52 protein-coding genes and 2 pseudogenes (1 of these 54 running past the window's edge) are annotated in these 56140 nt (G+C 69.0%); 29 read left to right on the top strand and 25 right to left on the bottom strand.

Annotation, left to right across the window (positions count from 1 at the left end):
* The first annotated feature begins 16 nt into the window (after nt 1–16).
* Nucleotides 17–256, top strand: a complete 240-nt coding sequence (locus BJEO58_RS15380; protein ID WP_373270414.1) for a hypothetical protein — start codon at nt 17–19, stop codon at nt 254–256.
* Nucleotides 257–288: 32 nt separating this feature from the next.
* On the opposite strand, the gene BJEO58_RS08515 is transcribed toward BJEO58_RS15380, so the two are convergent.
* The gene (locus BJEO58_RS08515) at nt 289–1248 is read right to left on the bottom strand and encodes a LysR family transcriptional regulator (RefSeq protein ID WP_101589043.1); all 960 of its coding nucleotides are present in this window, start codon (nt 1246–1248) and stop codon (nt 289–291) included.
* 135 nt (nt 1249–1383) lie between these two features.
* Between BJEO58_RS08515 and mmsB the strand changes: the two genes are divergently transcribed.
* Nucleotides 1384–2292: a 3-hydroxyisobutyrate dehydrogenase gene (mmsB, locus tag BJEO58_RS08510; RefSeq protein WP_101589042.1), complete on the top strand. Its 909-nt coding sequence runs from the start codon at nt 1384–1386 to the stop codon at nt 2290–2292.
* Between the two features lie 96 nt (nt 2293–2388).
* Here the strand turns inward: mmsB and BJEO58_RS08505 are convergent, their stop codons facing one another.
* Nucleotides 2389–3321 carry a YggS family pyridoxal phosphate-dependent enzyme gene (locus tag BJEO58_RS08505; protein ID WP_101589041.1) on the bottom strand — a complete coding sequence of 311 codons (933 nt, stop codon included), beginning with the start codon at nt 3319–3321 and terminating at the stop codon, nt 2389–2391.
* 207 nt (nt 3322–3528) lie between these two features.
* On the opposite strand from BJEO58_RS08505, the gene BJEO58_RS08500 reads away from it, so the two are divergent.
* Nucleotides 3529–5535: an NHL domain-containing thioredoxin family protein gene (locus tag BJEO58_RS08500; RefSeq protein WP_101589107.1), complete on the top strand. Its 2007-nt coding sequence runs from the start codon at nt 3529–3531 to the stop codon at nt 5533–5535.
* Nucleotides 5536–5573: 38 nt separating this feature from the next.
* Here BJEO58_RS08500 and BJEO58_RS08495 read toward each other — a convergent pair whose 3' ends face one another.
* The 3 genes from BJEO58_RS08495 to BJEO58_RS14790 are packed head-to-tail and all read right to left on the bottom strand — an operon-like array spanning nt 5574 to nt 9464.
* Nucleotides 5574–6713 carry a hypothetical protein gene (locus BJEO58_RS08495; RefSeq protein WP_101589040.1) on the bottom strand — a complete coding sequence of 380 codons (1140 nt, stop codon included), beginning with the start codon at nt 6711–6713 and terminating at the stop codon, nt 5574–5576.
* Complete coding sequence (locus tag BJEO58_RS08490; protein WP_101589039.1) at nt 6710–7966, bottom strand: P-loop NTPase family protein; 1257 nt, start codon at nt 7964–7966, stop codon at nt 6710–6712. Before BJEO58_RS08490 ends, BJEO58_RS08495 begins: the two co-directional genes overlap by 4 nt.
* A gap of 4 nt (nt 7967–7970) precedes the next feature.
* Nucleotides 7971–9464, bottom strand: coding sequence for an LPXTG cell wall anchor domain-containing protein (locus BJEO58_RS14790; RefSeq protein ID WP_144573885.1), 1494 nt, complete (start codon nt 9462–9464; stop codon nt 7971–7973).
* 221 nt (nt 9465–9685) lie between these two features.
* Between BJEO58_RS14790 and dcd the strand changes: the two genes are divergently transcribed.
* The 11 genes from dcd to BJEO58_RS08430 all read left to right on the top strand — a co-directional run bounded on the left by dcd (nt 9686) and on the right by BJEO58_RS08430 (nt 21395).
* Nucleotides 9686–10336, top strand: coding sequence for a dCTP deaminase (gene dcd, locus BJEO58_RS08480; protein WP_246076109.1), 651 nt, complete (start codon nt 9686–9688; stop codon nt 10334–10336).
* A 4-nt stretch (nt 10337–10340) separates the two neighbouring features.
* On the top strand, nt 10341–11297 hold the full coding sequence (locus BJEO58_RS08475; RefSeq protein ID WP_101589038.1) for a hypothetical protein: 957 nt from the start codon (nt 10341–10343) through the stop codon (nt 11295–11297).
* 145 nt (nt 11298–11442) lie between these two features.
* Nucleotides 11443–14505 (top strand): Na+/H+ antiporter subunit A, encoded by a 3063-nt coding sequence (locus tag BJEO58_RS08470; protein ID WP_180951885.1) that lies wholly within the window; start codon nt 11443–11445, stop codon nt 14503–14505.
* Complete coding sequence (locus tag BJEO58_RS08465; protein WP_101589037.1) at nt 14502–15053, top strand: Na(+)/H(+) antiporter subunit C; 552 nt, start codon at nt 14502–14504, stop codon at nt 15051–15053. The genes BJEO58_RS08470 and BJEO58_RS08465 overlap by 4 nt, the downstream gene beginning before the upstream one ends.
* Complete coding sequence (locus BJEO58_RS08460; RefSeq protein WP_101589036.1) at nt 15050–16699, top strand: Na+/H+ antiporter subunit D; 1650 nt, start codon at nt 15050–15052, stop codon at nt 16697–16699. The genes BJEO58_RS08465 and BJEO58_RS08460 overlap by 4 nt, the downstream gene beginning before the upstream one ends.
* Complete coding sequence (locus BJEO58_RS08455) at nt 16699–17337, top strand: Na+/H+ antiporter subunit E (RefSeq protein WP_101589035.1); 639 nt, start codon at nt 16699–16701, stop codon at nt 17335–17337. The genes BJEO58_RS08460 and BJEO58_RS08455 overlap by 1 nt, the downstream gene beginning before the upstream one ends.
* A complete protein-coding gene (locus tag BJEO58_RS08450; RefSeq protein WP_246076110.1) occupies nt 17334–17984 on the top strand; it encodes an MrpF/PhaF family protein in 651 nt (216 codons plus the stop codon). The genes BJEO58_RS08455 and BJEO58_RS08450 overlap by 4 nt, the downstream gene beginning before the upstream one ends.
* Nucleotides 17981–18472, top strand: coding sequence for a monovalent cation/H(+) antiporter subunit G (mnhG, locus tag BJEO58_RS08445; RefSeq protein ID WP_101589034.1), 492 nt, complete (start codon nt 17981–17983; stop codon nt 18470–18472). The genes BJEO58_RS08450 and mnhG overlap by 4 nt, the downstream gene beginning before the upstream one ends.
* A complete protein-coding gene (locus BJEO58_RS08440; protein ID WP_101589033.1) occupies nt 18447–19199 on the top strand; it encodes a response regulator transcription factor in 753 nt (250 codons plus the stop codon). Before mnhG ends, BJEO58_RS08440 begins: the two co-directional genes overlap by 26 nt.
* Nucleotides 19200–19203: 4 nt before the next feature.
* Entirely contained in the window at nt 19204–20682 is a 1479-nt protein-coding gene (locus BJEO58_RS08435; RefSeq protein WP_101589032.1) for a sensor histidine kinase, read from the top strand.
* On the top strand, nt 20679–21395 hold the full coding sequence (locus BJEO58_RS08430; RefSeq protein ID WP_101589031.1) for a hypothetical protein: 717 nt from the start codon (nt 20679–20681) through the stop codon (nt 21393–21395). The genes BJEO58_RS08435 and BJEO58_RS08430 overlap by 4 nt, the downstream gene beginning before the upstream one ends.
* 61 nt (nt 21396–21456) lie before the next feature.
* On the opposite strand, the gene BJEO58_RS08425 is transcribed toward BJEO58_RS08430, so the two are convergent.
* Nucleotides 21457–22272, bottom strand: coding sequence for an HpcH/HpaI aldolase family protein (locus BJEO58_RS08425; RefSeq protein WP_101589030.1), 816 nt, complete (start codon nt 22270–22272; stop codon nt 21457–21459).
* A gap of 83 nt (nt 22273–22355) precedes the next feature.
* Between BJEO58_RS08425 and BJEO58_RS08420 the strand changes: the two genes are divergently transcribed.
* Nucleotides 22356–22949, top strand: coding sequence for an isochorismatase family protein (locus BJEO58_RS08420; protein WP_101589029.1), 594 nt, complete (start codon nt 22356–22358; stop codon nt 22947–22949).
* 195 nt (nt 22950–23144) lie between these two features.
* Here the strand turns inward: BJEO58_RS08420 and BJEO58_RS08415 are convergent, their stop codons facing one another.
* From BJEO58_RS08415 to BJEO58_RS08405, 3 genes are read right to left on the bottom strand one after another with little or no spacing between them, the layout of a single operon-like run.
* On the bottom strand, nt 23145–24149 hold the full coding sequence (locus BJEO58_RS08415; RefSeq protein WP_101589028.1) for a glycine betaine ABC transporter substrate-binding protein: 1005 nt from the start codon (nt 24147–24149) through the stop codon (nt 23145–23147).
* 37 nt (nt 24150–24186) lie between these two features.
* The gene (locus BJEO58_RS08410) at nt 24187–25113 is read right to left on the bottom strand and encodes an ABC transporter permease (protein WP_101589027.1); all 927 of its coding nucleotides are present in this window, start codon (nt 25111–25113) and stop codon (nt 24187–24189) included.
* Complete coding sequence (locus BJEO58_RS08405; RefSeq protein WP_101589026.1) at nt 25110–26522, bottom strand: quaternary amine ABC transporter ATP-binding protein; 1413 nt, start codon at nt 26520–26522, stop codon at nt 25110–25112. The genes BJEO58_RS08410 and BJEO58_RS08405 overlap by 4 nt, the downstream gene beginning before the upstream one ends.
* A gap of 470 nt (nt 26523–26992) precedes the next feature.
* Here BJEO58_RS08405 and aroD point away from each other — a divergent pair, with 470 nt between their 5' ends.
* Entirely contained in the window at nt 26993–27739 is a 747-nt protein-coding gene (aroD, locus tag BJEO58_RS08400; RefSeq protein ID WP_101589025.1) for a type I 3-dehydroquinate dehydratase, read from the top strand.
* 33 nt (nt 27740–27772) lie between these two features.
* On the opposite strand, the gene BJEO58_RS08395 is transcribed toward aroD, so the two are convergent.
* The 4 genes from BJEO58_RS08395 to BJEO58_RS08380 form a co-directional block, all read right to left on the bottom strand.
* Nucleotides 27773–28072, bottom strand: a complete 300-nt coding sequence (locus tag BJEO58_RS08395; protein ID WP_101589024.1) for a DUF4235 domain-containing protein — start codon at nt 28070–28072, stop codon at nt 27773–27775.
* 105 nt (nt 28073–28177) lie between these two features.
* Entirely contained in the window at nt 28178–29098 is a 921-nt protein-coding gene (locus BJEO58_RS08390) for an aminotransferase class IV (protein WP_246076111.1), read from the bottom strand.
* A 34-nt stretch (nt 29099–29132) separates the two neighbouring features.
* Nucleotides 29133–29798 carry a TetR/AcrR family transcriptional regulator gene (locus BJEO58_RS08385; RefSeq protein WP_101589022.1) on the bottom strand — a complete coding sequence of 222 codons (666 nt, stop codon included), beginning with the start codon at nt 29796–29798 and terminating at the stop codon, nt 29133–29135.
* Nucleotides 29799–29932: 134 nt separating this feature from the next.
* A complete protein-coding gene (locus BJEO58_RS08380) occupies nt 29933–31144 on the bottom strand; it encodes a VIT1/CCC1 transporter family protein (protein ID WP_101589104.1) in 1212 nt (403 codons plus the stop codon).
* Between the two features lie 322 nt (nt 31145–31466).
* On the opposite strand from BJEO58_RS08380, the gene BJEO58_RS08375 reads away from it, so the two are divergent.
* From BJEO58_RS08375 to BJEO58_RS08365, 3 genes are all read left to right on the top strand, one after another.
* Nucleotides 31467–33647 carry a M20/M25/M40 family metallo-hydrolase gene (locus tag BJEO58_RS08375; protein ID WP_246076112.1) on the top strand — a complete coding sequence of 727 codons (2181 nt, stop codon included), beginning with the start codon at nt 31467–31469 and terminating at the stop codon, nt 33645–33647.
* Between the two features lie 201 nt (nt 33648–33848).
* Nucleotides 33849–34298, top strand: a complete 450-nt coding sequence (locus BJEO58_RS08370) for a DUF3817 domain-containing protein (protein ID WP_101589103.1) — start codon at nt 33849–33851, stop codon at nt 34296–34298.
* 48 nt (nt 34299–34346) lie between these two features.
* The gene (locus tag BJEO58_RS08365) at nt 34347–35693 is read left to right on the top strand and encodes a hypothetical protein (protein WP_101589020.1); all 1347 of its coding nucleotides are present in this window, start codon (nt 34347–34349) and stop codon (nt 35691–35693) included.
* Between the two features lie 12 nt (nt 35694–35705).
* On the opposite strand, the gene menC is transcribed toward BJEO58_RS08365, so the two are convergent.
* Nucleotides 35706–36824: an o-succinylbenzoate synthase gene (gene menC, locus BJEO58_RS08360; protein ID WP_101589019.1), complete on the bottom strand. Its 1119-nt coding sequence runs from the start codon at nt 36822–36824 to the stop codon at nt 35706–35708.
* A 95-nt stretch (nt 36825–36919) separates the two neighbouring features.
* Here menC and dsdA point away from each other — a divergent pair, with 95 nt between their 5' ends.
* Complete coding sequence (gene dsdA, locus BJEO58_RS08355) at nt 36920–38257, top strand: D-serine ammonia-lyase (protein WP_101589018.1); 1338 nt, start codon at nt 36920–36922, stop codon at nt 38255–38257.
* Nucleotide 38258: 1 nt separating this feature from the next.
* Nucleotides 38259–39005, top strand: coding sequence for an AAA family ATPase (locus tag BJEO58_RS08350; RefSeq protein WP_101589017.1), 747 nt, complete (start codon nt 38259–38261; stop codon nt 39003–39005).
* Between the two features lie 53 nt (nt 39006–39058).
* Here the strand turns inward: BJEO58_RS08350 and BJEO58_RS08345 are convergent, their stop codons facing one another.
* Nucleotides 39059–40240, bottom strand: a complete 1182-nt coding sequence (locus BJEO58_RS08345; protein WP_101589016.1) for a M20 family metallopeptidase — start codon at nt 40238–40240, stop codon at nt 39059–39061.
* 118 nt (nt 40241–40358) lie between these two features.
* On the opposite strand from BJEO58_RS08345, the gene BJEO58_RS08340 reads away from it, so the two are divergent.
* Nucleotides 40359–41852 carry a glutamate-cysteine ligase family protein gene (locus BJEO58_RS08340; RefSeq protein ID WP_101589015.1) on the top strand — a complete coding sequence of 498 codons (1494 nt, stop codon included), beginning with the start codon at nt 40359–40361 and terminating at the stop codon, nt 41850–41852.
* A 6-nt stretch (nt 41853–41858) separates the two neighbouring features.
* On the opposite strand, the gene BJEO58_RS08335 is transcribed toward BJEO58_RS08340, so the two are convergent.
* Entirely contained in the window at nt 41859–43232 is a 1374-nt protein-coding gene (locus tag BJEO58_RS08335; protein WP_101589014.1) for an NAD-dependent succinate-semialdehyde dehydrogenase, read from the bottom strand.
* Nucleotides 43233–43405: 173 nt separating this feature from the next.
* Here BJEO58_RS08335 and BJEO58_RS08330 point away from each other — a divergent pair, with 173 nt between their 5' ends.
* The 3 genes from BJEO58_RS08330 to BJEO58_RS08320 are packed head-to-tail and all read left to right on the top strand — an operon-like array spanning nt 43406 to nt 46744.
* Entirely contained in the window at nt 43406–44611 is a 1206-nt protein-coding gene (locus BJEO58_RS08330; protein ID WP_101589013.1) for a pyridoxal phosphate-dependent aminotransferase, read from the top strand.
* Nucleotides 44612–44627: 16 nt separating this feature from the next.
* Entirely contained in the window at nt 44628–45284 is a 657-nt protein-coding gene (locus tag BJEO58_RS08325; RefSeq protein WP_101589012.1) for a DUF1801 domain-containing protein, read from the top strand.
* 38 nt (nt 45285–45322) lie between these two features.
* A complete protein-coding gene (locus tag BJEO58_RS08320; RefSeq protein WP_101589011.1) occupies nt 45323–46744 on the top strand; it encodes a phytoene desaturase family protein in 1422 nt (473 codons plus the stop codon).
* A gap of 166 nt (nt 46745–46910) precedes the next feature.
* Here BJEO58_RS08320 and BJEO58_RS08315 read toward each other — a convergent pair whose 3' ends face one another.
* Nucleotides 46911–47363 (bottom strand): ArsR/SmtB family transcription factor, encoded by a 453-nt coding sequence (locus BJEO58_RS08315; RefSeq protein ID WP_101589010.1) that lies wholly within the window; start codon nt 47361–47363, stop codon nt 46911–46913.
* 106 nt (nt 47364–47469) lie between these two features.
* On the opposite strand from BJEO58_RS08315, the gene BJEO58_RS08310 reads away from it, so the two are divergent.
* A complete protein-coding gene (locus BJEO58_RS08310; RefSeq protein WP_101589009.1) occupies nt 47470–47832 on the top strand; it encodes a hypothetical protein in 363 nt (120 codons plus the stop codon).
* Between the two features lie 90 nt (nt 47833–47922).
* Here the strand turns inward: BJEO58_RS08310 and BJEO58_RS08305 are convergent, their stop codons facing one another.
* The 4 genes from BJEO58_RS08305 to BJEO58_RS08290 form a co-directional block, all read right to left on the bottom strand.
* Complete coding sequence (locus BJEO58_RS08305; RefSeq protein ID WP_219617095.1) at nt 47923–48501, bottom strand: hypothetical protein; 579 nt, start codon at nt 48499–48501, stop codon at nt 47923–47925.
* A 614-nt stretch (nt 48502–49115) separates the two neighbouring features.
* Entirely contained in the window at nt 49116–49505 is a 390-nt protein-coding gene (trxA, locus tag BJEO58_RS08300) for a thioredoxin (protein WP_101589008.1), read from the bottom strand.
* Between the two features lie 77 nt (nt 49506–49582).
* Complete coding sequence (locus BJEO58_RS08295; RefSeq protein WP_101589007.1) at nt 49583–50455, bottom strand: sulfite exporter TauE/SafE family protein; 873 nt, start codon at nt 50453–50455, stop codon at nt 49583–49585.
* 51 nt (nt 50456–50506) lie between these two features.
* On the bottom strand, nt 50507–50803 hold the full coding sequence (locus tag BJEO58_RS08290) for a rhodanese-like domain-containing protein (protein ID WP_101589006.1): 297 nt from the start codon (nt 50801–50803) through the stop codon (nt 50507–50509).
* A 192-nt stretch (nt 50804–50995) separates the two neighbouring features.
* Between BJEO58_RS08290 and BJEO58_RS08285 the strand changes: the two genes are divergently transcribed.
* The gene (locus BJEO58_RS08285; protein WP_101589005.1) at nt 50996–51253 is read left to right on the top strand and encodes a metal-sensitive transcriptional regulator; all 258 of its coding nucleotides are present in this window, start codon (nt 50996–50998) and stop codon (nt 51251–51253) included.
* A 24-nt stretch (nt 51254–51277) separates the two neighbouring features.
* Nucleotides 51278–51597, top strand: a pseudogene (locus BJEO58_RS08280) (DUF302 domain-containing protein); the annotation flags it as partial.
* 505 nt (nt 51598–52102) lie between these two features.
* Here BJEO58_RS08280 and BJEO58_RS15435 read toward each other — a convergent pair.
* The 4 genes and pseudogenes from BJEO58_RS15435 to BJEO58_RS15375 all read right to left on the bottom strand — a co-directional run.
* Complete coding sequence (locus BJEO58_RS15435; RefSeq protein WP_101589004.1) at nt 52103–52282, bottom strand: DUF8730 family Cys-rich protein; 180 nt, start codon at nt 52280–52282, stop codon at nt 52103–52105.
* 178 nt (nt 52283–52460) lie between these two features.
* The gene (locus tag BJEO58_RS08270; RefSeq protein ID WP_101589003.1) at nt 52461–53066 is read right to left on the bottom strand and encodes a rhodanese-like domain-containing protein; all 606 of its coding nucleotides are present in this window, start codon (nt 53064–53066) and stop codon (nt 52461–52463) included.
* Nucleotides 53066–54505 carry an MBL fold metallo-hydrolase gene (locus tag BJEO58_RS08265; RefSeq protein ID WP_101589002.1) on the bottom strand — a complete coding sequence of 480 codons (1440 nt, stop codon included), beginning with the start codon at nt 54503–54505 and terminating at the stop codon, nt 53066–53068. The genes BJEO58_RS08270 and BJEO58_RS08265 overlap by 1 nt, the downstream gene beginning before the upstream one ends.
* A 313-nt stretch (nt 54506–54818) precedes the next feature.
* Nucleotides 54819–55433 (bottom strand): annotated as a pseudogene (locus BJEO58_RS15375) (transposase); the annotation flags it as partial.
* A gap of 119 nt (nt 55434–55552) precedes the next feature.
* Between BJEO58_RS15375 and BJEO58_RS08255 the strand changes: the two are divergent.
* Nucleotides 55553–56140: the beginning of an ABC transporter ATP-binding protein gene (locus tag BJEO58_RS08255; protein WP_101589001.1), read on the top strand. The gene runs 1170 nt beyond the window's last position; only the first 588 of its 1758 coding nucleotides appear in the window; its start codon is at nt 55553–55555; its stop codon lies beyond the right edge, outside the window.

The following is a 56140-nucleotide window of genomic DNA, read 5'->3' as shown; positions in this document are numbered from 1 at the left end:
CAATCCCGGCTACGTCATGACGCCGCTGGTGGAGTCGCAGGTCGCGGGCCAGGCGAAGACCCGCGGCATCAGCGAGGACGCGGTGCTCGAGGAGGTCTTCCTCGAGCATTCGGCGGTGCCCTCGCTGCGGAAGAGCGCGGTGGTGGTGCGAGTGCGGCGCTGTCTCTCCGTGTCATGCATCCTTGTGATGCTGATCGGTCACTCCAGCACGTCGAGTGGTCGCTCCTGCACACGAAGCTGGATTTTCCAGTGCTGAAGTGACGGCTCAGTTGCGGCGCAGTGCTGCGGTCACCATTCTGCGGTTGTGGGTGGACCGTCGCGCAGGGCCAGCAGGACGTGTTCGACGGCGGGACGGCGGAGGACTTCCGGACGCACAGCCGCCCAGTACTCCATCGGCCGTGCGAAGACCGGGAGGACGCGGACCAGGTCAGGGTGGGTGGGACCGACACGATCAGTGCTGCGATGCGCCGCAGTGTCGTCCACGACGTACGTGGGCAGGAGCCCGATGCCGATCCCCAGCTGCGTCGCGCGCACGTGCAGCCGGACCCCGTTGGAGCGGAAATGGCCCGCGGGCTGAGGCAGCCCTTCCGTCGCGTGCGCGAGGTCCTCGACACTCAGCGAGTGCTCCGGATAGTAGATGAGGCGATGGCCTGCCATCTGGGCGAGCGATTCCGGCTCCCCGTTCTCATCGATGTATTCCTGCGAGGCGAAGAGGCCCAATGAATAGTGCCTGAGGAACTGTGCGATGGACTGCGGAGCGTCCGGGCGGCCGACCACGATCTCGATGTCCACACCCGACCGGTAGCGGCGCGCCCGCTGAGTGGCTGTGAGGACCTCCACCTGCAGTCCGGGGTGCACTCGCTGCAGCTGCGCGAGGACGGGCAGCGCGAACCAGTCGGCGTAGCCCGCAGGTGCGGCGAGACGGACCGTTCCGGTCAGCGAGTCGGTGTCTCCGCCCCGACCGGTCGTGGTCGCGGCCGTGGCGAGGGCGGTCTCCACGGCCTCGGCGGCGGGCAGCAGCCGACGACCGCGGGGGGTGAGCTCCCATCCGTCGGGGGAGGCGGCGAGCACGCGCTCGCCCACCGCCTTCTCCAGAGCCGCGATCCGACGGGACACCGTGGTGTGGTTGACGCCCATGCTGGTCGCTGCGGCGGTGTACTTGCCCAGGCGTGCGACGGCCAGCAGGGCGAGGAGATCGTCCGGCGCAATGCGCAGGCTGGGGGACGGATGTGCGTGCGGGCTCGTCATCCCCGCATGCTATCTGCACTCGCGCACACCATCGGTGCACAACCTGCGAGCGGACCTGCGCTGCGCCACCGGGCGGTGGGCAATAGGCTGGTGCCACGCACGTCACATCTCGCATGCATCATGCAAGGAGGCATCATGGCACACATCGGTTGGATCGGGCTCGGGAATATGGGCCACCCCATGACCAAGAACCTTATCGCCGCAGGCCACACGGTCACCGGCTACGACGTCGTCGAAGCCGCGATCACCGCCGCCGCAGAGGACGGGGTCACCCCTGCAGCCTCCATCGCCGAGGCCGTCGCCGGCGCAGACGTCGTCTTCACGATGCTGCCCAAGGGTGAGCACGCGCGCACCGTGTACCTCGACGCGGACGGCGTCTTCGACTCCGCGGAGACCTCGACGCTGCTGGTCGATTCGTCGACGATCGACTTCGACTCCGCCCGGACGCTGCACGCCGCTGCACGCGAGCGCGGCTTCCGGTTCATCGACGGACCCGTCTCCGGCGGCATCGGCGGAGCGCAGGCCGGCACGCTGACCTTCATGCTCGGTGGCGCTGACGACGCGATCGCCGATGCCAAGCCGATCATCGAGACGATGGCGGGCAACATCTTCCACGCAGGTGGCGAGGCGGCCGGTCAGGCCGCGAAGATCGCGAACAACATGCAGCTGGCGATCAGCCTGCAGGGCGTGGTCGAAGGCGCTGTGCTCGCACAGAAGTTCGGCCTGGACCCCAAGGTGTTCTTCGACATCGCATCGGTGTCATCGGGCGACTCCTGGCCGCTGCGCAACTGGTACCCGGTCCCCGGAGTGGTCGAGAACTCGCCTGCGGAGCGCGAGTTCGCCGCCGGCTTCTCCACGATGCTCATGCACAAGGACCTGGGTCTGGCGCTGGCCGGAGCAGAGTCGCAGGGCGTCGACCTGCCCGCGGCGTCGCTCGTCCACGAGAAGCTGCAGCAGCTGATCGATGACGGCTGGGGCGACTTCGACACGTCGATCCTCATCCGCAACATCGACGAGGAGACGCCGGGCCTGCCGAAGGGCTGACGGGCACCCAGCTCCGAGCCGCAGCTGCCAGCTTTCGGCAGACCGCACACGTTCTTTCATATGCGGTCTGATGAAAGGTGGTAGCTGCTCGTCGTTTCAGTCCCGCGCGCCGAACACCGTGGAGCCGATGCGCACGATCGTCGCGCCCTCCTCGATCGCGAGCGCGTAGTCGGCGCTCATGCCCATCGAGAGCTCCGTCGCGGTCGTCGGGAGGACGCCCGCGTCGCGGAGGCGCACGGACAGCTCCCGCAGCTCTGCGTAGGACGGGCGGATCTCGTCGTCGCCCGCTCCGGGGAAGCCGATCGTCATGAGGCCACGGATCCGCAGGTGCGGCAGCTCGCGCACCTGGCCTGCGAGCTCTTCCGCCGCCGCGGGTGTCACTCCGGACTTCGAGTCCTCCCGCGACGTGTTCACCTGGAGGAACACGTCGAGCAGAGGGGACTGGGGGTCTGCGGTGGAGGTGGGCGATCCCGGGGCCGCATCCACGAGTGGGCCGGACTGCTCAGAGTCTGGCGACCCGGTGCCGACGGTGCGGAGGGTGCCGACGGTGCGGAGGGTGCCCGGGGCCTCTGCGACGAGTGCGTCGTGGCCCTCCGCCGCCAGGGCGGCGATCCGGTCGGACAGCTTCTGAGCAACCGCGAGGCTGTCGATCGACTGCACGCACACGGCACCCGCGCGCAGGGTGTGATTCACCTTGTTCCGCTGCAGGGGCCCGATGAGATGGGGCTCGTGGGGGATGTCTGCGAGCTCCGGCGCCTTCGCCTGCAGCTCCTGGACCCGGTTCTCGCCGATGAGCGTGTGGCCCGCCTCGAGTGCCACACGGATCCGCGCAGCCGGCTGCGTCTTCGTCGCCAGCATGACCCGGACGGCGGCCGCATCGCCGTGCGCTTCGCGTGAGGCAGCGCGCACGGTCTCCGTCACCTGGGCCAGGCGCTCGCGGATGGTGCGGGCGTCGTCACCCACGGCGTCCTGGTGTGCGGCGACCTGTGTGTCGGCGGATGAGGCGTCGGGTGCAGTCTGGTCACTCATGCCGTGATTGTCTCAGAGCGCGTCCGCACACGGGCCAGGAGTCCCGACGACCGCCGGGAACACCGGGGTCGGTGCGCATGTTCCCTCGTGTGACACGTGCGCACCGCGCGGCTGCGTGCAGATGGGAGAATCACCGGCATGACCGCTCAGCAGAACACCTCCACCCAGGCCGAGGCCCCCGGCGCGGCTCCCGCGCCCGGCTCCCAGATGCCTGGGCCCGGCTCCGCGTCATCAGCGCCCACTGGTCCCGCGACGGTGTCCCCGGCCCGGGAGGGCATCCGTCTGCGCGCACCGGAGCTCACCGGCCGCCGGTGGATCAACACCGGTGGGGAGGACCTCACCCTCCAGGAACTGCGCGGCAAGATCGTGCTGCTGGACTTCTGGACCTTCTGCTGCATCAACTGCCTCCACGTCCTGGACGAGCTGCGTCCCCTCGAGGAGAAGTACGGCGACGTCCTCGTGACGGTCGGCGTGCACAGCCCCAAGTTCGAGTTCGAGCGGACCGTCGAGGCCGTCGACCAGGCGGTCGAGCGCTACGGCGTCGAGCACATCGTCCTGGACGATCCGGACCTGGTCACGTGGCAGGCCTACACCGCGCGCGCATGGCCGACGCTCACCCTCATCGACCCGGAGGGGTACATCGTCGCCTCGATGTCCGGCGAAGGGCACTCCTCGGGCCTCGCCTCCCTCATCGAGGAACTGGTCGCCGAGCACGATGCGAAGGGAACCCTGCACCGCGGCGACGGCCCCTACGTGCCGCCCGAGCCCGTCGAGCGGGACCTGTCCTATCCCGGCAAGGTCATCCGCCTCACCGACGTCCCGGGCCACGAGGGCAACCTCCTCGTCGCGGATTCCGGCCACCACTCGCTCGTCGAGTTCGATGCTTCCGGCACCCGCATCCTCCAGCGCATCGGCACCGGTGAGCGGGGGCGCAGCGACGGCGCGGACGACACCGCGCAGTTCTCCGAACCCGGTGGAATCACCGAACTGCCGCGCGACCTCGCAGACGCCGCCGGATACGACCTCGTCATCGCAGACACCGTGAACCACCTGCTGCGGGGCGTGCGGCTCGGCGCACCCGGTGACGCGACCGTCGTCACGACACTCGCCGGCACCGGCCAGCAGTTCATGGTGGGCGCGCACGACAATGTCGTCGGGGCCCCGGGAGCGCAGGCGCCGTTCGAGGCGCCCGGCACCACGATCAAGCTGTCGAGCCCCTGGGACGTCCTCTGGTCGCCGGAGTCGGAGCGCGTCGTCATCGCGATGGCCGGCAGCCATACGATCTGGGACTTCGACCCCAGCACCGGCGTCGTCCGCCAGCTGTCCGGCACGATGAACGAGGGACTGCGCGACTCCGCCTCTCCGGACGAGAGCGCGTGGTTCGCGCAGACCTCCGGCCTCGCCCCGGCCGCAGACGGGACGATCTGGATCGCGGACTCGGAGACCTCGGCGCTGCGCCGCCTCGACCCTCGCGACGGCACCGTCACCACGCAGGTGGGTGTGGGGCTCTTCGACTTCGGCTTCCAGGACGGTCCTGCGGCAGAGGCCCGTCTCCAGCATCCGCTGGGCGTCGCTGAACTCCCCGACGGGTCAGTCGCCATCGCAGACACCTACAACGGTGCGATCCGCCGCTACGACCCGCTGACGAAGACCGTGAGCACTCTGGCGCGCGGACTCGCGGAACCGTCCGACATCCTCGTCGTCCTCCCCGAGCACGCCGATGGCACGACGGCCGAGTCCCGCGCCGCGCACCTGCTCGTCGCCGAGTCCGCCGCGCACCAGCTCACCGCGGTGCCGATCCCCGCAGAAGCACTCGTCGTCGCGGAGGGCGCACAGCAGACGACGCGACCGGCGACGACGATCGGGGACGGAGCACTCGAGATCGAGGTCGGCTTCACCGTGCCGACCGGGCAGAAGCTCGACGACCGGTGGGGCGACCCGACGCACCTGCAGGTGTCCTCGACCCCGCCGGAGCTCATCGCCTCCGGAGCCGGCGGCCACGACGGCATGTCGCGGTCACTGACGCTGAATCCCGAGGTCCGCTCCGGTGTCCTCCACATCACCGCCCGCGCGGCGTCGTGCGACGGCGAACCCGGCGGCGAGATCCCGCTGCATGCGGCCTGCCACCTCTACCAGCAGGACTGGGGCATCCCCGTCGAGCTGGTCAGCGGTGGAGACGACGTCCTGCGGCTGGACCTCCGCGGGACGAACTGAGAGCTGGACACTCCGAGCCCACGGCGAGGCCGAGGCTGTCAGTCTCCGTCCGTGACCGGAGGAGCGTCGACAGGGCCGTCGTCCGGCGCGTCATCCGGCCCGTCGCTCTCCGAATCCGCGCGATCCGAATCCGCATCCTCCGCGTCGGCGTCTGACTCCTCGCCCAGCCCTGCTCCGCCGGAGAGCCCCGCTTCGACCGGCTGGATCGCAGGCTCGCCGTCCTCGATCGTGACAGTGGCGCTGAAGGTGAACGAGATCGGTTGGTCGACGTCCGATTCCATCGCCGTGACGATGTCGCGGTAGCGGCCGGACACCTGGGCGACGGCCTCGGCCGGGGCGGTGACGAGACGACGGCGCTCCGTCGACAGCCGCACGTCCGGATACTCGACCATCTCCCACGACACGTCGCCCAGCATCGTGTTGACCGTATCGTGCCCGAAGGTGCATCCGGCGGGCATGAGCGTCGTCGCCGTGACGCACCCGTCGAGGTGCTCCCGGACGAGGCGCTCGACCTCAGCCCGCAGCATCTCAGTCGGTTCGGCGGCCAGCTGGACCTCGACCTCGGGAGCGGATCCGTCGACCACTGCGTTCTGCGCAGTGGAGCGGAAGTAGTCTTCGGCGAAGCCCGCGCTGTACTCGACGGGATAGAGCACGGGCAGGCCGTCGCGGGGGGCGGGGACGTCCGCGTTGTTGATGCGGACCGTCGAGGCGCCGTCGACGACCAGGTCGAGCCGCGGCAGCGTTCCGGGTTCGATGAGCCAGACGGGGAACAGGCCCCACGTCCCGGGGGCGCGGACCAGCGAGAACTCCTGGGTCCGTGTCGTCCCCGCCAGGTCGAACTGCGCGGTGACCGCCGCCGTGTCGCCGTCCACCTCCGCATGTGTGACCGCCGCCCGGGTCGGGAGCGACGGGGCGCCTTCCAGCGCTGCGTCGGTGAGTGCCCACCCGTCTGTGATCTCACCGGTGACGAGTCGTCCGAGCGCTCCGTCCGCGTCTGCGCGGTCGAGCGCCGCGAGGTAGGCACTCACGGTGCGTGCCGGACCGTACGCGACCATCCCGAGGACGGGCACGCTGGTGACGGTGAGGACGACGACCAGCAGCCCGGCGATGGCCAGGCTGCGGGCGCGTGTCGAAGACGTGCGAGTGCGGACGCCCGCGGATTCGCCGTGGCCCGTCATTCCTCGACCGACCAGACGTGGATCCGCTGTGTGTCCACCTCCGCCCAGAGTCGGGATCCCATGGTGATCCGTCGCAGCTGGGTCTCCAGATCGGGTCCCAGCCCGGGCTGGAGGAGCGCCCACGTGCCGGGCGCCGGTGAGTCCGCCGCCGAGGTCCCGGCGGGCTCGCCGTGGGCCGCAGCGAGACCGTCGGCCGCCTCGGCCGGGGTGCGGTGGGCCGGGGCCTCTCCGGCGGTGGTGCCGGCGACCGGACCGCCAGGGATGGTCTCGCCGCCCTGCGCGGGGGTGATCGCGCCCCAGGCGCGACGGGAGGATGCGTCGAGGACGTCGGCGACGAGCGGGAGGCCCGCCTCATTGTCTGCGGGCGACAGGCGCACCTGCAGGAGGCTGCCCTCGTCGCGGATGCCGATGACGATGACTTCGAACACGGACTCGCCGCGGAATGCGGGGTCGAATTCGTCGACGGACAGGGTGACCGCGTCCGTGGGGATCGCGAGGTACACCTTGCCGTCCAGGTCGGTGCGTCGCCGCACCTGTGAATGCCCGATGCTCAGCCAGCCGCGGCGGGCGAGGCCGGACATGACGTTCGCGCCGGCGAGTGATGCGGTGAGGCCACCGCGCGGGCGGCCCAGGATCGTGGTGGCGTCGCCCTCCTGGGCGACCTGCTCAGCGTCGAGTTCGATGGTCCGTGCGCCCAGGACGAGGGCGTCGACGGGGGAGTCGGTCGACAGGACGGCGCCCAGGCCGCTGGTGCGCAGCTCACGCACGAGGATGGATCGCAGTCCCGCTCGCTGATGTCCGGGGACCTCCGCGAAGGGGGAGTCGAGGACGATGTGCGTCACGTCCGCGGCGGCCTCACCCACGAGGACGACGGCGGCCAGCCGCAGCCGCACGCGGGAGACGAGCCCGAGGTCCTCGATCCGCGTCCGCGGACCCACATCGGACGCGAGGCCGACGCGGGTGAGGGCCTCCTGCTGACGCGCCGCGTCCGCCACACCGGTGTGCGTCCGCAGCCACCGGCTCAGACGCTCCCGGGCCTCGCGGCCCTCACCCGCGGGGGCGGGAAGGGCCCGAGCGCCGGGCAGCTCCGCCACAGCACGCAGAACGGCGCTGACGTCCTCGGCCCGCCCCATGAGCAGGAGGTCGTCACCGCCGTTCAGCGGCGTGCTGGTCAGCGGGTCACCGGAGAGCCGCACGCTGCTCAGATCCAGAACGGATCCTGCGCGCTGCGGCAGCTCCCCGATGCCGGCCATGGAGTCAGAACTCCGAGGGGTCGGCCTGCGCGGAACGACGGCGCGTCACGACGACTGCAGCAACACCCACGACCAGCAGGCCTGCGCCCAGTGCCAGTCCGGTGAGCTCGGTGCCCGTGCGCGGCAGATCGGCGGCGCTGCCCGAGCGTGATCCGTCGCCGGATCCGCCCTGGTCACCGGAACCGCTGTCCTCGGAGCCGTTGTCGTCCGAGTCGTCGGCTCCGCCCTGCGAGTCGTCCTCGTCGTCCCTCTCGACCTCGGTCCCGTTCGTCACGACGGTGAACTCACCGGTGAGATCGTCGAAGCCCTCGCCGGAGACGACCACGGAGTACGCGCCCAGCACGGCCTTGCCGTCCGGGTGCAGCTGGAATACGGCTGCCCCGTCATCGTTCGCGGGCTTCGAGGTCTCGAAGCGGGAGACCTGGCCCTGCCCGTGGGCCACGCTCAGCGACACCTCGGAACCGGCAGCGGCGTCCGACACGGAGATCGTCACCCCGCCGTCGGAGGACGCGAACGCCTCCGAGGTGATCTCGGTCGGGTCGATCGCGATCGTCGGATCGACGTCCTCCACGGGATCGTCCGTGGGGGTCTCGGTCGGTGTGGGCGACGCGGACTCGGTGGGCTCCGCGGTCTCCGTGGGCTCTGCCGTCTCAGTCGGTGTCGGCGACGCGGTCTCGGTGGGCTCTGCCGTCTCAGTCGGTGTCGGCTCCGCTGTCTCGGTGGGCTCGGCAGTCTGCGTGGGCTCTGCCGTCTCTGTCGGCTCCGCGGTCTCCGTGGGCTCCGCGGTCTCGGTGGGCTCGGCAGTCTGCGTGGGCTCTGCCGTCTCAGTCGGTGTCGGCTCCGCCGTCTCGGTGGGCTCGGCAGTCTGCGTGGGCTCTGCCGTTTCAGTCGGCGTCGGCGACGCGGTCTCGGTCGGCTCGGCCGTCTCCGTGGGCGTCGGCGTCGGCTCGGCCGTCTCTTCGACCTCGTCGACGACCTCGAAGGAGACGGGTTCCGTCTCCTCCTCGGTCTCGAGGTCGGTGAGGTAGAGCGCGTACGTGCCCTGCGGCACCTTCGCGCTCCCCGTGGTCGTGAAGAAGTAGCGTCCGTTGACCTCCCCGTCCTCCGTGACGGTGAGCTCGGATTCGGGCGCGTACTCGGTGCCCTCGGTCCCGACGACCGTGACGGTCGCCTTCTCCTCGGGCGTGAAGCCGGTCCCGGAGAAGCGGATGCCCGTCGCCTTGTCCGCGATGTCCTCCTGCGACACCTCTGCGGCCTCGACGATCGCCTGAGGACCTGTGTCGTCGGAGTCTTCGTCGGACGACTGGCTCGTGGGTACTGAGGAGTCGTTCGGGTTCACCGTGGCAGGGCCGCCGGTGGCGATATCGTCCGGCAGCTCGACGGAGTCGGAGCTGCCCGAGGTCGGGGAAGCAGTGGAAGCGATAGCGGGCACGGCGATGAGGCCGGAAACCGCGGCGGCTACTGCGGGGGCAAGAACAAGACTTTTCGAAGTCTTCACAGTGTTGCCTTTCGGTCGTTGTGGCACACGACCGCGCAGTCGGCAGAATCCTCCCGGCACCCTCTGGCTGAAAGGGGAAGGCACCAACGTGCGCGGGCGTAGTCAACTGCCACTGTAGAGCATGAACGGCGCGATTTCGAGATTCTCGGAGGAGACGAGGCGCCGGGACTGCGTTTCGTGAGGTATGGGCGTCCCCGTCCGGGGCGCGGTACATTGGCCGGGTGAGCCTCCTTTCAGACCGAGACATCAGCGCTGAGATCTCCGCCGGCCGCGTGCGTCTGGACCCGTTCGATCCGGACCTGGTCCAGCCGGCGAGCATCGACGTGTGCCTCGACCGCCGCTTCCGTCTCTTCGACAACCACAAGTACTCCGTCATCGACCCGGCGGTGGATCAGCCAGAGCTCACCCGGCTCGTCGAGGTGGATCCGGCGGAGCCGTTCGTCCTCCATCCCGGCGAGTTCGTCCTCGCCGCGACGCTGGAGCTCGTCACGCTGCCGGACGATGTCGCGGCCAGGCTCGAGGGGAAGTCCTCCCTCGGCCGTCTGGGTCTCCTGACGCACTCGACCGCGGGATTCATCGATCCGGGCTTCTCCGGCCACATCACCCTCGAGCTGTCGAACGTCGCAACGCTCCCCATCACGCTGTGGCCGGGGATGAAGATCGGGCAGCTGTGCTTCTTCCGCATGTCGTCGGCCTCTCAGGCGCCGTACGGATCGATCGGCAATCTCAACCGATACCAGGGGCAGCGAGGCCCCACCGCCTCCCGCGCGCACCGCGACTTCTATGTGTCCCCCGCCTGCGGCGAGAGCGCCGCGGCGGCACCGCTCAGCTCGGTGGAGGCCGTCCCGGGGCCTCAGGCGTCGCAGGGGTGACGGAGTGAGCATCGACCCCCGCATCGCCGCGTTCGCCGATTCGCACCTGCTGCTGCTCGACCCGGAGCTGGAGCCCTTCGATGTCGTGAGCCTGCTCCGGAACATCCGGCCCTCGCTGCCCGCGGGCGAACTCCTGCAGGGTGAGAACGGCGCCCGGTCCTACCGGATGTCCCGATACTCGCAGCTCGTGGGGCCGTTCCCGGTCGATCCGCAGATGGCGGAGGCTCTGAGCCTGCCGCGAGACGCCTCCTCGCTCTTCGCGCTCGAATGTCCGCGCGACCGGGAGCCGGTCCCTCCGCCGTCCTGGCTGCCGGACATCGACGGGCTGGTGTCGGCATTCCCCGCCGGTCTTCCCTGCAGGGAGGAGGGGCGCGTGCTCGATGAAGTGATCGCAGTCGCCCGCCGGCTGCGGCTCGCCGTCCGTCTTGCAGAAGAGTCGAGCCTGGGTGCTCGCGTCCTCCGTCCGGACACGGAGACGCATCCGAACCTCTTCGTCTACTCCGAGAACTGGCTTCAGCCCCAGGTGCTGCTGACTCAGGTCGCGAGCGTGGCGCCGCAGGTGCGGTGGCCGCGGCCGCCCAGTCCCCTGGAGGCGGCGCGTGGGAGGGAGTTGGGCGCGGGTGACGGCCCCGTCGAGCTGGACGGGTATGCGATCGAGGTCCCCCTCACTGATCAGCTGGGTCCGCGCGCCGGGTTCATCGAGATCCAGGTCGGCCTCGAGGAGCACATCCCGACGGCACTGCGCGATCACGTGTCGGGGTCGCAGGTCGCCTACACGCTGCGGTGGGTCGACACGGACAATCGCGGGCGGTTCGCCGACATCGACGACGAGCTGCGTGCGATCCGCACGGAGGCGATCGGCACCCTCGAGAGGTGCGCGGCGGCGATCATCACCGCAGTCGGCGGAGCGGGCGTCGATGAGAGCGGCTTCCTGGTCTCCGCACAGCAGCTGCGAGAGTGACGTGAGGGAGCGGGGCATATTCCTCCTCATCGAGGTCGAGTGCAACTGGTCTTCCAGAATGTGAGATTTCAATTAGTTCGACCTTGGTCCCCTGTGGAAGAATCGGTAATCGCAACAGGAGACCGAAGGACTGGGGTGTGAGCCGATGGGTGTGCTGCTAGGACTCCTGTTCCTCGCAGCGCTCGCCGCACCCCTGATCTTCCGCGCACTGGGCCGCACCGGGTTCGTCGCACTGTCGCTCGTCCCCTTCGTCGGCCTCGTGCACTCCCTCACCCTCATCCCCACGGTCTTCTCCGACTCACCGGAGCCGGTCGTCGAAGTGCTCGGGTGGATGCCGCAGCTGTCGATGTCGATCGTGCTGCGCATGGACGCGCTGTCCTGGATCCTCTCCCTGCTGGTCACCGGAGTCGGCGGCCTGGTCTTCGTCTACTGCAGCCGCTACTTCGACTCCGATGAAGTGCGTCTGGCCCGGTTCGCGGGCGTTCTCATGGCCTTCGTCGGGATGATGTACGGGCTCGTCGTGGCGGACGAACTCCTCACGCTCTTCATCTTCTGGGAGGGCACGACAGTGTTCTCCTACCTCCTCATCGGTCAGTACGCGGGCCGGCAGCAGTCGCGACGCGCCGCACTGCAGGCGCTCATCGTGACGACCTTCGGCGGACTCTCGATGTTCGTCGGAATGATCCTCCTGGGGGTCCACTACGGGACCGGACGGATCACAGAGATCGTCGCGATCGGCTACGACGGACACGGACTCACTGCGCTCGCGATCGTCCTCCTCCTCATCGGCGCCCTCTCGAAGTCCGCGCTCATCCCCTTCCACTTCTGGCTGCCGGGTGCGATGGCGGCACCCACGCCCGTGAGCGCATACCTGCACGCCGCCGCCATGGTGAAGGCCGGCATCTACCTGGTCCTCCGCCTCTCTCCCGGTTTCGCGGACATGCCCTACTGGCGCGAGGGGCTCATCGCGGTCGGGCTCCTCACGATGCTTCTGGGCGGCTGGCAGGCGCTGAAGGAGACGGACCTCAAACTCATCCTCGCCTACGGCACCGTGTCCCAGCTGGGCTTCATGACGATGATGGCGTCGTTCGGAGACCGGGACGTCACCACTGCGGCGCTGGCACTGCTGCTGGCCCACTCGATGTTCAAGGCGACCCTGTTCCTCACCGTCGGCATCATCGACCACCGCGTCGGCACCCGTGACCTTCGGAAGCTGTCCGGCTACGGACGCTCCTATCCCCTCATCGCCGTGTTCGGCACAGTGTCCGCCGTGTCGATGGCGGGCCTGCCGCCCACGATGGGCTTCCTGGCGAAGGAGGCCGTGTACGGCACACTCCTGGACCACGGGACGAAGCTCGCGATCGTCACGCTCATCGGCGTGTTCCTGGGCTCCGTCCTCACCGTCGCCTACTCCGCGCGGTTCGTCTGGGGCGCTTTCGCCTCGAAGCCGGGCGTCGAGGCGACCGTCCGCACGGAATCCGACGGGCCCCTCCTGACCGCCGCGCCGGCGGTCCTCACACTCATGACGATCGGCGGTGCCTTCGCCGCCGGGGTCATCGACCGCATCGCGACCAGCTGGTCCTCCCAGCTCGCCGTCGATCCCGCTGCGGATCCCGCAGATCCCTACCACGTCGCGCTCTGGCACGGATTCGAGCCGGCACTGCTCGTGTCCGCACTCACGATCGTCGCCGGCGTCACGATGTTCGTGTTCCGCCGTCAGGTGGGCCTCTTCCAGGCGGCGCTGCCGGACGGGATCGATTTCCACCGCAGCTACCGCCGCATCATCGGCGGCCTGGAGAAGTCCGCAGCATTCGTGACCGCACGCACGCAGCGCGGTTCGATGCCCTTCTACCAGGGCGTCATCTACGTCTTCGCGATCGGCGCGCTCGGCATCACGCTGCTGAACAATGACGTGTGGCCCGAGGAGGTCGTGTGGATCGACAGCGCCGTGCAGGTGCTGCCTGCGGCCATCATGGTGATGGCGGCCGTCATGGTGACGCGCATGACGAAGCGGTTCGCCGCGGTCGTGGTGTGCGGACTGACCGGCTACGCGATGGTTGTCTTCTTCGCGTTCCAGGGAGCTCCGGACCTCGCGCTCACCCAGATCCTCGTGGAGACCATCACGATCGTGGTCTTCGTGTTCGTGCTCCGGCGCCTCCCCGCACGGATCGGCAAGGGCGACAGCAGGGTGACCCCGGCGCTGCGCACCGTCATCGCGGTGTCGTTCGCCGTCGTGATGATGGTCCTGGCGGTCGTCGTCCTGGGAGCGCGCCAGCACCTGCCGATCTCCGGTGTGTTCCCGCGGCTCGCGTATGAGGGGGGCCACGGGCAGAACATCGTCAACGTGACCCTCGTCGACATCCGGGCGTGGGACACGATGGGTGAACTCGCTGTCGTCATCGCGTGTGCGATCGGCGTCGCCAGCCTCGTCTTCGTCACGGGGCAGGGCGACAGCATCTCGCCGCTCGGTGCACCCAGGCGCGGCCGTTCGCGATTCCAACCGGTCACGGAGTCCGTCCGACCCCGTCCCCTCGACCTGAGCGGCACGCCGGAGTCGCGGACCCACTCGGTTCCTGCCGGGGATGCGCCGACGGCGGAGGAGAAGCGCAACGCGTGGCTGCTGGCCGGGCGCACGCTCGCGCCGGGCAACCGCTCGATCGTCCTCGAAGTCGCCGTCCGTCTGCTGTTCCACGCGTTCCTCGTCTTCTCCGTGTACCTGCTCTTCGCAGGCCACAACAATCCGGGCGGAGGCTTCGCCGCGGGACTCGTCGCCGGGCTCGCCTTCATCACCCGCTACCTCGCCGGAGGACGCTATGAGTTCGCGGAAGCCGTGCGTCTGCCGTCCGGTCTGCTCATGGGCGTCGGTATGCTGTTCGCCGCGGGCACTGCGGCCAGCGGCTTCCTCTGGGGCCATGCGGCGCTGCAGTCGTTCTATGTGTCCACCGACCTGCCGCTGCTGGGATACGTCAGCTTCGGCTCATCCGTCATCTTCGACATCGGGGTGTATCTCATCGTCGTGGGGCTGGTCGTGGGCATCATCCGCAGCCTCGCGGTCGAAGTGGACATCCAGCTGGTCGAGGACGAGGACCGCATCGCGGAGGAGCTGCCGAACGACGTGGACACCGCCGAATACGACCGGATCCGTGAACTCCTGGGGCGCACGGATCGACTCGACGTGGACGGAACGAGTGCGGGGGGTCGCCTGTGACCCCGCCCCTCGTCATGGTCATCGCGATGGGAGCGATGTACGCCGCAGGCATCTACCTCATGCTCGACAGGTCGCTGACCCGCGTGCTCCTGGGGTTCCTGCTCATGGGCAACGCGACGAACCTGCTCCTCCTGCTCACCGGCGGGCTGCCCGGACGGCCCCCGCTCACGGATGGGGAGGACCTCTCGGCCGAGGGGATGCTCGACCCGCTTCCGCAGGCGCTCATCCTCACGGCGATCGTGATCTCCTTCAGCCTGACGGCCTTCCTCCTCGCGATGGTCTACCGCTCCTGGCGGTTCGTCCGCGACGAGTCCCTCCAGGACGACCTCGAGGACATGCGCGTCGCGCTCGAAGCGACCGGCGGGTCCGGCGACGAGGCGGGGACGAGCGGCGAGTACGAGGACACCGAATTCGGCGATGAGGCACTCACCCCCCTCGATGACGATGCACCGGACCTCGACGATGACGGAACCCCGGACGAGCGGGCCGCGCTGCGCGAGGCGCACGAGGCGGCCTCGGGCCACGACACGGAGGAGGAGACGCGATGAACGACCTCCCCGGCCTCATGCTCGCCCTGCCGATCATCCTGCCGCTGCTGGCAGCAGGCGCCACCCTGATCTCACTGCGCAGCTCCCGTGTGCAGAGCATCATCACGATGGTGACGCTCATCGCGACGACGGCCCTGTCGGTCCTCCTCCTGGTGCAGGTGGACCAGCACGGGCCGCACGTGCTCGCGGTGGGTGGATGGGCGCTGCCGTTCGGCATCGCCCTGGTGGCGGACCGCCTGGCGGCTCTCATGCTCGTCGTCTCGAGCATCGTGACGCTGGCGGTCTACGTCTACGCGACGGGCCAGGACACGTCGCGGACGGAGAAGAGCGACGACACCCCGGTCTCGGTCTTCAACCCCGCCTACCTGATCCTGTGCGCCGGAGTCTCGAACGCGTTCCTCGCGGGCGACCTCTTCAACCTGTACGTCGGCTTCGAGATGCTGCTGGCGGCCTCCTACGTGCTCCTCACCCTCGGCGCCACGACCCAGCGGATCCGGGCGGGCGTCACCTACATCGTCATCTCACTCGTGTCCTCGCTGATCTTCCTCTCAGCGATCGCGCTCATCTACGGTGCGACCGGCACTGTGAACATGGCCCAGTTGTCCGACCGGCTCGCGGAGCTGCCGGTCGACATCCAGATGATCCTGCACGTCGCCCTGCTGATCGGCTTCGGCATCAAAGCGGCGGTCTTCCCCCTGTCCTTCTGGCTGCCGGACTCCTACCCGACGGCCCCGGCGCCCGTCACCGCGGTGTTCGCCGGGCTGCTCACGAAGGTCGGCATCTACGCGATCATCCGGACGGAGACGGTCCTCTTCGCCACGTCCGATCTGCGGTCACCGCTGCTGGTCGTCGCGGGCCTCACGCTGCTCGTCGGGATCCTCGGTGCGATCGCGCAGTCGGACATCAAGCGCATCCTGTCGTTCACACTGGTGTCCCACATCGGATACATGCTGTTCGGCGTGGCCATGGGCACGCACCTGGGCCTCACCGCCGCGATCTACTACACGCTGCACCACATCGTCGCGCAGACGGCGATGTTCCTGGCGATCGGACTCCTCGAGCTGCGAGCCGGGTCGACGTCCCTGCGGAAGATCGGCGGTCTGTCGACGCTCGCGCCGCTCGTCAGCATCCTCTACCTCATTCCGGCCCTCAATCTGGCGGGCATCCCGCCCTTCTCCGGGTTCATCGGCAAGGTCGCGCTCTTCGACGCGGGCTTCCACTCCTCGGATTGGCTCGTGGGCATACTCGTGGGCGTCGGCACCCTCACCTCGCTCCTGACCCTCTACGTCATCGGGAAGTCGTGGAACATCGGGTTCTGGCGGGATCCCGCTGACGCGGCCGAGCCCACACCGGCACTCGTGGCAGAGGCGAAGGAGCGCCGCGATTCGCTCGCCCGGACCGGGACGTGGAGGAGCACGGTGCGCCCCTCCACGCTCATGACTGCGGCGACCGCCGCCATGGTGATCGTGTCGTGCCTGCTGACGGTGCTGGCCCAGCCGCTGTGGCAGGTCTCGTCCCGCGCTTCACAGGGGCTCATCGGCCCGGAGACCTACACGTCGATCGTCCTGAACAACGACGAAGCGGACGGAGTGGGCGACGGCCGCTCCGCCCTGGTGCCGGAGAACGGCGAAGGGGGTGACCGGTGATGGTGGCACGCAGACGTCGCCAGAACTTCGTCGAGCAGCTGCTCTACGTGCTCGTGCTCATCGCCGTGTGGATCTTCCTGTGGGACGAGGTCAGCGGCATGGTCGTCATCAGCGGCGCGCTGCTGGCGTTCGCCCTGATGAGAGCGTTCTACCTGCCGCCCATCCAGTTGTCGGGCAGACTGAACGTCTACTACGGGACCTATTTCCTGCTGTGGTTCGTGCTCAACGTCTTCATCGCGTCCTTCCAGGTCGCCTGGCTCACCGTGCGCCCCCGGCCGGTGGACGCGGGGTCCGTCATCGCTGTGGACCTCGCGACCCGCTCGGACCTGCTCATCACCCTCGTCACCATGGTGAACGGGCTCATCCCCGGATCCCTCGTCATCGAGATCGACCGTGCCCGAGCCGTCGTGTTCGTCCACGGACTCAACTGTGCGGACGCGGAGGAGCTGGAGCGGGTGAGGGAGAAGACCCACCGGATCGAGACCCTGCTCATCTGCGCGATCGGTTCGCCCCACGACATCGAAGCGCTCAATGACGCACGTGCGGAGCGCGGACTGAAGCCCGTGCTGGAGAAGCGCGCGATCCGCGAGCGCGCGCGGCGGGCCCGAGCGGCGAAGGAAGCGAGGGCACGAGGATGAATGGTCAGCAGGGGATCCCGCTCGTGTCCGTCGACGACGGCATGGGTCTCATCGCCGCGATCGTGATCGGCGCGGTGTTCCTCGCGGCTGTGGTCGTCGCGATCGTCCGCATCGTCCGGGGGCCGTCGATCCTGGACCGCATGATCGCGACCGACACACTTCTCGCGACGATCATGTGTGCACTGGGAGGATTGGCGGCCTTCAGTGCGAGGACGGACCTCTTCCCCGTCGTGCTCGTCATCGCGATGTTCGGCTTCGTCGGCGCCGTGGGGGTCTCGCGCTACGTCTCCCGCGCCGACCTGCGGACGACCTCGCGATTCCGCCGGATGGGGCGCGGCCAGGGGTCAGGCTCCATCGGGACTGCCGACGGGCACGAACCGACGGTCCCCGAACTCGCGATCGAACTCGAAGCGGCCCGGCGGGCTGATCCGGAGCGAGACACCGGGATGGAGACCGCCGGAACGGACCTGGACGCGTCATCGACGCGAGTCACCGACGGTCCCGACGACTGGTCGCAGAGCCACGAGGCCCCGCACGGGGGCGACCACGATTCTGAACCCACGGCGGAGGCCGTCGCAGACCCTCATGCGCAGTCGTCCGGTGCGGAGCATCGCGAGGACGAGACCAGCGGAGGTGGTCAGCCATGACCCTCGACATCGTGTCCACGGTCTTCATCGCGGGTGCGGCATTCCTCTCGCTCGCCGCGGCGATCGGTGCAGTGCGCTTCCCCGATCTTCTGTCGCGCATGCACGCATCGTCGAAGCCGCAGCTGTTCGGCCTCGTCATGGTGATGTTCGCGGTGGGTCTCCAGATCCAGCAGTGGGGCCCGGTGACGACGATGCTCATCATCGTGCTGTTCCAGCTCTTCACGGTTCCCGTCGCCGCTCATATGATCGGCAGAGCGGGGTACCGGACGAAGCATCTGCGCCGTTCGATGCTGTACCGTGACGAACTGGACGAGGCCGTGGCCCGCGCGCAGGCCCGTGACGTCCACGCGCGTGAGACCGCAGAGCGGAAGCAGGCGGCACAGGCCGCACGCGACAAGGACCAGGAGACCGCCGACCAGTCCGGCGGGTCCGCGAGTGGAGAAGACAGGACCCCCATCGATCATGACGAGCCAGACACCGGACGCTGAGTCCGACGCCCCACTCGTCCTCGTCGCGGACGATGAGCCGGATGTCCTCGGAGCAGTGGTCCCTTTCATGCAGAGGTCCGGATTCCGCGTCATCTCCGCCGACGACGGCAGACTCGCACTGGACGAGATCCGCAGGCACCGGCCGGACGCCTGCGTCCTGGACGTCCTCATGCCGGGTGCTGACGGCCGTGAAGTCCTCCGCACTCTGCGTCGCGAGGAGAACTGGGTCCCCGTCGTCCTGCTCACCCAGGTGGGAGAGGCCGTGGAGAGGGCGATGGCGCTCGAAGAGGGCGCGGACGACTACCTCAACAAGCCCTTCGATCCGCACGAGCTCGTGGCGCGTGTCAGGGCTGTGCTGAGGCGGACGAAGAACGATGGTCCGCCCCTTGCGACCGCACCGGTGCTCCGCTCGACGTTCGGACTGGCACTGGAGCGCGTGGGGCGGCGCGCCTGGATGGGCGACCGCGAGCTGGTCGTCACTCCCAAGGGCTTCACACTCCTGGAATACCTGATGGTCCACGCCGACGAGCTTGTGGAGCGCTCGCGCCTCCTCGAGGTCCTGTGGGGCTTCGACGATGCTGTGGGGACGCGCGCGGTGGACTCACGTGTCGCAGAGCTGCGGCGTGTGCTCGGCGAGGACGCGGCGGATCCGCGGTGGATCGCGACAGTGCAGGGCCGGGGCTATCGATTCGTCGCCTCCGTGGCCGGCGCCGACTCCCTGAGGTGACGCGATGAACTCGTACCTCGTCTTCGAGATCCGCATCTGGCTGGTCCTGGTCCTGGTCCTCCTCGTGGTGGCCGCGGCAGCGGTGGGCGTGTGGTTCCTGATCCGGTGGGTCCGCAGCCTCCGCGATGCCGCGGTCGACGAGACGCGGGCGGCCGCGGAAGCGGACGCGCTGCAGCGGCGCAATCGCATGCTCATCCGCCTCGATCACGAACTGAAGAACCCGCTCACGGCCCTGCGGACGTCTGCGGCCACCGTCCGGTCGGCGGCGGAGGACGACGCCCCTGACGGAACGGTCATCTCCCAGTCCGCACGACAGATCGACACGTCGGCACGGCGCGTCGCCCGCCTGCTGGCGGATCTGCGCAGACTCGCGGACGTCGAATCGCGTGCGATCGACTTCCGCCGGATCGACATGGATGCCCTCATCCAGCAGGCGGTCGAGGACGCCCGTACCGCGCCGGGTGCGGAGGACAGGATGATCGTCGCGACCGTGGCGCGCGCACCGTGGAAGCTCCCCGATGTGCTGGGCGAGGAGGACCTCCTCCTGTCCGGGATCCTCAACCTGCTCGGCAACGCGATCAAGTACTCGTCCGATACGGACACGGTGGAGCTGAGGGCGAACGAGCAGATCATCGACAAGCACCGCTGGGTCGTCGTCGAGGTCGCGGACACCGGGTCCGGGATCCCCGTCGACGAGCAGCAGTCCGTCTGGGACGAGCTGCACCGCGGGTCACGGGTGCGGTCAGTCGCAGGCTCCGGCATGGGGCTGTCGCTGGTCCGTGCGATCGTGGCGCGGCATGGAGGATCGGTCGAGCTGTTCAGCCAGGAGGGGATCGGAACGTCTGTGCGTCTCGTCATCCCCGTGCTGGGGGACGCGCCGCCTCCGGGCGAACTGGACGGCTATGGCGCGCAGGCCGCGGCGGGATCGCGCCCCGTGCAGCCGTTCCAGGATCAGAAGGCCCACTCAGGTCCGGGTGCCGGGCAGATCCTGCCGCCCCGCGAGCCGAACTCCGACGAGCAGCGGATCATGGGAACGCCCCGCCGCACGTCCAAGCGGAGGATCCAATCCGTCAACGGGGAGCTCGTCGATACGAGCACGGGCGAGAACTTCGGTCCGACCGGCGGTCGGCAGGGGCAGGGCGGACCGGGGTTCGACTCCGGGCCGTATCACCGGTTCAAGCCGCCTCACCCCCCTGGAGGGGCCCCCAGCGGCCCGCAGCAGGGCACGCCGTATCCGGGGGCGCAGCCCTTCAGTGCTCCCGGGCCGGGGGCGGCACCGGGCGCACAGGTGCCTGACGGATCCGGCCCTGCACCGCAGGCCCCGTACGGATCTGGCCCTGCACCGCAGGCCCCGTACGGGGCCGGTGCCGGACCGTACCCACCCGGCGGATCGGGGCCTCCTCCATCACCGAGGCCCGACGGCGCTTCGCAGCAGAACGGTCCTCACACGGGCGACACCGGTGAGGCGGGGCGCACGCCGTGACCCGGCATCAGCTCCCGCGGTGGCGGCGCTGGGGCGTCGCCGCCGCCAGCGCCGCTCTCATGCTCATCGTCAGCGGCTGCGGCCTCGTCGGGGTGCGCCTCTCGGACGAGGCCGGCGGCCCGCTGCGCGTCGGAGCGCAGCCCTCGATGGGTCCTGAGCCGGAACCCACGGAGACCCTCGACCCGGCGCTGGTGGACCACACGCTCCAGCATGTCACCTTCACGGACCGCTGCCCGGCGCGCGTGTCGATCCATGTGCCCAGCCGATGGACCGGCAACGCGACGGACACGTCCTTCAACGCCCGACCCGCCGACTCAGGGCTGGATGGCCCCCGGCTCTCAGTCTTCTGCTCGGAGTCGTTCAGTGAATCGGCTTCGGAATCGGTGTCGTCGCTGCAGAGCTACCAGTTCAGCGATTCTGCGACCACGATCGGTGCAGAACGCACCGGACAGGCGGGCCCAGGGTATTTCTGGACGTACGAAGCGGAGCTGGGACCGGAAGAGGCGTGGTCCCTCGATGGCCCGACCTCGGCTGTCGGCAGTGTCGTCGGCTATCCGATCGCCGGGAAGGTGTACCAGATCCAGTTCAACTACTACTTCGCCACCGACGACGAAGCGGCCCGTGGACTCGCGACCGCATCGATCGCGAACCTCACCGTCGAGGGCTCTGCGATCGGTGCGCCGCAGTGGTCGTCAGATGCAGGCGACGGCTGATCCGAGTTCGTGCGTCCTGCCTCAGGCCGCATGCTCGCTGTGCAGCTGCGAGGAGCCCTCGTCAGTACCCCTGGTGCGGAGCGGCCTCCGCGACCGGTGAGCCCGTGGCGTGCGAGCGGATGGCGGAGAGGCCCTGCGTGAGCCCGCGGGCGAAGACTGAGAGGTCGGCCCCGTCGGAGAGGACGGTGAAGCCCTTGTCCCACGCCATCTGCGCGAAATCGGTCGAGGGGCAGAAGATGCCGGTCGCTGTACCGGACTCCCGGCCCGCTGCGACGACCGCATCGAGCGCGTCGAGGAAAGCCGGGTCGTCCCAGCGACCCGGGACGCCCAGGTTCGTCGACAGGTCCAGGGGACCGACGAAGAGGACGTCGACCCCGTCGACCTCACCGATGGAACGGGCGTTCTGCACCGCTTCGGGGGTCTCGATCTGCGGCAGGAAGACGGTGAACGCGTTCGCGTCGGCCTGGCTGATCGCAGGATCGCCTCCCTGGTAGAGGTCGTGCGGGAGGCCGAACGCGGATCCTCGCCGGCCCACGGGCGGGTACTTCATCCAGGAGACCATCTCCGCGGCCTCCGCGGCCGTCTGCACCCACGGCATCATGATGCCCTCCGCACCGGCGTCCAGTGCAGTCGTCACGAGGTCCTTGCGGTGACCCGCGACCCGTACGAAGGACGCGATGTCGAGGCGCCGGGAGACTGCGAGGGACGTCCTCACGTCGTCCAGCGACCAGCCGGTGTGCTCGAGGTCGTAGAGGATCCAGTCCGCACCGCTGCGCGCCGCCAGCGCACCGATCCCCGTCGTCGCGAACTCGAGCGTGAACAGTCCCACCTGGGGAGCGCCCGTCTGCAGGGCCTCCTTGAACGTCGTCGTCGTCATGCCGCCACAGTAGCGGACTCCTCCACCGCCATCGGCGTCCGAGACTGTCGCGGTTCCGGTGCCGGGCGTGGGATCCTGGACGCATGGATGCTCTTCTTCTCGTCGACACGACCCGCGAACATCTCCCGTCGCCCCTGCCGCAGCCGCTCGTCGATCTGGTGGCCCGCGCCCGAGGTGTCGGCGGAGTCATCGTCCACGTCGCCGACCGCGCCGTCGACGACGGAGCGGCCGGCGAAGGCTCCGCGGACGGCGCTGAGGGCTCCGACGAGAGTGCGGGCAGCGCCGACGGGGGCGCGGATGCGGGAGGTGTGGCCGAGGAGCACGACGGCCAGGCGGGCGAGCCCGACGACGCGGAGGACGTCGACGTCCAGCCGCAGATCGACTCAGTGCTCGGCACGACGGAGGACGAGCTCGTCCTCGTCTCCGCAGCCCCGGACGCGTTCGAAGGGGTCGAGGACCTCGCGGACGGCTTGGACGACCTCGGGGTCGATCGGATCATCGTCGCCGGCTCCAATGCCCGCGGCGCGGTTCTGGAATCGGCGGCCGCGGCGCTGGCGATCGGCTTCGAACTCACGGTGGTCGCTGACGGGATCGTCGAGCCCGGCGAGTGGATCGCGGATCTCGAGGCCGCCGGCGCCGTCGTGAAGAGCGGCGCGGACGTGTGGCTCAAGATGTGAGCCGAATCGTCGTGCGGCACAGCTGCATGTCGTCGGGTCCTCGTGACGGACGACGCTCAGCTGCGCGTGTCGAAGGGACGGATCGTGTGCGGTGTCCCTCGTCCGTGAACGCGTCCGCGAACGCACGAGCGGCCCGGGTCAGAGACCCGGGCCGCTGTGCACTGCGCGGCTGTGCACTGCGCGTCTGAGCGGTGATCAGCCCAGCGCGCCGGCCTTCCAGTCTTCGACGAACTGCCCGTTGTCGCCGACCCACTCGTCGACGGCGCCGTCGAGGTCTTCGCCGCCGTAGTTGTCCTCGGAGAACATGACGTTCTCCAGGCTGGAGAGGTTCTCGTCGTCGATCACGAGATTCTTCAGCAGCTGGGTCGCCGCCGGGTTGTCATCGGCGAATCCGGGACGTGCGAAGTTGTAGATGACCTCCGCTGCGCCCATCGCGCCTTCCGGATCTTCGAGGTCGCGGACCGGGAACGCGTCGTAGGCCCAGTGCGGACGCCACAGGGTGACGAGGACGTCGTCACCGGCGTCCGTGGCCGACTGGAGCTGCGCGAGCATCGCCGGGGTGGACGAGACCGCGAACTCGTAGTCCTCGAGGCCGTAGGTCGGGATGGCCTCTTCCTCGGTCACACGGGTGAGACCGGCTCCGGCCTCGATGCCGTAGATGGTGCCGCCGAAGTCGTCGACCATATCGGGCAGGTCTGCGATCGACTGCGCCTCCGAATCCTCGTTCACGGCGAGGGTCAGCTTCGCGTTGTCGTACCAGCAGCCGGCAGCCTCGAGGTCGTCGCCGAACTGTTCGATGTAGTCCTCGTGCGTGACGGGCAGCCAGCCGTCCATGACGAAGTCGATGTCGCCCTCCGCGACGGCGGTGAACGCCGGGCCCGCGTCGAACGCCTCGACGGCGACGGTGAAGCCGTCCTCTTCGAGGACGTGCTTCGTGAGGTGCGCAGCGGCGAAGGACTCGTCCCAGCCGTTGAACGCACCGATCGTGATGTCCTTGTTCTCGTCGGATGCGACGTCCGCCTCTGCGGACTCCTCGCCCGGCGTGCAGTCTGACCAGTCGGTCTCGCCGCTCGCTGCGGTGTCGCCGCCCTCGTCACCTCCGCCGCCTTCGTTTCCAGCGTCGGTGGCACCGCATGCGGTGAGGGCGAGGACACCGGCCGCCAGTGCGCCGGTGAGCGGCATGAGCTTCGTAGTCTTCATATCTGGACTCCCTTTCGTGAGTAGTCGTCTGTCTCGCTCAAGCGGATGCGCGCTTGGCGCGCTCGAGCGGGGTCTTCTGTCCGAGTCCTGCGGTCATGCGGTCCAGGAAGACCGCAATGATCACGACCGCGAGCCCGGCTTCCACACCGATGCCCACGTTGAGTCGGCTGATCGCGCCGACCACTTCGCCGCCGAGGCCGCCGGAGCCGGCCATGCCGGCGAGGACGACCATCGACAGGGCGAGCATGATGACCTGGTTGATGCCCGCCATGATCGTTGCCATGGCCAGCGGCATCTGGATCTTGAAGAGGATGTGCGACGGGGTGGCGCCGAATGCGTGTCCGGCCTCAACCTTCTCGCCGTCGACCTGGCGGATCGCCAGTTCGGTCAGCCGGACGCCCGGGGGCATCGCGAAGATGATCGTCGCGAAGGCACCGGGGACGATCCCCACGCTGAACATGACGATCGCCGGAACGAGGTAGGCCAGCGCCGGCATCGACTGCATGAAGTCGAGGATCGGCTTGATGATCGTCGACACGACCTGCGACTTCGAGGCGAGGACGCCCAGTGGCAGAGCGAGCGCGAGTGCGACGATGACCGCCACGATCACGAGCGCCAGCGTGGACATCGAGTTCTCCCACTGGTCCAGCGCCCAGATGGCGTAGAAGCCCAGGAACGTGAAGACGGCGACCTTCCAGTTCGACGCGGCCCACGCGATCCCCGCGAAGACCAGCATCATCATGATGACCAGAACTGCGCGCAGGACACTGGATTCGGCGATCGTCTCGTTGTCGACAAGCACCTGCGGGAACGACAGGACGAGGTAGAGGTACTCGTACGACGTCTGCATGAGCCACGTGAAGCCGTCGATCAGCCACTTGAACACCTCACCGAACCAGGTGATGAAGGCATCCGCCCAGGCGCCCAGCGGGATCCGCGGATAGAGGAAGTCGAGGAAACTCATCGGTCAGCTCCCTTCGTGTCGTCGGCCGGGCCTCCGGAATCGGGACCGTCCGTCCCGTCGGGGAACGTGGTCGTGGACGACGCGGCGTGAGCCGGCTCGTCCGCGTTGCCTGCGGCCGCGATGCCCGGCTTGGGCTCCGGGGCGTCCGAGTCGTCGAGTGACGGATCGATGTCGTCCTGGGGTTCGACGGTGGCCGGAAGGGGCGTCACGAGGGGCATCTCTCCCGTAGCCGGCCCCAGCTGCGACATGGAGTTGAGCACCGCGATGCGGGGGATGACGCCCAGCAGTCGATTGTCGTCGTCGACCACGGCCAACGGCACGCGCGCCGTCGACGAGGGGGCGAACAGCTCGGACAGCGGAGTATCCGGGCCGACCGTCAGGATGCCCTCGGTCTCGAGGTGGTCGCTCAGCGCTGTCGCGTCCTCACGTGCCGCGCGGACGGCGCTGCTGTCGGACACCGTGCCCAGCAGGTGCCGGGTGCTGTCGATGACGAACAGGCCGGACACTCGTTCGCGCTCGAAGAGCCGCATGGCGGTGCGGGGGCTCGCCGAGTGGCGGACCACCGCGTTCGTGTCCTGCATGATCGACGACGCTGTGAGTACGCGGGTCCGGTCGACGTCCTGCACGAAGTTCGCCACGTAGTCGTCCGTGGGACGGGTGAGGATGTCCTCCGAGGTGCCGATCTGAGCGATTCGGCCGTCCCGCATGACCGCGATCCTGTCGCCCAGGTACATCGCCTCGTTGAGGTCGTGGGTGATGAAGACGATCGTCTTCCCGAGCGAGGCCTGAAGCTCGACGAGCTGATCCTGCATCTCACGGCGGATCAGCGGGTCGAGTGCGGAGAACGCCTCATCCATGAGGAGGATGTCCGTCTCCGCGGCGAGGGCGCGGGCGAGGCCGACGCGCTGCTGCATGCCGCCGGACAGCTGGTTCGGGTACTTGTCGCCCCATCCGCCCAGACCGACGGCGTCCAACCACGTGTCGGCGCGCTCGATGGCTTCACCGCGCGCGACGCCCTGGAGGTTGAGTGCATAGGCCGCGTTCTCACGGACCGTGCGGTGGGGGAGGAGAGCGAAGTGCTGGAAGACCATGGAGATGTGATCGCGGCGGGCCTGGCGGAGTTCGGTCGTGCTCATGGTGCCGATGTCGTTGCCGGCGATCTCGATCGTGCCGTCGGACGGTGCCCAGAGACCGTTGATCATGCGGATCAGAGTGGACTTGCCCGATCCGGACAGTCCCATGACGACGAAGATCTCGCCCTTGCTGACTTCGAAGCTCGCATCGATGACTGCTGCGGTGCCCAGGTCGGTGAGATCGGAGCGGTCAGCGCCTGCCTTGATGCGCTTGACCACTTCCTTCTCGTTCCGCCCGAAGACCTTCCAAACGTGCGAGGCGCGGACTACTGCCACGTGACCGCATCCTTCCTATTGTGGACGATTCTCTCGGTGGACCCGGGTGACGACCGAAGGGGACGCGGTGTCGACCTCGGTCTTGGGAGAACCGACCGATTGCTGGGTGAGCGAACGGCTGGACGACCGGGCGCACAGCGCGAACACCGGCCGTCGCCGTGATTCCACCGACTCAGTCTAACCCTGCTCCTGTGGATAACTCTGTGGATCTTGGAGCAGGGGGCCAGGGGACACCAAGGCTGCTCACATGAGCAACCCTCTCACCTGCAGAAACGACGAGTACTCTCGTTACCCTATCGTTAGGCGGTTTCCGCGTGATCATTGCGCCGATTCACAAGAAGGCGGCCTCCTGTGGGCTCTTGCGGCGCGAGTGCCACGATGCGGAACTCGCTGATCGGCACTGCGCGCTGATCGGCGGCGCGGGCGCCACGTTCGGCGACCGGAGCCGCGGGCGTCGGTAGAGTGCCGACATGAAGCCGCTCCCATTCGTGCCCGGTGCCCGTCCCGCGATCATCGTCCCGATCCTCGCGCGCACGGGGGAGGCCGCTGCGCGTCAGGCGATCGCGGCGTCCTCCCATGAAGGAGTCGACGCCTTCGAGTGGCGGATCGACCCGCTGTTCGCGCCCGACCGCCGTGAGGGGCGCGACGGCATCACAGCTGATCTCACGCGCTCCTATGAAACCTTCGCCCGGTCGCGGGTTCCGACTCTCGTCACGGTCAGATCAGAGGCTGAGGGCGGATACTGCCCGGTCGACGCGTATGCGGATGCCGTGTCGGCGGCGATCTCGCTGGCGCCTGAGGCTGTCGACGTGGAGATCGGACGGAGTGGATCCGCGGAGCTGTTCGCGGCGGCGCGGGAGCGCGGTGCGGCGGTCGTCGCGTCCGGGCACACGTGGGAGTCGACGCCCCCGGCCGGCGAGCTCGAGGGGCTGTTCGCTCAGATGGCAGGGGCCGGTGCGGACGTGGCGAAGGTCGCGGCCATGCCGCACTCCATCGATGACGTGCTCACGCTGCTGGGCGCGACGTGGCGCGCTTCCCAGGCGCACGAGATCCCGGTGATCGGGATCTCGATGGGGGAGCTGGGTCGAGTGACGCGCCTCTGCGGTGCGGAGTTCGGGTCGGCTGCGACGTTCGCCACCGTGGGCTCAGGCTCGGCTCCCGGTCAGATGACTGCGGAGCAGGTCGATATCGTCCGGTCTATCCTGCTCCGCGGCTGAGCGCCGTTCCCACGGCGCTCAGCCCCAGCGCGTTCAGTTCTCGAGGCGCGCCTGGTTCGGGCGCATCGCCTTGGGCAGTGTTTCCTCGCCGAACTTGCTGCGGATGGTCTTCGCCGCGTAGCGCTGGACCGTCAGCCGGACGACCGCGACGCCCACACCGGACACGACCGTCCAGGCAAGGGCTTCGGCAAGGCCGATCTCATCGTCGTTCGGGTTCGTCGGGACTGCGCGGTGAGTCGACTTCTCCCACACTGTCGCGAGCGCCTTGCGGGTCGCCATTGCGGCGAGTGCCGTGCCGCCCACACCGATGATCTGCCAGGCGATCTTGCCCATGTTCTCCTCCTGCTGATGGCGGGTGCGATGCGTCGTCGCCCTCAGCCTAGCGGCTGCGGCGAGCGGCAGCGCTGTGGAGGTCGGACCGTCGTCCGGAGTCCAGGATCAGGCGGCGCGGATCCATTCGTGCAGGCGAGACGTGGAGGCGGGGGCGTGCGGGAGGGCCTTGCCGTCGACCTCGAGCACTGGAACTGCCGTGCGGACGGAGGAGACGAGCCATGCGGCGTCCGCTTCGACGACATCGTCGATCGTGAGGTCCGCGTACTCGACGGTCAGCCCCGACGCCGCGGCGCCGGCGAACACGGCGCGCTGCGTGGTGCCGTGCAGCAGCCCCGCACGCGGATCGGGGGTCAGCAGAGTGTCCCCGCGCTGGATGACGAGGTTCGACGTCGGCCCCTCCAGGACGATGCCGTCGTTGGACACGAACAGCGCTTCGTCCGCACCCTGTGCGACGGCGTGGCGTGCTGCGGACTGGTTGACCGCATAGGACAGGGTCTTCGCGCCGATCAGCAGCCAGGGTGCGGACTCGCCCACGTAGGCGTCGTAGCCGCGGTTCAGCGTGACGACTCGGACGCCCCTCGTGCGCTGTGCGCGCTGGTCGTCGGACAGTCCGATGGGGAAGGCCCAGCCCCGGGGGCCGTGCGGGATGCCGACAGTGCGGTGCGCGGCCGGATCCGCATGTGAATCGAGTCCGCGGGACATCGCGTACCGGACTGCGAATTCTGTGACGTTCCCGTCGAAGGTGCCGATGACTGCCGCGATGACCGCAGCGACGGCCTCCTCGAAGAGCTCCCGTGGAGGCTCGGGCAGGTCGAGCATCGCTGCGGACTGCTCGAATCGTGTGAAGTGCGTCTCCCTGCTGTGCACGAGGGCTGCGCCGGTCGCATCGACTGTGACGAGGACCGTCTCGAAGATGCCCTCTCCCCGGTGGATCGCGAGGTCCTCCACGGGGAACTGCGCCGATTCCAGGTGCGTGGCGGTGACCGTTCCGGCATCGATGTCGATGAGAGCGAGGGCTGTCTGCATGCGGCCCATCGTAGGCCGGGCGCAAGCGTCGCGGTCAGTCTCGCCGTGTGACTCCGTCCGTCCACACATCAGCGAGGGTCTGCGCGATCGAGGCGAGGGGTGCGGTCGACGTGCTCCCGTACCCGGGGTTGAAGCGCTGCGGCGCGTAGAACTCCGTCATGGATCCGAGCAGCTCCGCCGCTGCGCGAGTGTCGAGGTCGGGGCGGATCGTGCCTTCGCGGATGCCGCGGTCGAGCGAGTGCTCGATGCGGATGTGGAAGCGACGGCGCGCGTAGAGCCCGATCTCCGCCCCCTGCGGGTCGGAGGGCGCGAGTTCGATGAGGATGCCGAAGAGGTCATGGTTCTCGCCGTAGAGCTCGAGATAGGCGAGGGTCGTCGCCTCGACGGACGCGCGCGGATCGTCGGGGTCCCAGGGTGCGCTCACCGATCGGTACACGTCCTCATGGAAGACCGCGAGCAGTTCGAGCATGAGAGTCCGCCGGTCCTCGAAATAGCGGTAGAACGCTCCCGCGGAGATGCCTGCTGCGTCGGTGATGTCGGAGACGCGCACGAGTCCGTATCCGCGCTCGCCGAACAGGTGGCGGGCGGACGCCAGCAGGCGTGCTCGTGTCTCCCGCCCCTTCGGGGTGGTGGGGCGGGGAGGTGTGGGGAGTGCAGGAGGGGGCTGGAGACTCGGAGGAGATTTCTGACGTCTGTCCATGGTCAGCTCGATCGATGTCGGAGGCGGTCGATGGAACGGAGTCTACGACGCGAGACCCGTGGTGCTGCCGCGCGACGAAGGCGGGCGGCGAGCTCGTGGAGCTCCGCCGGCACGGGTGATCCCCGGCTGCGGGATCACCCGACGGAGGTGCCGAAGAGGAGGCCCAGGAGGTAGGTGATCGCGGCGGCGCCGAAGCCGATCGCCAGCTGCCGCAGCGCCCGGGGGAGCGGGGCCCGGCCGGACAGGATGCCCACGATCCCGCCGGTGCAGAGCAGCGCCAGTCCCACGAGTGCGGCGGCGAGGATCACCGCTGGAGTCCCGTTCATGCCGAATGCGAACGGGAGGATCGGGATGACTGCTCCGGACGAGAAGAAGCAGAAGCTCGAGATCGCCGCGCCCAGGCCGGTTCCCAGCTCCTCGTGCTGATCGGTGCTGTCGCGGTCAAGGGTGGGGTCACCGCGGTGTCCGCCGACGGGTCGACGGCGGACGGGGGACTGGGCGGCGCGGATCTGGGCGGAGGCGGCGGAGCGGGCATGCTCCTCTCCCATGCCGCGAGCACGGTAGACGAGGGCGAGCTCGTTCGCGTCGAGGTCCAGATGGGGGAGGGCGCGGCGCGACTCGGGATCCGGCTCCGAGGCCTCGAGCAGCTCACGCTGCGAGCGCACCGAGACGTACTCGCCGGCCCCCATCGACAGTGCGCCGGCGAGCAGTCCGGACACGCCCGTGAGCAGGACCGCCTCGGGTGACATGCCGGCCGCGGCGACGCCGAGGACGAGGGCCAGGTTCGAGACGAGGCCGTCGTTCGCGCCGAACACCGCGGCGCGGAAGCTGCCGGACAGTCGCGCCCGTGACTGCTGCGCGAGAGCCCTCACGACCTCGGCGTGGATGGCCTCGTCCGCCGCCATGCGGGACGTCGCCCACCTGTCCGTGGCGTAGGGCGACTGCGATTCCGACTGCTGGGCGAGTGCGAGGACGAAGACGGAGCCGAAGACCCGCCCCAGGAAGGCCAGCACGAGCGTTCCGAGCGACGGGCGCCTGCGCGGTTCCGCGTAGTCGCCGAGCAGGGTGGTCCAGTGCTCCTGGTGTCGGGCCTCCGCCTCGGCGAGCGCTGTGAGGATCTCCGCCTCCTCGCCGTCCCGGCGCTGGGCGAGGGAGCGGTAGAGGCGCTCCTCGAGCCGTTCGTTCGCCAGGTGCTTCTGCCAGCGGCGCACAAGGGCCCTGTCCGGACCGGAGAGGGTGTCCTTCACGGTGTAGATGGGGCCGGTCAGCGGTTCGCGGTCCTCATCCGGGGTGAGTGCGGATCCTGGGGAGTCCGTACTCGGCTCATCCGGCTGCTGGTCCGTCATGCGTGCCATGCTCCCTCGAGGCCCCGGTCCCGGGCCTCCTGCTCGTCATCGTCCGATGCGTCGGTGGACCGCCGACGATCTGTCCGTGCAGATTCTAGGAAACCCACTCACTGAATTCAATACTTGCGCAACTGCTTGAGTGAAGAGGTGCGCGTCGAGGGGAGCGCGCACTGCGGTTCGTTATCGTTCCGTGACCTGAGCCCGTGACCATTCCGTTACTGTGTGAATCGTGTGATTGCGATCACTGATCGCTGAGCGGATGTTCCCCGCCGCGAGTGATCCCGAACGAAGACATGACGCACGCGGCATCGGAAGGATGACCATGCAACTTGTACCCAAGACGGCCGGACGCGCTCTGCGCTGCACGGTGGGAGTCGCCGCGGCGGCCGCACTGGGCCTGGCCACTGCGGCGCCGGCGCTCGCCTCGCCGACGGACCCGGGAGGTCCGACGGAGCACACCGACATGGGCGTGACGGGCGCAGATGCGATGGAGCATCTGCAGCAGCTGTCCGATATCTCGCTCGCGCACGCCGACGACGGCTACCGCGCGATGGACACGGCAGGATACGAAGCGGCGTCTGAGTACGTCGAAGGAGTCCTCGAGGGCACCGGCGCCTTCGACGTCTCCCGCCACACCTTCGAGGTCGCCGATCAGACGTTCGGTGATGTCGCGTTCTCCGTGGGTGAAGCCGACTACGACGTCGAGCCCTTCGCCTACTCGGAGGCGGCGGACCCCGCGCTGTCCGACGCGGTCCTCGCGCTGCCGACCGATGACTCCTACGGCGATGGCGCCGGCGGAGAGCTCGGCTGCGATGCGACGGATTTCGCGGACGTGACCGACACGATCGTGCTCATCCAGCGCGGTGAATGCGCGTTCGGTGAGAAGACCGCGAACGCCACCGAGGCCGGAGCGGCGGGCGTCGTCATCTACAACACCGAAGACGGACCGATCAACGGCACCCTCGGCGAGCGGATGGAGGGCAGCGCCCCCACCCTCGGACTGCAGCAGGCCGATGGTGAGGCGCTCCGCGACGCGCTGGTCGAGGCGTCGGAGGCGGACCCCGCCGAGGAGGTCACGGCCGACTTCACCTTGGAGACCGAGTTCACGACCGTGGAGACCTGGAACGTCATCGCGGAGACCACCGCGGGTGATGACGACAGCGTGCAGATGATCGGCGCGCACCTCGATGGAGTCACGGAGGGTCCGGGCGTCAACGACAATGCGTCCGGCGTCTCCGGTGTGCTGGCCGCGGCGGAGGCTCTCGCCGCGCAGCCGACAGACGTCGACCACACAGTGCGGTTCGGCTTCTGGGGTGCTGAGGAGGTGGGCCTCGTCGGCTCCACCGAGTACGTGAACTCGCTGTCGAGCGAGGAGCTCGACCGCATCCAGGGCTATCTGAACTTCGACATGATCGGCTCGGAGAACTACGTCGTCGGCACGCTCGATTCCGACGGCTCGGACGTCCCGCTGCCGCCGGACGTCAATGTGCCTGAGGGCTCGGCGGAACTCGAGGCGATCTTCACCGACTTCTTCGATGAGATCGGTCAGCCGCACGTCGGCACCGAGTTCTCCGGGCGCTCCGACTACCAGGCGTTCATCGACAACGGAGTTCCTGCGTCAGGCCTCTTCTCCGGAGCGGATGCCATCAAGACCGCGGAAGAGGTGGAGCTGTTCGGCGGGACCGAAGGAGTCCAGCAGGACCGGAACTATCACACGATCGACGACACGATCGAGAATGTGTCGACGGAGTCGATCGACATCTTCACCCCTGCGATCGCGTTCGCTGCGCACAGCGTGGCGTTCGAGCTGGTCGATGAGCCCACCGAGGAGCCGACGGACGACCCGACGGGTGAGCCCACGGACGATCCCACTGAGGATCCGACAGGCGAGCCGACCGATGAGCCGACGACGGAGCCCACGGACGATCCCACGGATCAGCCGACGGATCAGCCGACGGACGACCCGGCGCTGATGATCGCCCCGGACACCGTGGGGGTCTCCGACTTCGTGGACGCGGACAAGGGCGTCGACCTGTCGGTGACCGGCTTGGAGCCGGGTGACGACGTGGACTTCACCGTCACCCCGACGTCGGGCCAGAACACCGAGGAAGCCGTGATCGAGGCTTCCGCGGACGAGGACGGCGTTGCGAGCACGAAGGTCTACGGCACCAGCCCGGACGCCGCGGACAACTACATCGGCGACTACTCCGTCGAGGTCGACGGCGTCGACGCCGCGGACGCGAACGCAGGTGCTGAGCAGGCGGCTGCCGAGGCCTCGGCAGCGGCTGACCTGAGCGGCACGTTCAGCGTCGTCGCGGACGAGGACGCGCCCGGCGGAGGCGACGACGGTGACGAGGGCGGCAACGGCGGCGACGACGGTGACGAGGGCGACAGGCTGCCCCGCACCGGTGCCGACACGCTGCCGCTCTTCGCAGCCGGAGCGGCACTGCTGGTCGGCGGCGCAGCGGTCGTGGCCGCCACGCGCAGCCGCCGTCGCAGCTGAGCCGTCTGCGCAGCGGGAACGTGCTCGCCTGCTGAGGCGATCCATCGACGCTGACCTGCCGGTGAGCTGACGAAGCGGGCTCCGCGCCCTCCCTGGTGGAGGGCTCGGAGCCCGCTTGCGGTGTGCCCACGGACTGAGCGATGGATTCTCGCGATGCAGATGGAGCGCGCAGGCTGCGACGATGACCGACACGATGGCGGGATGACACCGAAGCGCCTGTTCTCCATCTTCGCGATCGGCGAGGCGATCACCTGGACCCTCCTGCTGCTGGGCATGTTCCTCAAGTACGTCACGCAGACCACTGAGGTGATGGTGAGCATCGGCGGCGGACTCCACGGGTTCATGTTCCTGGCCTACTGCGTCACCACGGTGTTCGTGGGAGTGTCGCAGCGGTGGGGGCTGGGCGCGATCGTGCTCGGGCTGGGCTCCGCGATCATTCCGTACGCCACGATCCCGTTCGAGGTCGGGGCGAGGCGCCGTGGCCTGCTGGACGAGGCGTGGGGCCTGGCCGACGGCGGTCGAGAGCCGCGGACCCTGCTCGAGCGCCCCATCGCCTGGGGGATCCGGAGGCCCATCGCCGCCCTCCTGACGGGTGCGCTGGCAGTCGCTGTCGTGTTCGTCGTGCTGCTGCTTCTGGGTCCACCCGTCTGACGTCGTTCATACTGGAGGTCCGCAACGTCGCCGTCGCTAAGGACAGACATGCTCCAGGCCACACTTTCCGAGATCCTGCTCCTCGTGCTCGTCGTCGTGGTGCTGGCAGGCTGCGTCACCGTCGTCGTCGCTGCGCTGACGGGTCTGCGCCGGATCGCGGCGCAGCTCGCCGAAGACCGGCGCGAGCGGCACGCGCTGGCAGAGTCCGCCGCGGAGCACGAGGCCGAAGACGTGCGGGCGAAGGCCGCGCTCGCAGAGGCGCAGACCGGACTGCTCCGCGCCCAGACGCGGGCGGCGGAGGCGGACGTGCGGGCTGCGGAGGCGCGGGAGCGTGCCGCAGACGCCCGGACGAGGGAGGCTGAGGCGCACCACCGGGTTGCCGATGCGCAGACCCGAGCGGCCGAGGCCCAGGTGCTCGCCGCGGAATCGCACGGGCGTGCGGCACAGGCCCAGGAGCTCGCTGCTCAAGCACAGCAGCGGGCCGCCGAGGCCGCGGCCGCCATGACTGCGACGCAGACCGGTCCGCTCGGCGTGGACGGAGGGACGCACGGCTCGTCGGCCGAGGTCGCCGCGGACGGCCCCACTGGCGGCACGGACGGCGATGGTGGTGCACCCGGTTGGACCGATGCACTGGCCGACATCCAGCAGGCGCTGGGCGGCGTGGGCGGCCTCAGCGGCCTGGGGAATCTGGCGAACTGGGGTGCGGGCGGATTCGGCGGAGCGTCCGACGGCGGCTCGCGCGGATCGGCGACGGGTGCGCAGCCATGGGACCCCGAGCTGTTCGACCGGCTCCCGGACGAGGTCCGCAGGATTCTGCGTGACCTGCAGAAGCGCAGAGGCGTGGATGGTCTCGACACGGAAGCACTGCGGGGCTGGCTGAGCGAGCGATTCGGTGGCTGGGCCGATCAGCGACGTGCCGGTGCAGACGGCGGTGCCGGCTCAGGGACGCACCCAGGCTCAGGTGCGGCAGATGGCGCCGCCGGTGGCTCGGATCGCCGCGCGGGCTTCCAGCCGGAACCTGAGCCGGAGTCGGAACCGGGGCCGGAGTCGGAGCCAGGGCCGAAGCCTCGGGAGGACGACGGGGCAGAGACCGGCCCTGACGCTGCCGGAGGCCCGCCCGCGGGTGTCTGGGCCACGGACGACGAGGCGACCGACTCCACCGACTCCACCGACTCCACCGACTCGACCGGCTCGACCGGCGGGATCGACGTGAACGCGCTCATCGAGGACGCGCTGCGAGACCGCAGGCGGCGCCGGGACCGCAGCTCATCCGCCGAAGCTGGTCCTTCCACCTCTGCGGATGATGCGCGCGCAGCAGGGGATGAGGGAGATGCCGACGGCGGTGCCGACGCTGACGATAGCGGGGACGCTGACGACGGCGGCGAAGCGCGCTGACCCGCCCGCGTGTCAGCGTGTGATGTCGATGGTCTCCGTGCGGAACTTCTCCAGCTGATCCGGGTCGATCGTCACACCGAAGCCGGGGCCTCTGGGGATCTCGACGGCGCCGTCGCGCTGCACGATCTCCTCCGTGATGTCCTCGTGGAAGAAGCGCTTCGAACCGGAGATGTCGCCCGGCAGTGAGAAGCCGGGAAGGGTCGCCAGTGCGGCGTTCGCGGCGCGGCCCAGACCGGTCTCGACCATACCGCCGTGCCAGACTGCGACACCGTGGGCGGACGCGAGGTCGTGGATGCGCTTCGCCTCGAGATAGCCGCCCACGCGCCCGGGTTTGATGTTGATGACGGCGGCAGCGCCCAGGGAGATGGCGTCCGCCGCGGATTCCGCGGACACGATCGACTCGTCCAGGCACATCGGCGTGCTCATGAGCTTCGCGAGCTCACCGTGCTGGCGGATGTCCGCCTCGCCCAGGGGCTGCTCGATGAGGAGCAGGCCGTAGTCGTCGAGCTTCTTGAGATGGGCCGCATCGACCAGCGTGTACGCGGCGTTCGCGTCCACCTGGAAGAGGAAGTCGTCGCCGTACTCCTTCCGCAGCGCGGCGACGGGTTCGAGGTCCGCACCCGGCTTGATCTTCAGCTTGATGCGGGCGTAGCCCTCATCCAGATAGCCGCCCACGGCCTCGAGCAGTTCGGGGATCGATCGCTGGATGCCCACGGACACCCCTGACGGCACGGAGTCGACGACCCCGCCCACGTACTCCTTGAACGACTGGCCGCGCATTCTCAGCTGCGCCTCGAGCACTGCCATCTCCAGGGCTGACTTCGCCATGGGGTGGCCGATGATGGGCTTCAGATGCCATCCGACCGTCTCCGCCGTGAGGTTCTCCACGCCGAAGAGGATCGGGGCCATCCAGTCGCGGGTCACGGCGATACCACCATCCACGTACTCATCGGAGTAGAGCGGCGAGATCATCGCGACGGATTCGCCCCACCCGGTGACCGGCCCGGACTCCGTGTCGAACGTCGCCTCGACGAGGTAGCAGTGCTTCTCCGTCTGCCGAGCGAAGGACGTCTCGAACGGTGTGACGAGTGGAAGGGATACGCGATGGAGGCGGAGCGATGTGAGCTGCATGACAGCACACTAGCAATCGCGACCTGTGCGCCCGCGCGCTCGTATCCGTGTGCCACTGGTGCCGGCAGCCGCGCCCCGGCGGTAGCGTTCTGGTCATGACGGATGCGGCGGCAGTGCGGTACGACCTCAGTGACGAGTCGCGGGCGATTCTCGATGCGGTGATCGAGGCACGGCCCACCGTCTGGGTGCCCGCGCGGACGACGACGGAGAAACCGGGCGTCACACAGGTGGGGGATGTGGGAGGGGCGAGACCGACTCCTGCCCTCGTCGATGCGGCGGAGGAGCGATTTCGCTGGTTCGCCCCGCTGTTCGAGCAGCTCTTCCCGGAGACCCGTGCCCAGGGCGGCGTGATCGAGTCGCCGCTGGAAAAGGTCGCTTCGCTCAGTCGTGCACTCGCCGCAGAATTTGGAGAGGACTTCCCCGCGAACCTCTGGGTGAAGCGGGATGATGCGCTCGCGGTGAGCGGATCCGTGAAGTCGCGCGGCGGGATCCATGAGGTCCTGGAGGTGGCGCTGGGAGCCGCCCGGGACCTCGGCGTCGATCTGGACAGGGGCCCCAGCGTCTTCCTCGACGAGGGGACGCGGGAGCGCATGTCCCGCATGCGGATCGTCGTCGGGTCCACGGGGAACCTGGGCATGTCGATCGGTCTCATGGGCGCGATCCTGGGGTTCAGCGTCACCGTGCACATGTCCCTCGACGCGAAGGCGTGGAAGAAGGAGACGCTGCGGAGCTCAGGAGTCGAGGTCGTCGAGCACGACACGGACTTCACCCAGGCCGTGCACGCCGGTCGCGCCGCCGCAGACGCGGATCCATGTGCCCACTTCATCGACGACGAGAACTCGCTGAGCCTCTTCGCGGGGTACGCCGTCGCAGGGAGGCGGCTCGCGGGTCAGCTCGCCGCGGCCTCGGTCGTGGTGGACGAGGAGAATCCGCTCACCGTTCACCTGCCGTGCGGGATCGGCGGTGCGCCCGGCGGGATCGCGTACGGACTGTCGACCGTGTTCGGGAGCGCCGTCCGCTGCGTGTTCGTCGAGCCCGTGTCGATGCCGGCGTTCCTGCTGGGCAGGCTCACCGGGCTGGACGACGGGATCTCGGTCGCTGACGTGGGCCTGGGTGCGCTGACCATCGCGGACGGGCTGGCCGTCGGGAGGCCGTCACGCTTCGTGGGGAGGGCCGTCGGGCACCTGCTGCACGGGTACGCGACGGTCACCGATGACGATCTTCTGCGCACTCTGGCCGTCGCCGAGGCCGCTGCCGGGCTGCGCCTGGAGCCCTCCGCCTGCGCGGGGCTGAGGGCGGCGGGGCAGTTCGCCGGACATCGGACGGGATCGGCCGGCACCCACATCGCCTGGCTCACCGGTGGTTCCCTCGTGCCGGACGAGGAGTTCGCGGCCCTGCTCGAGGCGGGTCGGACGCTGTTGAGACCCCGCTGATATGGGCTTTCACGATGACCCGGACGCACGCACTGATGCGGACGCTTTCAGCACGCTGCCCGTGCGCAGGGTCGAGGAGCACCGGCTGGCACCCCTGGACCGCGAGACGTGGCCGGCGACGCTCGCCCCCGTGCGACAGGTGCTGGACCACGGATGGGAGCTGAGCCCGATCACCGTGCTGGTGGGGGACAACGGAGCGGGGAAGTCGACGCTGGTGGAGGCCCTTGCGATCGCCTTCGGATTGAATCCCGAAGGCGGTACTCATGCTGCGACTCACGAGACACGTCCCACGGAGTCGGAACTGCACGACCATCTGCAGATCGTGCGTGGGGCGGGCGCCTCCAAGCGCGGAGTCTTCCTGCGGGCAGAGACGATGCACGGTCACTTCAGCTATCTGGAGTCGATCGGCCCCAGCGGCCTGCACTCCCGCAGCCACGGCGAGGCATTCCTCGACTACGTCACGGAACGGTCGCGCATCTCCGGACTGTGGGTGCTGGACGAGCCGGAATCAGCGCTGTCGTTCTCAGGATGCCTCGCACTCATCGGGTTCCTGCGTGACCTTCGGAACGCAGGATCGCAGGTCGTGCTGTCGACCCACTCACCGGTCCTCGCGGCGCTGCCGGGCGCCCAGATCTACGAGGTCGGAGAATGGGGACTGCGGCACTGCGACTACGACGACCTGGAGCTGATCCGGCACCAGCGGTCTTTCCTCGAGGCGCCTGAACGCTACCTGCGCCACCTGGAGTGACGCGAGCACGACGCTGTGCAGTCCGGGCCGGCGTGCTCAGCCGGCCTACGTGCTCAGTCGGCCAGCTGGTCGGCGATGAGTGCCGCGAGCAGCGCTGTGCGCGGCGCGATGTATGCGGACACTGCGTGTTCGTGCTCCGCGTGGGCTCCATCGCCCACCGCACCCAGGCCGTCGAGGGTGGGGACGCCGTCACCGGCCGTGTAGTTCCCGTCCGATGCGCCGCCCACCTCGACGCCGTGCGGTGCGTCGATGCCGACGGCCTCCGACAGGGCCGCGGCGCGGTCGAACAGCGCCTCGGCCATCGCGCGTTCCATCGGCGGCCGGTTGATCCCGCCCTGCACCTCGATCGTTGCGCCGTCCAGCACCGGCTGCAGCGCGCGGATCGCATCGTCGACCCGCTGGAGCTCGTCCTGTGTCTTGGCGCGCACATCGACGTCGAACCGTGCGAGCGACGGCACCGTGTTCGTCGTCGTCCCGCCGCTGAAGACGGTGGGGGTGACGGTGGTGCCCTGCTCCGGGTCCGCCAGGCCGGCCACGGCCAGCATCTGGTGGGACATCTCGAGCCCTGCGTTCACGCCCTTCTCCGGGTCGAGGCCCGCATGGGACGCCCGCCCGTGGAGGACGATCGTGTACATCGACGTGCCCTTGCGCGCGATCTTCAGCGCACCGCCCTCACCGGCTGCGGCCTCCATGACGAACGCGGCGCGCGCCTGTGCGGCCTCCTCGCGCAGCAGGGGGGCGCCGGTGTGCGAGCCGACCTCCTCGTCGCCGGTCACGATGATGCTGAGTCCGTCCACCGCCTCGGTCCCGCCCTGCTCGATGAGCATCGCGGTGGCGTGCACGGACATGACTGCGCCGGTGAGCATGTCGAAGCTGCCCGGCCCGCGGACGACCCCGTCGTCGTGCGAGAAGGGGATCCGCTCGAGCGTGCCGTGCGGCCACACGGTGTCCTGATGATTGACGAGGACCACCTTCGCGGGGCCGGAGCCGAACCGCAGCCTCAGGTGTGTGACGCCGTCGACCGTGAGGGTCTCCGGAGTCGCACCCAGCCGCTCGGTCACGAGAGTGGCGAAGTCCTGGGCGCCCCGGGCGACGGCCTCCAGGTCCGATGACGGTGTCTCGATCGAGATCGCCCGCTCGATGTCCGTGAGCATCTGGGGGAGTCGAGATTCCGCAGCGGACAGGAGTGCGGGGTGGTCGACGACGGACAGCGGGTTCGAGGTGGGGTGCGTCATGCCTCCGAGTCTAGGGCGCGAGCTCTGAGTGGGTGTGGGCGGCGGACGCCGCGTGCCGGCATCACTCGAATGGCGGAACACGAGACGAGACCGATCCTGGTGTGCCAGTCTGTGCTCCATGGGAGAAGCAGTCGGCTCCGTCCGATACACACCGCGCGAACGGACGCTCTATCGTCGGAAGCTCCAGGAGAACCTGGAGACCTTCGATACCTACCTGCAGAACGCGAGCTTCGAGTCGAAGGGCACGATCGGCCTCGAACTCGAGTTCAACCTCGTGGATGAGACCGGTGCGCCGGCGCTCACGAATCTCGATGTGCTCGAGACACTGGACGACGGTGATTTCCAGTCGGAGGTCGGTGCTTACAACCTCGAGGTCAACATGCCGATCTCGCGGGTACGGGACATGGGCCTCAAGCAGATGGAGAAGGGGCTCGACGATCGTCTCGCGAAGCTCCGCGCGGCCGCTCGCGATCACGGCGTCAGTCCGGTCTCCATCGGCACTCTGCCCACCGTCACGACGGAGCTGCTCGAGGACGAGAAGTGGATCACCCCGGAGAACCGCTACCGGGCGCTGTCGACCGCGGTCGTCGAGGCGCGCGGCGAGTACGTCGGCATCGACCTGTCCCGCGAGGACCACTACGCGCACGACTTCACGGACATCGCCCCCGAATCCACGTGCACGTCGATGCAGCTGCACCTGCAGGTGGCACCCAATCGCTTCGCGGATGCGTGGAACGCGTCGCAGGCGATCGCGGGAGTGCAGATCGCGATGGCGGCGAACTCGCCCCTGTTCCTCGGTCACCGGCTGTGGCACGAATCCCGGCTCCCCGTATTCGCACAGTCGATCGACACCCGGACCCCGGAACTGGAGCACCAGGGCGTGCGTCCTCGCGTGTGGTTCGGTGAGCGGTGGATCACCAGCGTGTTCGACCTCTTCGAGGAGAACGTCCACTTCTTCCCGCCGCTGCTGCCGGAGACGCGCGAGGCCTCCGGCCGTCCGATCCTCACGGACAGCGGAACCCCGTACCTGCACGAGCTCAACCTGCACAACGGCACGGTCTGGCGATGGAACCGTCCGATCTATTCGCCGGGCAGGCGGAATGCCCACATCCGCATCGAGAACCGGATCCTGCCGGCCGGACCGTCGACCGTGGACATGGTCGCGGACGCCGCGTTCTACTACGGGCTCATCGCCTTCCTCGTCCGGGAGAACCGGCCGGTCTGGTCGCGGATGACGTTCGCGGATGCGCAGGAGAACTTCGAGAACGGTGCGCGCGACGGGATCGGTGCGCGCCTGACGTGGCCCCGGCACGGCACGCTCGACGTCGCAGAGCTGGTCCTCGAGACCCTCGCCCCGCAGGCGCGCGAGGGACTCGAGCAGCTCGAGGTCGACGACGACGTCATCGATGAGTACATCGGAATCTACGAAGCGCGAGCCCGGACCGGTCGCAACGGTGCATGGTGGCAGCGGAAGACGCTCGATGCGTTCGCGGGGCGTGCGCCGGTCGGTTCGGTCGAGCGCGAGGAGGCCCTCCACAAGCTGGTTCGCCTCTACACGGAGAACCAGCAGACGGGCCGTCCCGTGCACACGTGGAGCCTGCCCGGCGAGTGAGCCCGATCAGGGTTCGCGGATGAGCTTCTTGTTCACGAACTCGAGGATTCCCTCCGCACCCAGTTCGCGGCCGATTCCGGACCGCTTGGTGCCGCCGAACGGCAGATCCGGCTCCGTCCAGGTCGCGGCGTTGATCCAGACCATCGCGGAGTCGATGCGGTCCGCGACGCGTCGGGCTCGGGCAGGGTCGGCGCTCATGACGGAGCCGCCCAGTCCGAAGGAGGAATCGTTGGCCAGGTGGATGGCCTCCTCCTCATCGGCGACCCTGTAGATCACTGCTACTGGTCCGAAGAGTTCCTCCGAATAGGCCCGCATCGACGGTATGACGCCTGTGAGCACGGTGGGCTGCACGTAGGCTCCCGGCCTGTCGACGCGGCCGCCGCCGATCTGCACGGTGGCACCCTGCTCGACGGCGTCGTGCACCTGCTCCATGAGGTCTGCTGCGGCCTGCTCGGACGACAGCGGGGCGAGGGTGGTGTCGGGGTCTGCGGGGTCGCCCGGTGTGAAGCCCGCCATCGCGGTGGTGAACTTCTCGACGAACTCCTCGTAGTGGTCCTCCACGACGATCAGTCGCTTCGAGGCGATGCAGCTCTGCCCCGCATTCGCCATGCGCCCGGCGACGGCCGTCGACACTGTCTCATCCAGGTCGTCGGAGTCGAGGACGATGAACGGGTCGCTGCCGCCCAGCTCCAGGATCACCTTCGTGAGGTTCTCGCCGGCACCGGCGGCGACCGCCGAACCAGCAGCCTCCGAGCCGGTGAGCGATGCACCGGCCACGCGCTCATCGGCGATGATCGTCTGGATCTGGTCAGTGTCGGCGAACAGGTTGATGTAGCAGTCGTCAGGCAGGCCCGCGTCGGACATGAGCGCGGCGAAGGCCACTGCGGACTGCGGGCAGTTGGGCGCGTGCTTGAGCAGGATGGTGTTCCCGGCGATCAGATTGGGAGCGGCGAGGCGCACCACCTGGTAGTAGGGGAAGTTCCACGGCATCACGCCGATCAGGGGACCCTTGGGCTCCTTCTTGACGACGCCGGTGCCGCCGCTGTCCGGTGTGCGCCGCTCATCCGCGAGGTGCCCCGGTCCTTCGTCGGCGTAGTAGCGCAGGATCTTCGCGCACAGCTCCACCTCCGCACGAGCCTCCGCGGTGAGCTTCCCCATCTCCAGGGTGAGCAGTCGAGACAGCTCGTCGATCCGCTCCTCCATGAGGTCTGCAGCGCGTCTGATGGGCTCCGTCCGCTTCTCGACAGGGGTTGTGCGCCATGTCTGGAACGCTGCGTGCGACGCTGCGATCGCGTCCGCGATCTCGTGGTCCGCGGCGGCCGGGAATTCCTTGAGCATCTCGCCGTTCGCCGGGCCGGTCGTCGTGAATGTCGAGGCCATGGTGATCTCAACTCCTCTTCGTGACGGGGACTCATCGTCTCAGGGGCGCGGTGCTCCCTTCAAGGAATTGTGGCAAGGTGAGTTGGTCTCTTCTGTCAGACCCCGGGTGGCCTCGGCCACGACTGTCCGGTGGTTCTGCTCGAGTGCGGTCCCACACATCTAGAGTGGGGCCCATGGAGCAGACTGCACGTGTGAAGCCCACGACCTCCCGCCGCTCGGCGACGGTGCGCCCGTTCGCTGTCATGAACATCCTCAACCGCGTCTTCGAGATGCGGTCGCAGGGCCGTGACGTCATCTCGCTCTGCGTGGGTGAGCCGTCCCAGGGGGCACCCGACGGCGTCCGGCGCCGTGCGGCAGAGGTCGTGCTCGACGGAACGGGCCTGGGCTACTCGGAGATCTTCGGCATCGTCCCGCTGCGGGAACGGATCGCGGAGCACTACAGGCGCTGGTACGGCGTCGACGTCCCGATCGAGCGGATCGCTGTGACGAACGGGTCCTCGGGCGCCTTCGACATGGTGTTCCTCGCGAGCTTCGATGCGGGCGATCGCGTCGCACTGGCCACGCCGGGCTACCCCGCGTACTCCAACATCCTGCGGGCACAGGACGTGGAGGTCGTGGAGCTCCCCTGCGGCCCCGACGTCCGGTTCCAGCCGACGGTGGAGATGCTCGACGCCGCGCACAGCCAGGCCCCGCTCAAGGGGCTCATGCTCGCCTCGCCCGCGAACCCCACCGGCACGATGATCGAGAAGCCGGAGCTCGCCGCGCTCACCGCATGGTGCGAGGCCAACGGCGTGCGCCTCATCTCCGACGAGATCTACCACGGTGTGTCGTTCACGGATTCCCGCGGGACCTCGGCGCTGGAGTGCGGTGACGACCCCGTCGTCATCTCCTCGTTCTCGAAGTACTGGGGGATGACCGGCTGGAGGCTCGGCTGGGCGATCCTGCCGGAGAACCTCATCGCACCCTGTGATGCGATCGCGGGGAATCTGTCGCTGTGCCCACCGGTGCCGGCACAGCACGCGTGCCTCGAGGCGTTCACAGAAGAGGCCTATGCGGAGTGCGACGCGGCTGTCGAGGGCTTCGCGACCGCGCGCCAGTACGTGCTCGACGCGGTGGAGGACCTCCAGTGGAAGGACATGGCCCCGGCCGACGGTGCGTTCTACATGTACTTCCGCATCGACGACGTCCTCGGGGTCTACGCCGACGCGTCGGACTGGTGCGCCGGACTGCTCGAGGCGGAGGGCGTCGCACTGGCGCCGGGCGCGGACTTCGACCCGATCAACGGCGACAACGCGGTCCGGCTGTCGCTGGCCGCAGGGCCGGAGAACATCGCCGAGGCGCTGGTCCGGATCCGCCGCTTCCAGAACTCGCTGAGCTGAGCGGGCAGGCGACGACGTGACGCGCTTCGAGGAGGTGCCGGGCCTGTCGACCCCCGCCAGGCGTGCGCTCGTCGCGGCCGGCTACGACGACCTCGAGGCCCTTGACGGTGTCGACCGCGGGGGACTCGCACGTCTGCACGGGATGGGGCCGCGCACCCTCGAACGGATCGAGGAGCGGCTGCGAGAAGGCGGGCGGGGCCTCGGCGGCGAGGTGCCGGCACCCGATCAGAGGACGGGCAGCCTCACCCGGGGCCACACGGGTGAGACGGCGGCGGACGTGAAGACGACCACGACGGATGTCGACCCGGTCGGCTGGATCGAGTCGCTGCCCTGGCCGCGCCGACAGGAGCACGGCCGCATCCTCCTGGAGGTGTTCGGTCGGGTGACCGGTGAGGCGCCGGTGATGTGGGGGCCGACGATGATCGGCTACGGCGACGTGCACTACGTGTCGCCGTCAGGGCGCGAGGGCGACTGGTTCCTCGTGGGGTTCAGTCCGCGGAAGGCGAGCATCTCGCTCTACGGGCTGCAGGGCTCCACCCGTGCCGACGTGCTGCTCGCGCAGTTGGGCAAGCACAGGATCGGTGCGGGATGCGTGTGGATCAACAAGCCGGAGGACGTCGACCTCGACGTCCTCGAGACGCTCATCCGCGACGCGTGGGACGCGGTGGCATGAGGGGCACCGACCGGTCCTGGACGTGACAGGATGACGGCATGATGAAGGCCATAGTGGTCGGCAGCGGGCCCAACGGGCTCGCCGCCGCTGTGACCCTCGCCCGGAACGGGGCCGAGGTCAGCGTCCTGGAAGCGGCGGACGAAGCGGGCGGCGGCACGCGCTCTGCAGAACTCACCGTTCCCGGCCTGCTCCACGACGAGTGCTCCGGGTTCCACCCGCTCGCCGTCGACAATGCGTTCACGCGGTCGGTCGACCTGGCGGAGCACGGCCTGCGCTGGGCCCGGCCGGACGTCCAGTACGCACACCCGCTGGACGGGGGCGGCGGGGCGGCGGTCTGGCAGGACGTTCAGACGACCGCGCGTCATCTGTTCGACGACGGCGCACGGTGGAGGCAGGTCTTCGAGCCGCTGGCCGCGCACTTCCCGGACATCACGGACGACTTCCTGCAGCCGATGCTGCGCATCCCCCAGCACCCGCTGAAGCTCGGTCTGTTCGGTTCGCTGGCCGGCCCGCCCGCGTCATGGGTGGCCCGTCTGTGGCGTACAGAGGAGGCCCGGGCGCTCTTCGCAGGCGTCGCGGCGCACTCGCTGCGGCCGCTCGACACGCTGCTGTCCTCAGCGATCGGAATGGCACTGGGAACCGCCGCGCACACGTATGGCTGGCCGGTGGCCGAAGGCGGGTCACGCAGCATCTCGCAGGCGATGCGTGCGGCGCTGGAGGCCAGCGGAGGGACGGTGGAGACGGGCGTGCGCGTCGACGCGCTGACCGACCTGCCCGCAGCGGACATCGTCATGCTCGACACCAGTCCCGCCGCCGCCGCACGCATCGTGGGCGACGCCCTGCCAGGGCGCGTGGCGCGGGGTCTGAACCGATTCCGGCACGGGCCCGGCGCGTTCGTCGTGAACTTCGCGGTCGAGGGTGGGATCCCGTGGACCTATGGGCCTGCGCGCCGTGCGGGCACGCTTCATCTGGGCGGGAGCTTCGACGAGATCGCCGCATCGGAGGCCGCGATCAACCGTGGGCGGATGCCGGAGCGGCCCTTCGTCCTGCTGGGCCAGCAGTATCTGGCGGATCCGCGGCGTTCGCGCGGCGATGTCCACCCCGTCGATGCCTACGCCCACGTCCCCGCCGGGTATGACGGGGATGCCACGACGGCCATCGAGGATCAGATCGAGCGCTTCGCCCCCGGCTTCCGCGACCGTGTCGTCGCGCGGAGCGTGCGCACCACGACCGAGGTCGCTGCCGGCAATGCGAACTACGTGGGCGGGGACATCGTCACGGGCGCGAATTCGGCGATGCAGCTGGTCTTCAGGCCCCGGCCCGCCGTGGATCCGTACTCGCTGGGCGTGCCGGGACTCTTCCTCTGCTCGGCGGCGACGCCACCGGGTGCGGGTGCGCACGGCATGGCGGGGTACAACGCTGCGATGTCCGCGCTCGCACAGAGCAGAGCGGGCGACTGAGCGGACCTCTTCCACTGAGGCGTCACCACGGCACAGGAAAGGGACGCTGCGTGTGCGCGGGTGACGTCTCACCGTGCCCGATCGTCGACTCAGCTGTGAGAAGGCGCTGCGTGCAGGCGCGTTCCGTCGGGAGTGGGAGCAGGCGCGGGCGACCGCCCCGTGTGCGTCAGTCGTCCTCGGGGTGCTCGAGCGCGTGATCCAGCGCGTCGATGAGGATGTGAGACACGTGCGCGTCCTTGAAGGAGTAGATCGCCTCGCGACCCACGCGGTCGACCTCGACGAGGTGCAGGCTGCGCAGCTGCTTGAGGTGCTGCGACACCAGCGGCTGCGACAGTCCCGTCTCGTCGACGATCTCCGTCACGCTCGCCTCGCCCTGGGTGAGGACCAGCAGGATGCGCAGGCGGGAGCTCGCCGCGAGCGCCTTGAAGACCTCGGCGGTCCGATCGATCGCCGCCGCGTCGTAGGCGGGCGTGGGGACTTCGCCCACCTCCGGTTCGCAGATCTCGACGGGCTCCGGAGGCGGAGCCTGCGTCGACCCGTGACGCAGACCGCTGCCCGCCGTTCCGCCGACGGGGGAGTACCGGGTCCGGTCCTGGGACGCGCGCGTCTGATCAGCCATGGGCTGAATCGTATCGCTCCCGGAAAGGGTCTACAGCGTCAGTGCGCCGCATCCCGATGCCAGGAGGCGGTTTGGACCACCGGGGCGGTGCTGGCAGGATTGTGTCATGCGTTACATCGTTGCGATCGCCTCCGCCGTGCTCGTGCTCCTGCTGCTGTCAGCCACGACCGGGTTCGGCGACTGGCCCCGTCCGTGGGGGCCGCTGGCCCGCGGCACGGTGGGCGGCATCGTGGCGATCGGCGTCCTGATCATCTGGGAACAGCTCTATCCCCGCGAGGACTCGCTGACGGATGAGGAGAAGGAGCGCATCGCGCTCGAGGACGCGCAGGGCGTGGGCGTCCTCAACACGACCTCAGGGGATTCCGATGGTCCGGTCGTCGGTGACGACGTCGCCGAGGCCCCCGAACAGACCGATGCATCCGATGACTCAGCGCCTGCTCCCGTCGACGACGAGGACCCCCGCGCCTGAGCGCGAGGGTCCTCAGCGGTGCCGGCCGATGCTGCGCTACCGAGGTGTCTCCGGGGCCGGCCGTCCGGAGCGGAGTGCGTGCGAGTCGGATCAGTCGATGGGATCGACGTCGTCGTTCTCCTCGAGAAGCTCTTCCGCCAGTGCCTCCCACCGGTCGTAGGCGTCGGGGAACGCAGACCGCTGAACAGCCTGCGCTGCGGCACCCGGGGCCAGGTCCTCCCACCCGTCGATCTGCTCGAGTCCCGGGTTGGAGACCTCGTCGTTCGTGCCGAAGAACGACTGGGTCGCGTGCACGGGATCGGTGATGTCGTCCTGCGAGCCCCAGCCCATCGACGGGCGCTGCTGGAAGAGGCCCGCGGAGTCGCGGTCGCCGCCGTCCAGATTCTGGAGGCTGGATTCCTGCATCGCGGTCATGAGTGCGATGGTGAGGGCCTCGTCGGACACGTCATCGGCCTTCCCCGTGCCGATGATCGTCCGGGCGTTGTCGACCTGCTCCTCGGAGAGTCCGTCGGCCGTGACATCAGCCGCCGCAGATGCGACGCCGCTGTCCGCAGGAGCTGCGAACGCTGACGCGGGAGTGAGGAGGAGGCCTGCGGACAGGGCTCCGGTGGTGAGTGCGGCGGCTAGAAGGCTCGTTCGTGTGACGGCCTTCCTCGACGAATCCGGCATGGGGACTCCGTTCGTGAAGTGAGCGGTTCAGAATGCGCGAGCGATGCTCACGCTGATCGCGAGCGATGCGAGTCGACGCGAGGACCACCGTGACAGCCGCGGAAGACCGGTTTCAAGCGGTTCGGCGGCATCGGGCCGCCGAAGCGGCGGTTCAGCGGATGCGTGGAACGAAGTCTGAACGAAGCGTGAGAGCCGCTCCGTGTCGTCGTTACCGCTTTGTGATGCGGAACGGCCGACTCGCCCGTGACGCACTGCGAAGATAACGAATCGATAACTGTCAAGGTGCTCCGTGTTCACTCACCGACGGCTGGAGACAGCTGAACTCCGGGCCGAGGCCACCCGGGGTCAGACGCTCGCCACAGGCTGTTCAGCCGATGCGGAATGTAGGGTTCGTCCTGGTCGTGCGGGTACGCGATGTCGCGCTCCGTCGCGCCGGCGTCTTCGGGCCGTCGCCCTCAGGCCAGGGGGTCGACCAGCTTCTTCGCCACGATGAAGCCCGTCTGCGCCCCATCGATGAATGCCTCCTGCTGCGCCTTGTTGAGCGGTGCGGAGTCGAGCGCTGCGCGGTACTGGTCCTTGTACGGAAGTACATCACCTCTGTGAGACGCGTCGCATCATTGGTGAGGGGGCGGCGAGACGACTGAACGACGGGCGGGCCTTCTGAGGGCGTGAACTCGGGCCATGTCCAGGTCCTTCACGGCGGTGATGACCTGTTCGAGGGCGGGCGCCGGTAAGACGCCGGACTGGGAGAAGACCAGCACGCCCTCGCGGAAGGCCATCAGGGTGGGGATGGAACTGATGCCCGCCGCGCCGGCCAGGGCCTGTTCGGCCTCGGTGTCGACCTTGGCGAAGACCACGTCGGGGTGCTGGGCCGAGGCGGCCTCGTATGTGGGGGCGAACCGGCGGCAGGGCCCGCACCAGCCCGCCCAGAAGTCCACGAGCACGATGTCGTTGTCCTGGATGGTGCCGGCGAAGTCCTGGTCGGTGAGGTCGATGGTGGCCATGGAGGTCTCCTTGTCAGTGATGATCGATCGTCTGCGGTCGGTGTGGACCGACTGGAACAGGAAGGGGTGGGGGACGCTCAGGTGAGGTTGGTGGTGCCGGCGGTGCGGATCGGGCACCTGGGCACGGCGAACCAGCACACGGCGGCGGCCACGGCCGCCAGGGCGGCGACCGCCCCGACGATCACCCCGGCGGCGCCGGGCAGTTCCTGGACCAGCACGAAGACGCCCATGATGAGCACGAACACACCGAAGCCCTTGCGCAGGGCGGCCTCCGGGATCCGCCCGGCCAGCCGGGCCCCGAGCACCGAGCCGGCGATCGCGGCGGCGGTCACGGCCCCGACCAGCACCCAGTCCAGGGACACGGTGGTCAGGTACCCGGCCAGTCCGGCGAAGGACTTCATCGCGATGACCACCAGGGAGGTGCCCACGGCCACGGGCATGGACATCCCGCCCAGCAGGGCCAGGGCCGGGACGACGAGGAAGCCGCCGCCGGCGCCGACCAGGCCGGTGACCAGGCCGACGACCAGGCCCTCGATGAGGACCTTGAGGACCGGGAGCTCGCCCTCGTGGCGCGTCGCGGCCTTGTTCCTGCGGCCACGGATCATGGCCACCGAGGTGGCCACCATCATCAAGGCGAATGCGATCATCAGGACGGTACCGGGGATGTACCCACCCAGGAGGCCGCCACCGAAGGCGCCGGCCATGCCGGCGGCGCCGAAGATCAGCCCAGTGCGCCACTTGACCCGCTGGTTGCGGGCGTGGGTGATGGCGCTGAAGGCGGAAGTGACCCCGACGACGAACAGGGACGCGGCGATCGCCTCCTTGGGATCCAGGCCGGCGACATAGGTCAGGATCGGCACGGTGAGGATCGATCCGCCGCCGCCGAGCAGGCCCAGGGAGAGACCGATCAGCACCGAGAGCAGCAGGGTCAGAAGAAGGGTGAGCGTCATGGCAGCGTCCTTGTCAGTCGGCGGTCAGCAGTCATCGGTCGGGGGCCGGGCTCAGTGGGCCGGCAGACCGGCGCCCTGCCAGGCGACCATCCCGCCGGCCATGGTGTCAGCGGTGTAACCGGCCTGATCGAGTGCCTCGGCCACCCGGGCGCTGCGGTTGCCGCTGCGGCACACCACGATCACCGGGCGGGACCGGTCCAGCTCCTGCAGCCGGGAACCCAGCTGGCCCATGGGAATGTGCAGCGCGCCGGGGATCATCCCCTCGACGACCTCGGAATGCTCGCGCACATCCAGAACCTGGTCCTGGGCCCGGCGCTCATCGGCCTCGGCAATGGTGATCTCGGGCATGTCTACTCCTCAACGGATCGGGGACATCAGGGGGGACGGAACCGCGGCGCTCAGGCCGAAGCCGGGCTGTCCAGCGGGGATCCGATCACAGGCAGAGCCTGTCTCGATCCAGTATGCATGATACCCCTGGGGGTATGCAAGACACCCGGGGGGGTATAGAATGAAGAGCACCCCCGACCCCAGGAGACCGCCATGCAACTGGATGCCACCGAGATGACCCCCGTGCTCAACCGCCTCAGGCGCGCCCAAGGCCAGCTCACCGCCGTCGTGCGGATGCTCGAGGAGGGCCGGGACTGCAAGGACGTCGTCACCCAGCTCTCGGCGGTGTCCAAGGCCCTGGACCGCGCCGGCTTCGCCATCATCGCCAGTGGGCTCGAGCAGTGCCTGGCCAACCCGGAAGAGAACCTGGACAAGAAGGACCTGGAGAAGCTCTTCCTTTCCCTGGCCTGACCGGCCCTGTCTCGGGCAGGCTGAGAACCCAAGCTCGGCCCCGAGGCCGCCGCGAGCCTCGGCGACTACGTGATCCTCGGGGCCTGCAGCCCGACCCTGGCCAGCCGCGCCCTGGCCGCCGAACCCCAGCTCGGGCCCTGCTGCCCTGCAACGTCCTGGTCCGCCGCAGCCCCGGCGACGACCACACCCTCATCGAGGCCATCGACCCCCAGACCATGGTCCGCCTCAGCGACAGCCCCCAGGTCCGTGAGGTCGCCGACGACGCCGACACCCGCCTGCGCGCCGCCCTGACCAGCCTCGGCCACACAGGCCTCGCACGCCCTGACTCCGACCCGATCCGCTGAACTCCGTCTACAAGGGTGAGCTGATCGATCGTCACGACCGGGAGGGCCTCGTCGAGGTGATGGCAGCGACGTCATCATGGGCGGCGGGTGCAACTCGCACCGACTCCACTCCGGGATCGGTTACCGCCCACCCCATGGAGCCCGTGCACAGCTCATCGCGGCGGAACAGTCACCTCTGCGTGCAGCATGGAAATCCACAAAGAAGGGCCTCTGCAGAACCCGGCGCTCGACACACCCCCGCCGGGGCCGGAACCGTCCTCGTCCCGGCACGCATCACCGCCAACGGTGCCGCCGTGTCTACGGAGGGGTCGCAGCACCTCCTCGCCACCCTCGTCCCGGAACCGGGTGCCTCCGGCTGAGCGCGAGATCGACCGGGGAACAATCCTTCCCCGCAGGGACGTCTCGCCCGCCGCGTGCGCTCCAAAGACCTGTCCGCGGGTGAGGCCCTGCTGGCAATGGCCGGCAGGGCCTCACCCGCGGACAGGTCGGGTGTTGGGGGGGGTGTTCAGCGCTGGAACAGGCGGGTCAGGAGACCGGGTCGCCGGGTGCTGGCCGGCGCTGCGGCGCGGTTATGACCGGGACACCAGTTCCCTGCGGGGACGGTGCGCTTGACCTGGTCGATGTGCTGGCCGCAGCCGGCCCAGGTGGTCTTGCCGCACACGGGGCAGGAGGCGGATCGGCACATGGTCGATGTCCTTTCAGAACACCCGACCCCGCCCCACGGAAGGGGCGGGGTACGTCGAGGTGGATGTGTGGGATGGAGGTGGTGGGCCCGGCCGCGGGGGCCATGAAGGGGGCGTGCCTCCGCGGCCGGGGGTCTGGGCGGTGCGGGAGGGCGTGCTGGGCCCTCCCGCACCGGCGGTTCAGTGGTCCTGCAGGGCGGTGGGGACCTGCTCGAAGAAGGACCGCAGGGATGGGTCCGCCTCGACGCGGTTCCAGGGCATGCGGGACAGCACTGAGGCCATCGCGCAGGAGTCAGAGGCGGCGGAGTAGGCCAGGCCGGCGCCGATAGCCCCGGCCAGCAGGCCCAGGCGGCGGTGCACCAGCTGGCCGGCGAGGGTGCCGGCCAGCACCAGGGAGCCGGCGGCCATCCGGACCTGGCGGTCCATGGACCAACGGGCGCCCCGGCGGACCACCTCGCCGCCGGTGGACTCGTAGGCGGCGATGCCGCCGTCGAGGACATCCGCGGCGCCGAAGCCGGCCGCGTCCAGCTTCTGGCAGGCCTGCGAGGCCCGGTTGCCGGACTGGCACACCAGCACGACGTGGCCGGGCAGGTGCTCGGCCAGCTCGCCGGTGTGTTCGGTGAGCAGGTCCAGCGGCACATTGTAGGAGCCGCGGATGTGCACGGTCTCGAACTCACCGGGGGTGCGCACGTCCAGGACCATCGGCGCGTCGCCCACGGTAAGCCGGCGGTGCAACTCGTCCGGGGTGACGGAGCGGCGCGCGGGGGTTGTTGTGACGGTGGTCATCAGGCGGCTCCTGCGGTCTCGGTCTGGGGGGTGTTCTGCTGGGCGTTCCAGGCGGACCAGGCCGCGTAGCTGCCCTCGAGTTCAACGACGTCGTAACCGGCCCGACGCAGGGCGGCGGCGGCCACGGCGTTGCGCACTCCGGACTGGCAGTAGGTCACCAGCGGGCCGGCGTCCTTCGCGGGCAGTTCGTCCGGGTGGAAGAGGACCTTGCCGGCGTTGAGCTGGACGGAATCGGGCACGTGGCCCTCGGCGTGCTCGGTGCGGTTGCGCACGTCCACCAGCACGGCGTCCTGGTGCTCGGTAAGGAAGGACTCCAGCTCGGCCGGGGTGACCCGGGCCGGGACGGTGGTCGGCAGTCCGTAAAGGGTGGGGGTGTACCCGGCCACGGCGTCGACGCCCACGCGCACCAGGTGATCCCGGATCTCCTCGGCGGCCTCGGCGTCGGGGGCCAGCAGTACCAGCGGGGTGTTCTCGGCCTCCGGGTCGTAGGACCAGGCTCCGTAGGTGGCGGCCTTGGCGCCGGGGATGTTCAGCGCGCCGGTGACCGTGCCGCGGTGCACCTCGTCCGGAGAGCGGGTGTCCACGAACGCCAGGGAGCCGGCGGCCAGGCCCTCGGCGATCTCGGTGGTGTCCAGGCGCTGCAGCGGGGACAGCTCGCCCAGCAGGGCCGGGCCCTGCTTGTTCTGACGCTTCATGCGGGCGAAGTAGGCGTGGGCGTCGGGCTGGCCGTCGAGCAGTTCGTCGATGAAGCCCTGCTCGTCGTCCTGGGTCAGGTACTTCGCCCACCAGGCGAACTTGCGCTCATAACCCACGGTGGTGGACGGCAGCGCGCCCAGAGCCTTGCCGCAGGCCGAGCCGGCCCCATGCCCGGGGTAGACCTGCACGTGGTCCGGCAGGGTCAGGAAGGCGTTCTTGAGGGAGGCGAACAGGTCCTTGGCCCCGGCGAAGCGGGTGTCCTGGCCCCCGGCGGCCTCATCGAGCAGGTCCGGGCGGCCCACGTCGCCGGAGAACACGAAGTCCCCGGTCAGGTAGTAGCCCGGCTCGTCGGTGAAGGCCCCGTCGGTGACCAGGTAGGACAGATGCTCGGGGGTGTGGCCGGGGGTGTGCCGGGCGGTGATGGTGATGTTTCCCAGGGCGATGGTGTCCCCCTCGTGCAGGCGCTGGGCCTCGAAACCGTACTGCCAGTCCGCCCCGCCCTCGCCGGAGATGTAGGCGGTCGCGCCGGTGGCTGCGGCCAGCTCACGTGTACCGGAGAGGAAGTCGGCGTGGATGTGGGTCTCGGCCACCGTGGTGATTCGCATCCCGTGGTGGGCCGCCAGCTCCAGGTACTGCCGGACGTCGCGGCGGGGGTCGACGACCAGGGCCTCGCCGGTGGCCTGGCAGCCGATGAGGTAGCTGGCCTGAGCCAGGTCCTCGTCGTAGATGCGCTCGAGCAGCATGGTTCCTCCTGCGGGTCGGGAAGGTCGGTTCCGGTATTCCGGATACCCCCTACGGTATTCCATACCCCCCTGGGTATGCAAGTGGGGTGTCTACACGCGTCTGCGGTGGAGCCGGCAACACCGGGTCATGGCGCACGTGGCACGGATTGGAGGTTTGCTTCGGCGGAATCGATGGGCAAGGTGACGGACACTTGGCGACCCCGGGTGGGCACAGTGCTGAGGTGCCCTGGCGCCCACCCCGGGTCCCCGCCTGGCCTCCGTGGAGTCTGCGTCGGCGGAGGATGACCACCGAGTGAAAGCGCGTTCTCCCACACCGCGCCGCTGGGGGGTGTTTCCGACCCGATTCTGAGGTCGCGAAGGCTTCCAGTGCCGCCAGGGCGGTGTCCCCGTTCGCTGCCGAGTAAACGTCTTTCAGAGCCTTCGATACGGCCTTGCGGTCCCCGTGGGCGACGAAGCGGTTCGCCGCCCGGATCAGGTGCACGACACAGGTCTGCACGAGGGAGTCAGGTCACGTCGCCTCGATCGCTTCGGGCAGCCCGGTGAGCCCGTCGCAGCAGACGATGAGGACGTCGCGGACTTTCACCCGGATCGCATCGAGGTGGACGACCGGGTAGAAGTCGTCCAAAGGCTGCTGCTGCCACTCCAGAACCGCTTCGAGGACGGCATCGGTGATGTTCGAGATCGTCTCGTGCGACAGTTCGGTGCCGATCGTGGTCGCCAGGTGGTGCTGGATGTCCCTGATCGTCATCTCGCCCGCGTAGAGGCTGATGATCATGTCATCGAGCCCGCCGTCACCGGTCAGCTCGATGTCGCCGGAGCCGATCTTGGAGAAGAGCTCATCGAGCGCACCGGAGGCCTTGAGCTCTTCAACGACCTCAGAGGCTGTCGCGTTACGGGTTCAGTTCGTGTTCGTCACGGTCACCATCATGTCCTTTCATGCGGTGATCCGGTACACAAACCATCTGACACGCTCCATCTTGACGCGTGGGGCACAATGGTATGCGCCTGTCATAGCAGGCGATCCCCTCACTACCCGGAAGCATCACCATGCTGTGGAAGCTCGTCCGGCACTACGGCAGGCCCTACGCCGGGCATGTCGTCGCCGTCCTGGTGCTCCAGCTGGCCGCCACCCTGGCCACGCTGTACCTGCCCAGTCTCAACGCGGACATCATCGACAACGGCATCGCCACGGGCGACACCGACTACATCTGGCGCGTCGGCGGGATCATGCTCGCCGTGGCCATGCTGCAGGTCTTCACCGCGATCGCGGCCGTCTGGTTCGGCGCGCGCATGTCGATGTCGATCGGTCGCGACCTCCGACAGGCCGTCTATCTGCGCGTCGATCACTTCTCCGCTGAGGAGATGGGGCGCTTCGGAGCCCCCACCCTCATCACCCGCGGCACGAACGACATCCAGCAGGTGCAGATGGTCGTCCTCATGACCCTGAACTTCATGGTGATGGCGCCGATCATGTCGATCGGCGGCATCGTCATGGCGATCCAGGAGGACCCCGGCCTGTCGTGGCTCGTGTGGGTGTCCGTCCCGCTCCTGGTGGTGATCGTCGGCGTGCTGGCGAGTCGACTCATGCCGCTGTTCGAGCGGATGCAGCTGAACATCGACGATGTGAACAGCGTG

Origin of the sequence: Brevibacterium jeotgali, from assembly GCF_900169175.1 — a bacterium.
Classification (GTDB): domain Bacteria; phylum Actinomycetota; class Actinomycetes; order Actinomycetales; family Brevibacteriaceae; genus Brevibacterium; species Brevibacterium jeotgali.
The sequence above is the reverse complement of the archived record's forward strand: the minus strand, read 5'-3'. Positions and strand labels throughout refer to the sequence as shown.

Coding starts and splice junctions, on each gene's coding strand:
- BJEO58_RS08385 (WP_101589022.1), bottom strand. CDS start 29,798: ATGGACAGACGTCAGAAATCTCCTCCGAGTCTCCAGCCCCCTCCTGCA.
- BJEO58_RS08490 (WP_101589039.1), bottom strand. CDS start 7,966: ATGGCCGGCATCGGGGAGCTGCCGCAGCGCGCAGGATCCGTTCTGGAT.
- BJEO58_RS08375 (WP_246076112.1), top strand. CDS start 31,467: ATGCAACTTGTACCCAAGACGGCCGGACGCGCTCTGCGCTGCACGGTG.
- BJEO58_RS08350 (WP_101589017.1), top strand. CDS start 38,259: ATGGGCTTTCACGATGACCCGGACGCACGCACTGATGCGGACGCTTTC.
- BJEO58_RS08515 (WP_101589043.1), bottom strand. CDS start 1,248: ATGACGAGCCCGCACGCACATCCGTCCCCCAGCCTGCGCATTGCGCCG.
- BJEO58_RS08315 (WP_101589010.1), bottom strand. CDS start 47,363: ATGGCTGATCAGACGCGCGCGTCCCAGGACCGGACCCGGTACTCCCCC.
- aroD (WP_101589025.1), top strand. CDS start 26,993: ATGAAGCCGCTCCCATTCGTGCCCGGTGCCCGTCCCGCGATCATCGTC.
- BJEO58_RS08320 (WP_101589011.1), top strand. CDS start 45,323: ATGATGAAGGCCATAGTGGTCGGCAGCGGGCCCAACGGGCTCGCCGCC.
- BJEO58_RS08340 (WP_101589015.1), top strand. CDS start 40,359: ATGGGAGAAGCAGTCGGCTCCGTCCGATACACACCGCGCGAACGGACG.
- menC (WP_101589019.1), bottom strand. CDS start 36,824: ATGCAGCTCACATCGCTCCGCCTCCATCGCGTATCCCTTCCACTCGTC.
- BJEO58_RS08365 (WP_101589020.1), top strand. CDS start 34,347: ATGCTCCAGGCCACACTTTCCGAGATCCTGCTCCTCGTGCTCGTCGTC.
- BJEO58_RS08410 (WP_101589027.1), bottom strand. CDS start 25,113: ATGAGTTTCCTCGACTTCCTCTATCCGCGGATCCCGCTGGGCGCCTGG.
- BJEO58_RS08420 (WP_101589029.1), top strand. CDS start 22,356: ATGGATGCTCTTCTTCTCGTCGACACGACCCGCGAACATCTCCCGTCG.
- BJEO58_RS08455 (WP_101589035.1), top strand. CDS start 16,699: ATGGTGGCACGCAGACGTCGCCAGAACTTCGTCGAGCAGCTGCTCTAC.
- BJEO58_RS08395 (WP_101589024.1), bottom strand. CDS start 28,072: ATGGGCAAGATCGCCTGGCAGATCATCGGTGTGGGCGGCACGGCACTC.
- BJEO58_RS08495 (WP_101589040.1), bottom strand. CDS start 6,713: ATGACGGGCCACGGCGAATCCGCGGGCGTCCGCACTCGCACGTCTTCG.
- mnhG (WP_101589034.1), top strand. CDS start 17,981: ATGACCCTCGACATCGTGTCCACGGTCTTCATCGCGGGTGCGGCATTC.
- BJEO58_RS08310 (WP_101589009.1), top strand. CDS start 47,470: ATGCGTTACATCGTTGCGATCGCCTCCGCCGTGCTCGTGCTCCTGCTG.
- BJEO58_RS08345 (WP_101589016.1), bottom strand. CDS start 40,240: ATGACGCACCCCACCTCGAACCCGCTGTCCGTCGTCGACCACCCCGCA.
- BJEO58_RS08505 (WP_101589041.1), bottom strand. CDS start 3,321: ATGAGTGACCAGACTGCACCCGACGCCTCATCCGCCGACACACAGGTC.
- BJEO58_RS08415 (WP_101589028.1), bottom strand. CDS start 24,149: ATGAAGACTACGAAGCTCATGCCGCTCACCGGCGCACTGGCGGCCGGT.
- BJEO58_RS08330 (WP_101589013.1), top strand. CDS start 43,406: ATGGAGCAGACTGCACGTGTGAAGCCCACGACCTCCCGCCGCTCGGCG.
- BJEO58_RS08380 (WP_101589104.1), bottom strand. CDS start 31,144: ATGACGGACCAGCAGCCGGATGAGCCGAGTACGGACTCCCCAGGATCC.
- BJEO58_RS08305 (WP_219617095.1), bottom strand. CDS start 48,501: ATGCCGGATTCGTCGAGGAAGGCCGTCACACGAACGAGCCTTCTAGCC.
- BJEO58_RS08470 (WP_180951885.1), top strand. CDS start 11,443: ATGGGTGTGCTGCTAGGACTCCTGTTCCTCGCAGCGCTCGCCGCACCC.
- BJEO58_RS15380 (WP_373270414.1), top strand. CDS start 17: ATGACGCCGCTGGTGGAGTCGCAGGTCGCGGGCCAGGCGAAGACCCGC.
- trxA (WP_101589008.1), bottom strand. CDS start 49,505: ATGGCCACCATCGACCTCACCGACCAGGACTTCGCCGGCACCATCCAG.
- BJEO58_RS08270 (WP_101589003.1), bottom strand. CDS start 53,066: ATGACCACCGTCACAACAACCCCCGCGCGCCGCTCCGTCACCCCGGAC.
- BJEO58_RS08425 (WP_101589030.1), bottom strand. CDS start 22,272: ATGACGACGACGACGTTCAAGGAGGCCCTGCAGACGGGCGCTCCCCAG.
- mmsB (WP_101589042.1), top strand. CDS start 1,384: ATGGCACACATCGGTTGGATCGGGCTCGGGAATATGGGCCACCCCATG.
- dsdA (WP_101589018.1), top strand. CDS start 36,920: ATGACGGATGCGGCGGCAGTGCGGTACGACCTCAGTGACGAGTCGCGG.
- BJEO58_RS08265 (WP_101589002.1), bottom strand. CDS start 54,505: ATGCTGCTCGAGCGCATCTACGACGAGGACCTGGCTCAGGCCAGCTAC.
- BJEO58_RS08335 (WP_101589014.1), bottom strand. CDS start 43,232: ATGGCCTCGACATTCACGACGACCGGCCCGGCGAACGGCGAGATGCTC.
- BJEO58_RS15435 (WP_101589004.1), bottom strand. CDS start 52,282: ATGTGCCGATCCGCCTCCTGCCCCGTGTGCGGCAAGACCACCTGGGCC.
- BJEO58_RS08435 (WP_101589032.1), top strand. CDS start 19,204: ATGAACTCGTACCTCGTCTTCGAGATCCGCATCTGGCTGGTCCTGGTC.
- BJEO58_RS08390 (WP_246076111.1), bottom strand. CDS start 29,098: ATGCAGACAGCCCTCGCTCTCATCGACATCGATGCCGGAACGGTCACC.
- BJEO58_RS08285 (WP_101589005.1), top strand. CDS start 50,996: ATGCAACTGGATGCCACCGAGATGACCCCCGTGCTCAACCGCCTCAGG.
- BJEO58_RS08370 (WP_101589103.1), top strand. CDS start 33,849: ATGACACCGAAGCGCCTGTTCTCCATCTTCGCGATCGGCGAGGCGATC.
- BJEO58_RS08295 (WP_101589007.1), bottom strand. CDS start 50,455: ATGACGCTCACCCTTCTTCTGACCCTGCTGCTCTCGGTGCTGATCGGT.
- BJEO58_RS08440 (WP_101589033.1), top strand. CDS start 18,447: ATGACGAGCCAGACACCGGACGCTGAGTCCGACGCCCCACTCGTCCTC.
- BJEO58_RS08450 (WP_246076110.1), top strand. CDS start 17,334: ATGAATGGTCAGCAGGGGATCCCGCTCGTGTCCGTCGACGACGGCATG.
- BJEO58_RS08290 (WP_101589006.1), bottom strand. CDS start 50,803: ATGCCCGAGATCACCATTGCCGAGGCCGATGAGCGCCGGGCCCAGGAC.
- BJEO58_RS08500 (WP_101589107.1), top strand. CDS start 3,529: ATGCCTGGGCCCGGCTCCGCGTCATCAGCGCCCACTGGTCCCGCGACG.
- BJEO58_RS08460 (WP_101589036.1), top strand. CDS start 15,050: ATGAACGACCTCCCCGGCCTCATGCTCGCCCTGCCGATCATCCTGCCG.